General features: G+C 35.9%; 62 protein-coding genes, 1 other RNA gene, 1 pseudogene, 1 riboswitch and 1 other annotated feature (2 of these 66 cut by a window edge). Of the genes and pseudogenes, 49 read left to right on the top strand and 15 right to left on the bottom strand.

The window, feature by feature from the left end:
* The 3 genes in view from spxB to FC97_RS05990 are tightly spaced (at most 60 nt apart) and all read left to right on the top strand, a layout consistent with a single transcriptional unit that may run on beyond the window.
* On the top strand, nucleotides 1-1,461 hold the 3' portion of the coding sequence (gene spxB / locus FC97_RS06000) for a pyruvate oxidase (protein WP_056967931.1). 300 nt of this gene lie to the left of the window's left edge; the window shows 1,461 of its 1,761 coding nt (coding positions 301-1,761); its start codon lies beyond the left edge, outside the window; its stop codon occupies nucleotides 1,459-1,461.
* Nucleotides 1,461-1,664, top strand: a complete 204-nt coding sequence (locus FC97_RS05995; RefSeq protein ID WP_054642480.1) for a hypothetical protein — start codon at nucleotides 1,461-1,463, stop codon at nucleotides 1,662-1,664. Before spxB ends, FC97_RS05995 begins: the two co-directional genes overlap by 1 nt.
* Nucleotides 1,665-1,724: 60 nt before the next feature.
* Nucleotides 1,725-2,039 carry a hypothetical protein gene (locus tag FC97_RS05990; protein WP_056967929.1) on the top strand — a complete coding sequence of 105 codons (315 nt, stop codon included), beginning with the start codon at nucleotides 1,725-1,727 and terminating at the stop codon, nucleotides 2,037-2,039.
* A 31-nt stretch (nucleotides 2,040-2,070) separates the two neighbouring features.
* Here FC97_RS05990 and pstB read toward each other — a convergent pair whose 3' ends face one another.
* The 4 genes from pstB to FC97_RS05970 form a co-directional block, all read right to left on the bottom strand.
* Nucleotides 2,071-2,865 carry a phosphate ABC transporter ATP-binding protein PstB gene (gene pstB / locus FC97_RS05985; protein ID WP_054642482.1) on the bottom strand — a complete coding sequence of 265 codons (795 nt, stop codon included), beginning with the start codon at nucleotides 2,863-2,865 and terminating at the stop codon, nucleotides 2,071-2,073.
* 10 nt (nucleotides 2,866-2,875) lie between these two features.
* On the bottom strand, nucleotides 2,876-3,763 hold the full coding sequence (gene pstA / locus FC97_RS05980) for a phosphate ABC transporter permease PstA (protein ID WP_054642483.1): 888 nt from the start codon (nucleotides 3,761-3,763) through the stop codon (nucleotides 2,876-2,878).
* Complete coding sequence (gene pstC / locus FC97_RS05975; RefSeq protein ID WP_054642484.1) at nucleotides 3,764-4,681, bottom strand: phosphate ABC transporter permease subunit PstC; 918 nt, start codon at nucleotides 4,679-4,681, stop codon at nucleotides 3,764-3,766. It lies immediately after the preceding gene.
* A 71-nt stretch (nucleotides 4,682-4,752) separates the two neighbouring features.
* On the bottom strand, nucleotides 4,753-5,661 hold the full coding sequence (locus tag FC97_RS05970) for a phosphate ABC transporter substrate-binding protein PstS family protein (protein ID WP_054642485.1): 909 nt from the start codon (nucleotides 5,659-5,661) through the stop codon (nucleotides 4,753-4,755).
* Between the two features lie 380 nt (nucleotides 5,662-6,041).
* On the opposite strand from FC97_RS05970, the gene FC97_RS05965 reads away from it, so the two are divergent.
* Nucleotides 6,042-6,782, top strand: a complete 741-nt coding sequence (locus tag FC97_RS05965) for a response regulator transcription factor (protein WP_054642486.1) — start codon at nucleotides 6,042-6,044, stop codon at nucleotides 6,780-6,782.
* 47 nt (nucleotides 6,783-6,829) lie between these two features.
* Here FC97_RS05965 and FC97_RS05960 read toward each other — a convergent pair whose 3' ends face one another.
* Nucleotides 6,830-9,484, bottom strand: a complete 2,655-nt coding sequence (locus tag FC97_RS05960; RefSeq protein WP_054642487.1) for an HAD-IC family P-type ATPase — start codon at nucleotides 9,482-9,484, stop codon at nucleotides 6,830-6,832.
* A gap of 380 nt (nucleotides 9,485-9,864) precedes the next feature.
* On the opposite strand from FC97_RS05960, the gene nagE reads away from it, so the two are divergent.
* The gene (gene nagE / locus FC97_RS05955; RefSeq protein WP_054642488.1) at nucleotides 9,865-11,853 is read left to right on the top strand and encodes an N-acetylglucosamine-specific PTS transporter subunit IIBC; all 1,989 of its coding nucleotides are present in this window, start codon (nucleotides 9,865-9,867) and stop codon (nucleotides 11,851-11,853) included.
* Between the two features lie 36 nt (nucleotides 11,854-11,889).
* Here nagE and FC97_RS05950 read toward each other — a convergent pair whose 3' ends face one another.
* The 3 genes and pseudogenes from FC97_RS05950 to FC97_RS05940 all read right to left on the bottom strand — a co-directional run bounded on the left by FC97_RS05950 (nucleotide 11,890) and on the right by FC97_RS05940 (nucleotide 14,994).
* Nucleotides 11,890-12,927, bottom strand: coding sequence for a PTS sugar transporter subunit IIC (locus tag FC97_RS05950; RefSeq protein WP_054642489.1), 1,038 nt, complete (start codon nucleotides 12,925-12,927; stop codon nucleotides 11,890-11,892).
* Between the two features lie 21 nt (nucleotides 12,928-12,948).
* On the bottom strand, nucleotides 12,949-13,887 hold the full coding sequence (locus FC97_RS05945) for a 2-dehydropantoate 2-reductase (RefSeq protein ID WP_054642490.1): 939 nt from the start codon (nucleotides 13,885-13,887) through the stop codon (nucleotides 12,949-12,951).
* Between the two features lie 94 nt (nucleotides 13,888-13,981).
* A pseudogene (locus FC97_RS05940) lies at nucleotides 13,982-14,994 on the bottom strand (zinc-binding alcohol dehydrogenase family protein).
* Nucleotides 14,995-15,131: 137 nt separating this feature from the next.
* On the opposite strand from FC97_RS05940, the gene FC97_RS05935 reads away from it, so the two are divergent.
* The 8 genes from FC97_RS05935 to FC97_RS05895 all read left to right on the top strand — a co-directional run bounded on the left by FC97_RS05935 (nucleotide 15,132) and on the right by FC97_RS05895 (nucleotide 21,796).
* Nucleotides 15,132-15,476 (top strand): winged helix-turn-helix transcriptional regulator, encoded by a 345-nt coding sequence (locus tag FC97_RS05935; RefSeq protein WP_054642491.1) that lies wholly within the window; start codon nucleotides 15,132-15,134, stop codon nucleotides 15,474-15,476.
* Between the two features lie 661 nt (nucleotides 15,477-16,137).
* Nucleotides 16,138-17,112 (top strand): PTS sugar transporter subunit IIB, encoded by a 975-nt coding sequence (locus FC97_RS05930; protein ID WP_054642492.1) that lies wholly within the window; start codon nucleotides 16,138-16,140, stop codon nucleotides 17,110-17,112.
* A 49-nt stretch (nucleotides 17,113-17,161) separates the two neighbouring features.
* Entirely contained in the window at nucleotides 17,162-17,980 is an 819-nt protein-coding gene (locus FC97_RS05925) for a PTS mannose/fructose/sorbose transporter subunit IIC (RefSeq protein ID WP_025086328.1), read from the top strand.
* 19 nt (nucleotides 17,981-17,999) lie between these two features.
* Nucleotides 18,000-18,911, top strand: coding sequence for a PTS system mannose/fructose/sorbose family transporter subunit IID (locus FC97_RS05920; protein WP_054642493.1), 912 nt, complete (start codon nucleotides 18,000-18,002; stop codon nucleotides 18,909-18,911).
* 157 nt (nucleotides 18,912-19,068) lie between these two features.
* Entirely contained in the window at nucleotides 19,069-19,440 is a 372-nt protein-coding gene (locus FC97_RS05915; RefSeq protein ID WP_054642494.1) for a DUF956 family protein, read from the top strand.
* 437 nt (nucleotides 19,441-19,877) lie between these two features.
* Nucleotides 19,878-20,078: a hypothetical protein gene (locus FC97_RS13830; RefSeq protein WP_054642496.1), complete on the top strand. Its 201-nt coding sequence runs from the start codon at nucleotides 19,878-19,880 to the stop codon at nucleotides 20,076-20,078.
* Between the two features lie 250 nt (nucleotides 20,079-20,328).
* Complete coding sequence (locus FC97_RS05900; protein WP_054642497.1) at nucleotides 20,329-20,865, top strand: hypothetical protein; 537 nt, start codon at nucleotides 20,329-20,331, stop codon at nucleotides 20,863-20,865.
* Between the two features lie 187 nt (nucleotides 20,866-21,052).
* Complete coding sequence (locus FC97_RS05895; protein WP_054642498.1) at nucleotides 21,053-21,796, top strand: CPBP family intramembrane glutamic endopeptidase; 744 nt, start codon at nucleotides 21,053-21,055, stop codon at nucleotides 21,794-21,796.
* Between the two features lie 70 nt (nucleotides 21,797-21,866).
* On the opposite strand, the gene FC97_RS05890 is transcribed toward FC97_RS05895, so the two are convergent.
* Nucleotides 21,867-22,628, bottom strand: coding sequence for a DUF5067 domain-containing protein (locus tag FC97_RS05890; protein ID WP_056967927.1), 762 nt, complete (start codon nucleotides 22,626-22,628; stop codon nucleotides 21,867-21,869).
* 205 nt (nucleotides 22,629-22,833) lie between these two features.
* Here FC97_RS05890 and FC97_RS05885 point away from each other — a divergent pair, with 205 nt between their 5' ends.
* The 5 genes from FC97_RS05885 to FC97_RS05865 all read left to right on the top strand — a co-directional run bounded on the left by FC97_RS05885 (nucleotide 22,834) and on the right by FC97_RS05865 (nucleotide 26,839).
* Complete coding sequence (locus FC97_RS05885; RefSeq protein ID WP_225868701.1) at nucleotides 22,834-23,046, top strand: hypothetical protein; 213 nt, start codon at nucleotides 22,834-22,836, stop codon at nucleotides 23,044-23,046.
* Nucleotides 23,047-23,170: 124 nt separating this feature from the next.
* On the top strand, nucleotides 23,171-24,049 hold the full coding sequence (locus FC97_RS05880) for a cation diffusion facilitator family transporter (RefSeq protein ID WP_054642501.1): 879 nt from the start codon (nucleotides 23,171-23,173) through the stop codon (nucleotides 24,047-24,049).
* Nucleotides 24,050-24,114: 65 nt separating this feature from the next.
* Nucleotides 24,115-24,789, top strand: a complete 675-nt coding sequence (locus tag FC97_RS05875; RefSeq protein WP_054642502.1) for a 2,3-bisphosphoglycerate-dependent phosphoglycerate mutase — start codon at nucleotides 24,115-24,117, stop codon at nucleotides 24,787-24,789.
* Between the two features lie 329 nt (nucleotides 24,790-25,118).
* Nucleotides 25,119-25,976 carry a GRP family sugar transporter gene (locus FC97_RS05870; protein ID WP_054642503.1) on the top strand — a complete coding sequence of 286 codons (858 nt, stop codon included), beginning with the start codon at nucleotides 25,119-25,121 and terminating at the stop codon, nucleotides 25,974-25,976.
* A 65-nt stretch (nucleotides 25,977-26,041) separates the two neighbouring features.
* The gene (locus FC97_RS05865; RefSeq protein WP_054642504.1) at nucleotides 26,042-26,839 is read left to right on the top strand and encodes a Cof-type HAD-IIB family hydrolase; all 798 of its coding nucleotides are present in this window, start codon (nucleotides 26,042-26,044) and stop codon (nucleotides 26,837-26,839) included.
* A 119-nt stretch (nucleotides 26,840-26,958) separates the two neighbouring features.
* Here FC97_RS05865 and FC97_RS05860 read toward each other — a convergent pair whose 3' ends face one another.
* The 6 genes from FC97_RS05860 to FC97_RS05835 form a co-directional block, all read right to left on the bottom strand.
* Entirely contained in the window at nucleotides 26,959-27,246 is a 288-nt protein-coding gene (locus tag FC97_RS05860; RefSeq protein WP_054642505.1) for a hypothetical protein, read from the bottom strand.
* A gap of 380 nt (nucleotides 27,247-27,626) precedes the next feature.
* Nucleotides 27,627-29,714 (bottom strand): KUP/HAK/KT family potassium transporter, encoded by a 2,088-nt coding sequence (locus tag FC97_RS05855; protein ID WP_056967925.1) that lies wholly within the window; start codon nucleotides 29,712-29,714, stop codon nucleotides 27,627-27,629.
* 122 nt (nucleotides 29,715-29,836) lie between these two features.
* Nucleotides 29,837-32,260: a Xaa-Pro dipeptidyl-peptidase gene (locus tag FC97_RS05850; RefSeq protein ID WP_054642506.1), complete on the bottom strand. Its 2,424-nt coding sequence runs from the start codon at nucleotides 32,258-32,260 to the stop codon at nucleotides 29,837-29,839.
* Nucleotides 32,261-32,547: 287 nt separating this feature from the next.
* Nucleotides 32,548-33,891, bottom strand: a complete 1,344-nt coding sequence (locus FC97_RS05845; protein WP_056967923.1) for a C1 family peptidase — start codon at nucleotides 33,889-33,891, stop codon at nucleotides 32,548-32,550.
* 16 nt (nucleotides 33,892-33,907) lie between these two features.
* Nucleotides 33,908-34,597 carry a ribose-5-phosphate isomerase RpiA gene (rpiA, locus tag FC97_RS05840; protein WP_054642507.1) on the bottom strand — a complete coding sequence of 230 codons (690 nt, stop codon included), beginning with the start codon at nucleotides 34,595-34,597 and terminating at the stop codon, nucleotides 33,908-33,910.
* The gene (locus tag FC97_RS05835; RefSeq protein ID WP_054642508.1) at nucleotides 34,597-34,899 is read right to left on the bottom strand and encodes a GNAT family N-acetyltransferase; all 303 of its coding nucleotides are present in this window, start codon (nucleotides 34,897-34,899) and stop codon (nucleotides 34,597-34,599) included. Before FC97_RS05835 ends, rpiA begins: the two co-directional genes overlap by 1 nt.
* A gap of 130 nt (nucleotides 34,900-35,029) precedes the next feature.
* On the opposite strand from FC97_RS05835, the gene FC97_RS05830 reads away from it, so the two are divergent.
* From FC97_RS05830 to tsaB, 31 genes are all read left to right on the top strand, one after another.
* Nucleotides 35,030-35,572: a dCTP deaminase/dUTPase family protein gene (locus FC97_RS05830; RefSeq protein WP_054642509.1), complete on the top strand. Its 543-nt coding sequence runs from the start codon at nucleotides 35,030-35,032 to the stop codon at nucleotides 35,570-35,572.
* A 19-nt stretch (nucleotides 35,573-35,591) separates the two neighbouring features.
* Nucleotides 35,592-36,965, top strand: a complete 1,374-nt coding sequence (gene radA, locus FC97_RS05825) for a DNA repair protein RadA (protein ID WP_056967977.1) — start codon at nucleotides 35,592-35,594, stop codon at nucleotides 36,963-36,965.
* Nucleotides 36,966-36,978: 13 nt separating this feature from the next.
* On the top strand, nucleotides 36,979-38,253 hold the full coding sequence (locus FC97_RS05820; RefSeq protein WP_054642510.1) for a PIN/TRAM domain-containing protein: 1,275 nt from the start codon (nucleotides 36,979-36,981) through the stop codon (nucleotides 38,251-38,253).
* Entirely contained in the window at nucleotides 38,234-39,730 is a 1,497-nt protein-coding gene (gltX, locus tag FC97_RS05815) for a glutamate--tRNA ligase (RefSeq protein WP_054642511.1), read from the top strand. The genes FC97_RS05820 and gltX overlap by 20 nt, the downstream gene beginning before the upstream one ends.
* Nucleotides 39,731-39,823: 93 nt before the next feature.
* A complete protein-coding gene (gene cysS / locus FC97_RS05810) occupies nucleotides 39,824-41,227 on the top strand; it encodes a cysteine--tRNA ligase (RefSeq protein ID WP_054642512.1) in 1,404 nt (467 codons plus the stop codon).
* Entirely contained in the window at nucleotides 41,220-41,633 is a 414-nt protein-coding gene (locus FC97_RS05805; RefSeq protein ID WP_054642513.1) for a Mini-ribonuclease 3, read from the top strand. Before cysS ends, FC97_RS05805 begins: the two co-directional genes overlap by 8 nt.
* A complete protein-coding gene (gene rlmB / locus FC97_RS05800; protein ID WP_054642514.1) occupies nucleotides 41,614-42,402 on the top strand; it encodes a 23S rRNA (guanosine(2251)-2'-O)-methyltransferase RlmB in 789 nt (262 codons plus the stop codon). The genes FC97_RS05805 and rlmB overlap by 20 nt, the downstream gene beginning before the upstream one ends.
* A 181-nt stretch (nucleotides 42,403-42,583) precedes the next feature.
* A complete protein-coding gene (locus FC97_RS05795) occupies nucleotides 42,584-43,147 on the top strand; it encodes a sigma-70 family RNA polymerase sigma factor (protein ID WP_054642515.1) in 564 nt (187 codons plus the stop codon).
* Nucleotides 43,148-43,228: 81 nt separating this feature from the next.
* On the top strand, nucleotides 43,229-43,378 hold the full coding sequence (gene rpmG / locus FC97_RS13235) for a 50S ribosomal protein L33 (protein WP_075887434.1): 150 nt from the start codon (nucleotides 43,229-43,231) through the stop codon (nucleotides 43,376-43,378).
* 14 nt (nucleotides 43,379-43,392) lie between these two features.
* Complete coding sequence (gene secE / locus FC97_RS05790) at nucleotides 43,393-43,578, top strand: preprotein translocase subunit SecE (protein WP_025085250.1); 186 nt, start codon at nucleotides 43,393-43,395, stop codon at nucleotides 43,576-43,578.
* Between the two features lie 94 nt (nucleotides 43,579-43,672).
* Nucleotides 43,673-44,221, top strand: coding sequence for a transcription termination/antitermination protein NusG (nusG, locus tag FC97_RS05785; protein WP_054642516.1), 549 nt, complete (start codon nucleotides 43,673-43,675; stop codon nucleotides 44,219-44,221).
* A 119-nt stretch (nucleotides 44,222-44,340) separates the two neighbouring features.
* Nucleotides 44,341-44,763: a 50S ribosomal protein L11 gene (gene rplK, locus FC97_RS05780; RefSeq protein ID WP_010018673.1), complete on the top strand. Its 423-nt coding sequence runs from the start codon at nucleotides 44,341-44,343 to the stop codon at nucleotides 44,761-44,763.
* A 103-nt stretch (nucleotides 44,764-44,866) separates the two neighbouring features.
* On the top strand, nucleotides 44,867-45,547 hold the full coding sequence (gene rplA / locus FC97_RS05775; protein ID WP_054642517.1) for a 50S ribosomal protein L1: 681 nt from the start codon (nucleotides 44,867-44,869) through the stop codon (nucleotides 45,545-45,547).
* Between the two features lie 30 nt (nucleotides 45,548-45,577).
* Nucleotides 45,578-45,697: a sequence feature (ribosomal protein L10 leader region), on the top strand.
* A 48-nt stretch (nucleotides 45,698-45,745) separates the two neighbouring features.
* Nucleotides 45,746-46,252, top strand: coding sequence for a 50S ribosomal protein L10 (gene rplJ / locus FC97_RS05770; RefSeq protein WP_054642518.1), 507 nt, complete (start codon nucleotides 45,746-45,748; stop codon nucleotides 46,250-46,252).
* Nucleotides 46,253-46,290: 38 nt separating this feature from the next.
* Entirely contained in the window at nucleotides 46,291-46,659 is a 369-nt protein-coding gene (gene rplL / locus FC97_RS05765; protein WP_054642519.1) for a 50S ribosomal protein L7/L12, read from the top strand.
* Between the two features lie 72 nt (nucleotides 46,660-46,731).
* Complete coding sequence (locus FC97_RS05760; protein ID WP_054642520.1) at nucleotides 46,732-47,334, top strand: class I SAM-dependent methyltransferase; 603 nt, start codon at nucleotides 46,732-46,734, stop codon at nucleotides 47,332-47,334.
* Between the two features lie 44 nt (nucleotides 47,335-47,378).
* Nucleotides 47,379-47,693: a hypothetical protein gene (locus FC97_RS05755; protein ID WP_054642521.1), complete on the top strand. Its 315-nt coding sequence runs from the start codon at nucleotides 47,379-47,381 to the stop codon at nucleotides 47,691-47,693.
* A 1-nt stretch (nucleotide 47,694) separates the two neighbouring features.
* A complete protein-coding gene (locus tag FC97_RS05750) occupies nucleotides 47,695-48,171 on the top strand; it encodes a nucleoside deaminase (RefSeq protein ID WP_054642522.1) in 477 nt (158 codons plus the stop codon).
* A 36-nt stretch (nucleotides 48,172-48,207) separates the two neighbouring features.
* An RNA gene (ffs, locus tag FC97_RS13230) (signal recognition particle sRNA small type) lies at nucleotides 48,208-48,308 on the top strand.
* 126 nt (nucleotides 48,309-48,434) lie between these two features.
* The gene (gene dnaX, locus FC97_RS05745) at nucleotides 48,435-50,159 is read left to right on the top strand and encodes a DNA polymerase III subunit gamma/tau (RefSeq protein ID WP_056967920.1); all 1,725 of its coding nucleotides are present in this window, start codon (nucleotides 48,435-48,437) and stop codon (nucleotides 50,157-50,159) included.
* Between the two features lie 33 nt (nucleotides 50,160-50,192).
* Entirely contained in the window at nucleotides 50,193-50,501 is a 309-nt protein-coding gene (locus FC97_RS05740; RefSeq protein ID WP_025085114.1) for a YbaB/EbfC family nucleoid-associated protein, read from the top strand.
* Nucleotides 50,501-51,100, top strand: a complete 600-nt coding sequence (gene recR / locus FC97_RS05735) for a recombination mediator RecR (protein ID WP_025085113.1) — start codon at nucleotides 50,501-50,503, stop codon at nucleotides 51,098-51,100. The genes FC97_RS05740 and recR overlap by 1 nt, the downstream gene beginning before the upstream one ends.
* A gap of 1 nt (nucleotide 51,101) precedes the next feature.
* Nucleotides 51,102-51,389 (top strand): YaaL family protein, encoded by a 288-nt coding sequence (locus tag FC97_RS05730; RefSeq protein ID WP_054642523.1) that lies wholly within the window; start codon nucleotides 51,102-51,104, stop codon nucleotides 51,387-51,389.
* Nucleotides 51,390-51,807: 418 nt separating this feature from the next.
* Nucleotides 51,808-52,458 (top strand): dTMP kinase, encoded by a 651-nt coding sequence (tmk, locus tag FC97_RS05725; protein ID WP_054642524.1) that lies wholly within the window; start codon nucleotides 51,808-51,810, stop codon nucleotides 52,456-52,458.
* Nucleotides 52,459-52,460: 2 nt separating this feature from the next.
* Nucleotides 52,461-52,787: a cyclic-di-AMP receptor gene (locus tag FC97_RS05720; protein ID WP_025085110.1), complete on the top strand. Its 327-nt coding sequence runs from the start codon at nucleotides 52,461-52,463 to the stop codon at nucleotides 52,785-52,787.
* 2 nt (nucleotides 52,788-52,789) lie between these two features.
* Nucleotides 52,790-53,743: a DNA polymerase III subunit delta' gene (locus FC97_RS05715; protein WP_054642525.1), complete on the top strand. Its 954-nt coding sequence runs from the start codon at nucleotides 52,790-52,792 to the stop codon at nucleotides 53,741-53,743.
* 11 nt (nucleotides 53,744-53,754) lie between these two features.
* Entirely contained in the window at nucleotides 53,755-54,117 is a 363-nt protein-coding gene (locus FC97_RS05710) for a DNA replication initiation control protein YabA (RefSeq protein WP_025085108.1), read from the top strand.
* Nucleotides 54,118-54,135: 18 nt separating this feature from the next.
* Nucleotides 54,136-55,008 carry a 16S rRNA (cytidine(1402)-2'-O)-methyltransferase gene (gene rsmI, locus FC97_RS05705; protein ID WP_054642526.1) on the top strand — a complete coding sequence of 291 codons (873 nt, stop codon included), beginning with the start codon at nucleotides 54,136-54,138 and terminating at the stop codon, nucleotides 55,006-55,008.
* Nucleotides 55,009-55,031: 23 nt separating this feature from the next.
* Nucleotides 55,032-55,751, top strand: coding sequence for an acyl-[acyl-carrier-protein] thioesterase (locus FC97_RS05700; RefSeq protein ID WP_225868702.1), 720 nt, complete (start codon nucleotides 55,032-55,034; stop codon nucleotides 55,749-55,751).
* Between the two features lie 632 nt (nucleotides 55,752-56,383).
* A riboswitch (THF riboswitch) is annotated at nucleotides 56,384-56,480 on the top strand.
* 52 nt (nucleotides 56,481-56,532) lie between these two features.
* Nucleotides 56,533-57,057 carry a folate family ECF transporter S component gene (locus tag FC97_RS05695; RefSeq protein ID WP_054642528.1) on the top strand — a complete coding sequence of 175 codons (525 nt, stop codon included), beginning with the start codon at nucleotides 56,533-56,535 and terminating at the stop codon, nucleotides 57,055-57,057.
* Between the two features lie 65 nt (nucleotides 57,058-57,122).
* Nucleotides 57,123-57,671: the 5' portion of a tRNA (adenosine(37)-N6)-threonylcarbamoyltransferase complex dimerization subunit type 1 TsaB gene (gene tsaB, locus FC97_RS05690; RefSeq protein WP_054642529.1), read on the top strand. Its footprint extends 177 nt past the window's final position; 549 of the gene's 726 nt are visible here — the first part of the coding sequence; the start codon lies at nucleotides 57,123-57,125; its stop codon lies beyond the right edge, outside the window.

The following is a 57,671-nucleotide window of genomic DNA, read 5'->3' as shown; positions in this document are numbered from 1 at the left end:
GTAGGTCAAGTACCACAAGAAAATATGAATACTAATTACTTCCAAGAAATGGATGAAGGACCAATGTTTAGTGATGTTGCAGTTTATAACCGTACCGTCACAACAGCAGAACAAATTCCTTATGTAATTAATCAGGCCATTCGTGAAGCATATCGTCAAAATGGTGTAGCGGTCGTTATTTTGCCAGAAGATTTAACAACTAAGGAAATTGATTACACACCTGCCAAGACTCCAAAGATTGTAAAGAATACTTATTCTCAAACAATCAATCCAGATGATGTTCAAAATACTTTGAAAATGTTGAAGGAAGCTAAGCATCCATTAGTTTATGCCGGACGTGGTTTGCTAGGAGCAAGAGATGTTTTGACCAAGTTCTCTGAACAATTCAACATACCAGTTATGAATACAGTTCCAGCATCTGGTGTTATCAGTACCGATCATCCTAACTTCATCGGTACCTTTGGTAGACTAGGGAGTAAGTCAGGTTTTGAAGCTTTACAACATACTGATTTGATTCTGTTTATCGGTTCAGAATTCCCATTTGCTAGATTCTGGCCTGAAAACGTCAAGATTATCGATGTAAACAATAACCCTTACGATATTGGTAAAACAGTTGATGTTGATTATGCAGTTATAGCTGATGCGAAGAGTTATTTGCAAGCCTTGATCAATACCAAAGAAACTTTACCAGCAGGTGTTTGGTTGAAAGCTAACCAAGAGAATAAAGCTAACTGGGACAAGTGGTTAGACAAACTTGCTAAAGATGACAGTGATGGATTGAATCCTGAAACTGTTACAAGTAAAATTGCTGAAATGGCCGGACCTAACGATACTTATGGTGTTGATACTGGTAATGTAACTGAATTTGGTGTCCGTGGATTGCCAATGAATCACAATCAACGTTTTGCCTTGTCAGGTTTATTTGCAACAATGGGCTTTGGATTACCAGCTGGATTGGCCGGTGCCTTGAGTGTTCCTGAAGGACAAGCTTGGACTCTATCAGGTGATGGTGGATTTTCAATGGTAGCACCTGATTTAATTACTGAAGCTAGATATGGTTTGCCAGTTGTTAATGTTATTCTTTCAAATGAAAGATTAGGTTTTATCTACTATGAACAAGTTGCATCAAAGCAACACTTGTACGGGGTTGATTTGACAGGTGCTGACTGGGCTAAGGTAGCTGAAGGACTTGGTGGTATTGGATTTACTGTTAAGTCAATTAAAGATGTTAATGAAACGTTCGACAAAATCAAAGAACTACAGGCTTCTGGGAACAAGAAACCAATCGTCGTTAATGCGGTAATTAAACAAGATGACCCGATTGCAACGGCCTTTATGCCATTGGACCCTAAGTTGTATGGTCAAGATGCAGTTGATGCTTATGCAAAGAAGTATCATATTGATGTTAAGGAACAACCTTCACTCGGTGAAATTTTAAGAGCTCAGGGAGACAATGATTAATGTTAAAGATAACTTATTTAGACAGTGGTATAGAAAAAACAAAGGAATATAAAAATGGTGATCAGTTTGTAGCCATTCAACAATTGGAGGTGCCTGATTTTGAAGATTATGTCAAAATTGTTCAAGCAACCGAAGATAATCAAAAATTACCTTTGAAGGATTCTACAATGTACGGTCTATATAATTATTTGATAAACAAGTAAAATAAAAGACGGGATAAAAATTATCTCGCCTTTTTATTTTTATACAAATGAGGAAATCGTATGTCAGTTGATAATTTAGGGGATTTAAAAAAATTAGTTCGATCTAAAGAAGATGGATTTGAAGTTACAGGTTCAGCTTTTGAATTTTGTGATCAAGTACATCAGGCACAGGTATTCGGCAGTGGGTCCGATTGGTCAATAGCAGCTACTAATGGCTGGATGGCTCTGGTTACAGGGTTCAATCATAAGATACATCGTCTATTTATGAGTCAAGATAAGAAAGAACGTGAAGATCTTCAACATTTGATTTCTACGCAATATGTTATTAAAAAGACTGAGCAAGCCGAGAAGTATCGCTTAATTTTGAAGAAATAAAAAACGACCATTTTAAATGATCGTTTTTTATTTAGCCAAAATTACCAGAAACATAATCTTCGGTTGCTTTCATTTGAGGATTAGTAAAGATATTGACGGTTGAGTTGTACTCAATCACATGTCCCAAATGTAAGAAAGCTGTGTAATCACTGATACGTGAAGCTTGTTGAAGATTATGGGTAACGATAATAATGGAATAGTCTTGACTTAAATTTTTTAAAGTTTCTTCAATTTTAGAAGTTGAAATAGGATCTAGTGCACTAGCTGGTTCATCTAAAAGTAAGATGTCTGGGTGCATGGCAATTGATCTGGCAATACAAAGACGCTGTTGTTGACCACCTGAAAGGGCGAGAGCACTTTTATCGAGATCGTCTTTAACCTCATCCCAAAGTGCTGCTCCCTTTAAACTTTGTTCCAGACGCTCTTCTAAGTCACTCTTTTTCTTTATTCCGGCATTCTTCAGTGCAAAAGTAATGTTCTCACGAATTGACTTAGCAAAGGGATTGGGTCTTTGAAAAACCATACCAATATGCTTACGTACTTCGTAAACATTGGTAGCTGGTGAATTGATATTGACCCCACGATAAGAAATTTCACCGTCAACCGTAGCAACTTTATCATTCATTCGATTCAAACAACGAAGAAAAGTTGATTTACCTGAACCGGAGGCCCCAATCAAAGCAGTGATTTTATATCTGGGAAAGTTTAGATTTGCGTCAAATATTGCCTGGTTCTTACCATAATAGACTTGGACGTCTTGTGTGGAGAGAGCTAGTTTTTCTTTAATATCTGTTATATAGGATTCATTCAAATTGTATTCATTCATTTTGGGTACCTCATTTCGTGGCAGTAATTTTTTTGTATAGTTTATTACCCAAGAAACGAGCCCCTAGGTTAAAGAGAAGGATAACGATGATAAGTACGGCAGATGAAGCACTAGAAATTAGGTTTGCATCTGGTGTGACACTTTCAGTATTAACTTTCCAAATGTGAACAGCTAAGGTTTCGGCAGGACGCATTGGATTCAGAAAGCTATTGGCAGAGAAGATGTTCCAATTGCTGTAATCAACGGTTGGAGCACTTTGACCAGCTGTATAAATTAGCGCAGCGGCTTCACCAAAAATTCTACCGGCACTTAAGATTAAGCCAGTCAAAATTCCTGGTAATGCGGCCGGCAAAATAATTTTAGTTGTAGTTTTCCAGTTGGATAAACCTAATGACATACCAGCTTCTCTCTGCAGGTTGGGAACACTACGTAGAGATTCTTCAATGTTTCTAGTTAATAGAGGGAGATTGAAGAAAGTTAAAGCAATGGCACCAGATAAGATAGAGAATCCGAGTTTTAACTTTATAACGAATAGTAAGTATCCAAACAAACCAACAACAACTGAAGGTAGTGAACTTAAAACTTCAACACTAGTTCTGATCAAATCAGTAAACCAATTGTCAGCAGCATATTCAGACAAGTAAATACCAGCACCTAAACCAATTGGTAAAGAAACGATAATTGTTAATATTAGTAGATAGAGCGAGTTGAATAACTGATCGCGAATACCACCACCAGCACTGAAAGATTGGGCAGCTGAAGTTAAGAAATGCCAAGAAATATCAGGGACACCGTTAAAAAGAATGTATCCCAAAATGGCAATCAATAGTAAAATTACGGCGCCGACGATAGTGTAAATAATAAAACTAGCGATACGGTCGATTTTTTTAGCATTCATTTAGAAACGACCTCTCTTTCCAATGAATTTAACGATTAAATTAAGAATTAACGACATTAATAAAAGAATCAAAGCTAATGACCACAAGGCGTTGTTAGGGAGAGTTCCCATAACGGTATTACCAATATCGGTGGTCAATTTACTTGTTAGGGTAGAAGCAGGTGAAATTAAGTTTTTTGGCATTAAAGCTGCATTACCAATAACCATTTGAACAGCTAAAGCTTCACCGAAAGCACGAGCCATTCCGAAGATGATGGCAGTCAATAATCCAGGAATAGCAGCACGTAGAACTACTTTGTAAATAGTTTGCCATCTAGTTGCACCTAGGGCTAAGGAGGCTTGACGATAATACATAGGAACTGACTTAAGACTATCTACAGATAAGGAAGTAATTGTTGGTAAGATCATTACGAATAAAACTAATGTACCTGAGAGAATACCGAATCCAGTTCCACCAAAAATTCCTCTAATAAAAGGAACAATGACAGACAGGCCGATAAATCCATAAACAACTGAGGGAATACCGACTAGTAATTCGATGACAGGTTGTAAAATCTTACTACCATTTTTGCTTGAGAATTCTGACATAAAGATTGCTACACCAATAGCAAAGGGAGTAGCAATTAATGCGGCTAAAAGTGTCACACTAAATGAGGTAACAATCATTGGTAATGCCCCAATGTCAGGTCTTCCTTTGCTATCTAGGGCGCCAGGATTCCAATTGGTCTTTGTTAAAAAATCAAAAACATTAACCTTATCCTTAGTAAAGGTAGCTAAACCTTTAGAAGCAATAAAATAGAGGATACATGTAACTAGTAAAATGATTAAACCAATGCATAGATAACAAATTCCCTTGCCAAAGTAGTCTTGAAAAGTGGCTTTGGATTTCGTTTGTAGTTTCTTTTGAATTTTATCCATAAGGGAATCACTCCTGTATATACAAAAAGAACCCCGACCAAGATTTACAAGGTTGAAGTCCCTCTGATTATTTATTTAGAACTAACTGTTCCTTTTGAATCTTTTTGAACTTTCATGTTATGAATACTGATATATCCCATATCTTTAACTAATGATTTTTGAACGTCATCTGAATTCATGTAATTTAAGAATTTAGCAACGGCACCCTTAGCAGCTCCGTTTGTATACATGTGTTCATATGACCAGATCTTCCATTTGTTTGTTTCAACGTTAGCATCTGTTGGTTTAACATTGTCGATTGAAACAGCTTGGATCTTATCATTAATGTATGAGAATGCTAGGTAACTTACAGCACCTGGTGTACTTTCAACAATCTTTTGAACAGTACCATTTGAGTCTTGTTCTTGAGATTTAACAGCTTCAGCGCCTTTTAGGACAGCTGCTTCGAATGTTGCACGAGTACCACTACCTTTAGCACGGTTGACAACGGTAATTTTTTCATCTTTACCACCAACTTCTTTCCAGTTAGTGATCTTACCAGTAAAGATTTTCTTAACTTGGTCCATTGTAAGGTTCTTAACGTTAGCATCTTTGTTAACAACTGGAGCCATACCTACAACTGCAACCTTATGATCAGTGAGTTTCTTGGAATCAATACCTTGTTTTTCTTCGGCAAAAATATCAGAGTTACCAATTTCTACTGATTTGTCTTGCACTTGGCTTAATCCAGTACCAGAACCTCCACCTTGAACAGTGATGTTGATCTTACTATTCTTCTTTTGAAAATTTGTTGCTGCTTTTTCAACAAGTGGTTGTAGAGCAGTTGAACCGACAGCGGTAACCTTACCTGAAGTCTCATTGCTGCTGTTTCCCTTTGATGCAGCTGAGGAATCCTTACTGCCACTATTTCCACAGCCAGTTAGGATTAGCATCAAAGCTGCAACTCCTAATACTAATGAAATGATAGTTTTCTTTTTCATTCTTAAAACCCCTATTCAAAGTCGTATTGGTAAATTTCTTTATCGAACAATATAAATATAAGGCGACTGTGTATATATAATGTTTATTTAATGTAAAGTTTGTGTAAAGTTGTTAAAAAAATATACATTTAGCCAGTAGACTATCTTTTGCAAGGGATTCAAGGGTTTCACTTAATATAACAATAATTGTAAATGTATATATTCAAATACAATGGATGAATTGGTCTTTGTAAATGACCTACCTAATTTCCATTGTTATAATCAAAATGTTAAGTGGCTGTTGTTAGTTTTGTTAAGAAAATTTACCTTTTCTAAACTTTTTAATATTGTAAAGTTTCAGCCCTTGCAATATTAAATGACCGGAAGGAAGTAGAGATAGGATGCAACCGCTAGTATTGTTGAGTAATAAGCTATCACTTTTTATCGAGATCAATGGTTATTTTAATAATCAGGGATGGTTTATCAGAAATGTAACCGATCCAAATGAAGTTGAGAAATTAGTTGAAAATGAAGATGTTGCTGGATTACTTTGGGATTCATCGATTACCAGTATGAGTGAATCTTTAAAGATACTAAAATCATTACGCAGCAAAATTTCGGGGCCAATAATAGTTTTGGCACCTGCCAAAGATAAGAAAAGACGGTCACTTTTTTACAATATTAATATAGATAGTTTTATTACAAGACCATTTGAGTATCCCGAATTGGTGGCCAAGGTAAAGCAATTGTTTTGGGTTTATGATCGCTTTTCAATTACTAATGATTTAAAGAAAAGTAAAAAGCAAGAATATCGAACTGAAACAGTTAAGTATAACGATATTGTGATTGACTTTAAGCATTATAGGGTAACGCATCGAGGTTATGATATTGGCCTAACACCAAAAGAATTCAGTTTGTTTTGGTATCTAGTTCAGCATCGTGGAAAGGTTTTAAGTCGAGATCAATTATTAGAAGGAGTCTGGGGTTATGATTCGGCTGGCTCTAGTCGAACAGTTGATATTCACATCAGTCATTTAAGGGATAAACTAGCAGAAAAATCTGAAACTAAGGACTGCATTAAAACAGTGCGTGGTTTTGGATATGTATTGGATAATCAATATCCATTAGTTTCAGAGAAATAAAAAAAGATCAATATAACGTAATTTCTACGTGTGTATTGATCTTTTTATTATTTCTGTAGCTTTATTCTAATCATTTTGTCGATTTCAGTAACTACTAGAACGATGGCTCCAGCGGCGACTGCTAATCCCCATTCAAGGGAGGTGATAGGTCCGGTTGAGAATATTTCTTGCATAAACGGTGTATAAGTTAAAAATAGTTGTAGCAAGATCATCAAACCAACGAAGACAAAGACTTTTGAATTGGAGAAGAGTTCTTTTGATAAAGCTAGTTTAGGTGTACGAATATTGAATAAGTAGAAAATCTTACCAATAATCAAAGTGTTAACCATAGTTGTACTGGATATCACTTCTCCCACACCTTTATTGTTTAGGTAAATATCTATGATCAAACTGACGGCCGCAATTAAGATAGCTACATAAGTCATCTGGAAGACATCGTGACGACTCATTAATTTACTACCAGTTTTTCGTGGCTTTCGGTTCATAATCCCTTCTTCAGCTGGTTCAAAGATTAAAGCAAATTGAATCGTAATGGCGGAAACCATGTTGATCCATAGTAACTGTGTCGGTTGAAGCGGAATTTCTTGTTTTGTCAGAATGGCATAGGCAACAATCAAACCTTCAGAGAATGAGATAGGTAATAGGTAAAGAATGCTCTTTTTGATATTATCGAAGATTCGTCGACCTTCTTTGATAGCAGATGACATAGTTGCAAAGTTGTCGTCAGTCAAAATCATATCGGCAGAGTCTTTGGCAACATCAGTTCCTTTAATACCCATGGCAACACCGATATCGGCTCTCTTTAAGGCTGGGGCATCGTTGACACCATCACCAGTCATGGCAGTAACTTTGTTGTTCTTTTGCAATGCTTCGATTATTTCTAATTTGTTACTAGGGGTTGTTCTAGCAAAAACCTGATTTTTGTCAGCAGCAATAATCTTTTCTTCATTTGATAAAGCATCCCATTGAGTACCAGTAATAGCATGGATTTCATCAGCTAAACCTAAACTTTGACCAATAGATTTGGCAGTAATTGCATTATCACCAGTGATCATTTTAACCTCAACACCAGCACTACGCATGACCTTCAATGATTCAATCACTTCTTCACGTGGAGGATCAATGATGGCGACTAAACCTAGGAAGTTAAGGCCATCGACAATCATTTCATGGGTAATCTCGTTTGTGGTGTCGGGTTCTTTTTCGTAACCAACAGCGATGACACGTTTTCCTTCTTTAGAGAAGCGTTCAACTTTGTCTACCCAACTATCATAGTCAAAGTTAGCATCCTGTTTTTTAGCCATAGCCAAAAGTTTATCCGGAGCACCTTTAACGAAAAGAATTCGCTCATTTTGTTTGTTCTTAACCAATTTACCGATGTAACGGTAATCTGAGTCAAAAGGTAGGATATCGATTTCTTCAAATTCTTTGGGTTGGTCGTAAGCAAATACTTTATGGTAAAGCGTTAAAAAGGCTCCATCAGTCGGTTCACCATTAATGTGCCATTGACCATTTTCATGTAATAGATCAGTATCGTTGGCATAGTATCCGGCTTGTAAAAGTAATTTCAATTTGGGTGTCATCGTTACTGATTTACCCTGACTTAGAATTTCACCATTTGGTTCGTATCCAGTTCCACTAACGGTTAACTCCTGATCATCAATTAGAATGTCAGTTACAGTCATTTCATTTTTAGTCAGAGTACCAGTTTTATCGGTTGCTACAACGTCAACTGAGCCAAGTGTTTCAACAGCTGGCAAAGTTTTAACAATTGTATTTTGCTTTTTAGCCATATCACTAACACCTTTGGCTAAAATAACCGAAGTAGTAGCAGGCATACCTTCAGGAATAGCACCAACCATCATGGCCACAACAGCTAAAGCCAGAACTGGAAGGGCATAGGTATCAAAGATTAAACCAATGATAAAAATTAGGATCGAAGCACCCACGATAGCATAAGAAACCTTTGTTCCTAAACCATCGATGATTTGCATTAATGGTGTCTTTCTCTGTTTAACAGCACTAACTTCTTGAGAGATTTTACCAATTTCAGTATCGGAAGCTGTTCCAACAACTATACCGCTACCACTACCGTTAGTTACTGCGGTTGAGGCGAAAGCCATATTAGTTTGTTCAGCCAAAGGAATGTTTTCGGCCGTTAAGGCATCAGCAGTTTTGGCAACAGAGTTGGATTCTCCGGTTAAGGCGGATTCCTGAATTCTTAAATTATCAGAATCAATAATTCTAAGGTCGGCCGGTACATTGTCACCAGCTTCTAAGAAAACTGTGTCACCAACGACTAAATCCTCAGCGGGCACGTCTTTTCTTTGTCCATCACGGTAAACAGTAGCCTCTATTGAGAGCATTTGTTTAATTTTTTCTAGGGCATCAGACGCATTTACTTCTTGGTAGTAACCAATAATAGCGTTGATAACAACTACTAATCCAATGATGATTGAGTCAGAATAATGTCCCATCAATAAGGTGATGATTACTGAAGCAATCAAAACATAGATGACCATATTGTTAAATTGGCGTAGGAACATTTTCCATTTTGGTGTTCGATGCGATTCTAGTTTGTTGGGACCATTCTCAGCTAAACGTTTTTTAGCTTCTGAGGCAGTTAGTCCCTCTTTAAATTCATTTGTGTTATATGTTTCTTTGAGTTTTTCAAAGTTTATTTGATAAGGTTTAGGTTTCAATTTACATCTCCTTGTATATTAAATTTGGGGTCAAAAAAAGCGCATTGCTTATAAGTAATGTGCTAAAACTCAGCTCCTAATTCGATGCAGGAAATATATAAGATTTGTCTTCAGTTAAAGTTCACTCCTTCAAATATCGTAATCTAAAGATATCAGGTCTCATACATCATGTCAATATTAGAGAAACGATTAGATTATTTTAATAATAGACAACGTGGAGTATACCAATGCTATAAACGTCTAGTCCATTATTTTTGTGTAAACGGTTAATTAACTTACAATTTGATGTTTTGATATAAAGTTCTTGCAGTATTGGATGTATACCAGTATTATTAGCTTTGTTAAAAATGTTTTGTGTTTATAAGGAGGAAAATAGGAAAATGAAAACCTATCTTCAACGAATGGGCCGATCCCTTCAGTTGCCAGTGGCTGTTTTACCAGCTGCAGCGTTACTAGAAGGTATTGGTCACTGGTTACCACAAAATTGGGGTCTATCTCAATTTCTACAAATTGGTGGTACAGCTATCTTAAGTCAATTGGCATTATTGTTTGCCGTTGGATTATCGATTGGGATGTCTAAGGTCAAAGATGGTGCTTCGGCTATGGCTGGGGTAGTTGCTTATATTGTGCCAGTTTATGTACTTTCACCTAAAAATGTTGCTCTATTAAAGGGAATTAATGTTAAAGATGTCAATCCGGCTTTCAGCGCAATTGCCGGAAATGTCTTCATTGGTATTGTGGCAGGTTTGATTGCTGCAGCTTTGTTTGATCGTTTCCATGAAACTAAGTTACCAATGGCTTTATCGTTCTTTAGTGGTAAGAGATTAGTACCTATTCTATCTACTTTAGTAATGTTGTTGATTTCAGTTGTTTTATTATTTGTTTGGCCATTTCTATATGATGCTTTGATTAGTTTTGGTAAATTCTTTGTTGGATTAGGGGCTGTTGGTGCTGGATTATTTGGTTTCTTCAACCGTTTATTGATTCCAACCGGATTGCACCAAGCTTTGAATCAAGTATTTGAATTTAATATTGCAGGTATCAATGATATTGGTAATTTTTGGGCTAACAAAGGTACTAAAGGTATTACCGGAATGTATCTAGCAGGTTATTTCCCTGTTATGATGTTCGGACTTCCTGCAGGTGCCTTAGCTATTTATAAGAATGCTTTGCCAGAACGTAAGAAGGCTACTGCTGGTTTAATGATGGCCGGTGCGTTTGCCTCATTCTTTACAGGTGTTACTGAACCTTTGGAATTCTCATTTATGTTTGTTGCTTGGCCATTATATGTTATTCATGCTGTTTTGACAGGTCTATCAATGTTCTTTGCAGCGTTAATGCATTGGACCGCTGGATTTACATTCAGTGCTGGATTAGTCGATTATATTTTGAGCTTCCATATGCCAATTGCTAACAAGCCATATATGCTTCTAGTTCAAGGTATTGTAATGGCGTTCATTTATTACTTTGTATTCGATTTTGCTATCAAGAAATTTAATCTAATGACACCAGGCCGTGAACCGGTTGATGTCGATGGTGCTACTGATCAAAATGCTGCTGTTGCCACATCTGATGACGATGATAAGTATATGATTGCTGCTAAAAAGATCTATGCAGGTATCGGTGGTCACGATAATATTAAGGTGATCGACAATTGTACAACGCGTTTACGTCTTCAATTGGAAGATACAGGCAAGGCTAATAAGTCACAAATCATGAGTGCTAACGTTTCAGGAATCAATGTCTTGGATAAGACTAATATTCAAATTGTTGTCGGTACAGAAGTACAATTTGTCGCTGATGCTTTGAAGAAATTGTATGACAATAATGTTGTTGTATCTGCACCGGCCACTGCTGAAAAAGAACCAGAACCTAAATCAGAACCAGTTAGTGATGTTAAATCCGGTGAAACAGATGTCTTTTACAGTGTTGCTAATGGTGAATTAGAGGATATTGAAAAAGTCTCTGATCCAACCTTTGCTCAAAAGATGTTAGGTGATGGCTATGCAGTTGTTCCAACTGATGGAAAAATTGTTGCACCAGTTGATGGTACAATTACTACTATTTTCCCAACAAAACATGCTTTAGGTATTAAAACCGATAATGGACTAGAAGTATTAGTTCATATGGGAATTGATACTGTTCAATTAAAGGGTGAACCATTTGAAATTAAAGTTTCTGATGGTCAAAAAGTTCAACATGGTGACCAACTTGCTCAGGTTGATCTTAAACAAATTACAGATGCAGGCAAGAAGACAGATATGATGGTAATTATTACCAATATGCCAAGTGTTGCTTACATGAAATATGATGTTTTAAATCAAGAAGTTAAGCTAGATAATGAAGTTGTTAAAGTTACAACTAAATAAAAATAGAGCTCACACATTTGTGTGGGCTCTATTTTTTTAACCTAAGAATTCGAAAACGTCTTTACGGTCATATAAATGAAGAACTTTTTCTAAAATAAATTGTAAAGCTAATGATACGATTACTGGAATTACTAACCAGCTAATCAATAATAGAGCGATATTTAAACCGGCTTCCATTGATGCTAGTGGACCAACTAGTCCAACTAAACCGAATCCAGCTGATGCGGGTGTACCAGAAATGGAGAAGAGTGCTACAGGAATAGCGGAAATGGCAGCAGTTAATAAGCAAGGGATAAGGATGATGGGTTTTCTAAATAGATTTGGCATCATCATTTTCATAGCTCCTAGGGCAATCGCAATGGTTACACCAGGTTTATTAATTTTCCAAGAATTAACGACAAGAACAATTGTAGTAGCAGCGACGCCCATAGCCGCAGCTCCAGCGGAAATACCGTTTAATTGAATGGCCATACCGATAGCAACTGTTGAAATTGGTGAAATAATGATGGTTGCGAAGGCACAACTGATTAGGATACACATGATGATTGGTTGCAAGTTAGTGAAGGAATTGATCCCGTCACCAATAGCTTTAGTGATATCAGTGACGTATGGGTAAAGATAAAATCCAATTAAACCAGCACCGACACCGACAACAATAGGGGTTAAGACAATTGCAACTGAACCGAACTTTTCACCGATCAGTAAAATTAATCCGACGGCAATAGCAGCTGTTAACATGGTGTTGATAATATCCCCCGTACCGGCTCCAATGTAGGCTTGAGATTTGGCATCAAATTTAATAACACCGGAACCAACAAAAGCAGCTCCACCAACGACCATCATAGGCATTGGTTTGAACTCGAACTGGAGTGCAATCAATGCTCCAATCAATAGGGGTGTTGCAAGTTGAAAGATAATCGCCATTTGACCGATGGCAAGTGCAAAAGGATTGTTACCGAACAGTTTTAAGATAGCAGCTAAAACGGCATTGGGAATCAATCCGATGATAATACCGGTTGCGGTTCCTGATAATACTTTGTTTAGAAAAATTTTGGCTGTTAGTTTTTGCTTCATAATAATCCTCCTGTGATTTACCTATTTAGCACCAAGAATGTCTTCTTTGCAGTGAATTAGTTGAGTTAACAAATCACAATATGGAGTAGGAATTTGATATTTTTTACCTTTACGAGAAACGGCGCCGTTAATGTAGTCGATTTCTGTCAGGCGATTATTCTTAATTAAATCTTGATACATGGATGGATAATGTTTACCAATTGTCTCAGGATCGAAACAAGATTCAACGTGGGCAACGACTTCATCAACGTCCAAGTCAACGCCTTCGTGTTTAGCCACAGCAGCAAATTCATTTACTACGGTTACGACAATGTCATGAGCTGGCTTAGTAGCACCAAATTCAGCCATATTGACATCAAGGATTGAGCATAGACAGTTCATAGTTCCGTTAACACAGGCCTTACGATAGATAGAGTAGTGGATATTATCTGAATACTTAGCGTTTAAGCCAGATTCGGAAAGAACCTTAGCTAAGTCCTTGGCTGCTTCTTCTTGGTTTTGACCAAGGTTTTGTAATTCAACAGAACCATCACCAAATAATTTGACTTCGCCAGGTCCAACTAGGCCAGCAGTCCACATTGTATTACCGATAAAGATATTTTCCATTGGAATATATTTTTCAATAGTATCTTCATGGCCAATACCATTTAGAAGACAAAGAATTTTTGTCTTCTCAGCGATAAGTGGTTTGACGTCTTGTAACATTTGGGCCAACTGCATTGATTTAGTGAATAAAATAATCAAATCGGCTTTCGTGTCACCTGTGACTTCGGATGGAAGTACTACGGGGATATGTTCAGTAATATCCTCACCATTAAAGTTAGCTTTTAAACCATTTTGACGGATAGCTTCAACATGAGTTGGCCAACCATCAACTAAAGTGACATCATTTCCACCTCTATGAAGCATAATTCCAAAGCGACTACCCATGGCACCCGCACCTGCGATGATAATTTTCATCATATTCACTCCTTTGTGATTTCTGTAGCTATCATTATACTTGAATAGTTGTGAAAAAATCCACAAGTAAATACGGTAAACGTTTTAATAAATATTATTTGTGATTGCTGATAACGATTTTACCGATCATATGATTAGTTTCTACTAATTGATGGGCCTTCTTCAGATTAGCAACATTAATGGGAGATAAGGTTTGGGTCAGAGTACTGTGAATAATTTTGTTATCAAGTAGCTGGGAAATATTTTCAAGAATATCATGTTGCGTAATCATATCAGGTGTTTGATAAAAAGATTTGGAATACATCCATTCCCAAGAAAAAGTTGCTCGCTTTTTGGTTAATTTCTTGAGATCTATAGGATGATGATTCTCGGTAATTGAAGTTATCTTACCGCTGGGTTTAATGAGTTGAGCCATTTCTTCCCAATGACCGTCAAGATCGTTCAATTCTAGAATGTAATCAACGTATTTAAAACCTAATTTATGCACTTCAGCAACCAAATTTTTACGATGATTAGCAGTAAAATCGGCATTATTTTGTCTTACCCAAGAAATAGTTTCATCACGGGATGCGGTAGCAATTATTTTTAATCCAGCCCAATGAGCCAATTGAGTAGCAATTGAACCTACACCGCCAGCTCCATTGATTATTAAGATTATCTTTTGATTGTTCTTATCCTTATTATATGGAGAAATTTCTAATTGCTCAAAAAGAGCCTCCCATGCAGTTAATGAAGTTAATGGCATAGCCGCAATTTCGGCATTTGATAAAGTTTGTGGAGCATGACCGACAATTCTCTCATCAACTAATTGATATTCACTATTACTGCCGGGTCTAATAAAGGAACCAGCATAAAATACTTTTTCACCATTATGGAAGAGAGTAACTTCTTTTCCAGTGTCGACTACTACTCCAACAGCGTCCCATCCAATTTAGCTAGCTTTCGATAACCACTTCTTCTGACACCAACATCAACAGGATTGACTGATGTTGCAGATATTTTTACTAATAGATCATGTCCTTTTACCTCAGGTAAAGGTTGTGAAAATTCAATTAAACTGTCTTTAGCTTGAATAGGTAGATGTTCCGTAAATCCGATGGTTTTCATAATATATCCTCCTCGTTATTTAGTATTAATCGTTTGGGGGATGTTAACAATCGTGAAATTTTTGTTACTAGTCATAATTTGTTGCTTCAAATTTTAAAAAAAGGTAATTTATATGTTGATTGATTGGGAGTGAAAATATGCAAAGACATATTTATGATTGTAATTCAGGTTGTCCGGTAGAAAGTACCTTACAAATAATATCTGGTAAGTGGAAAAGTGTGATTATCTACCATCTATTCCAAAATGAAATCTGCCATTTTGGACAATTACAGCGTGAATTAGTGGACTGTTCTAGGAGAATGCTTGCCTTACAGTTAAATGATTTAGAACAAGATGGAATAATTGAGAAAAATGTTCATCAATTGAACCCGTTGAAGACAGATTACCAATTAACGGAGTTTGGTAAAACTTTAGAGCCAGTTATTGAAGCCATGGCAAATTGGGGTGAGCTCTATAATCAAAAAGAAGCTTCAAATGAGTAAATTATCATATTATTTTAAAAAAATAAGCTTTTTTTAGTACTTTTGTTTAATTCCAAAAGGAAGCTTTTTCTATATTTAAAAAAATTAATGCGCTATCATTGGTACAGACCATTTACAGTAAATTCGATTCGTTCCACTAAAAAAATTACAAGAATAGATTTTAAGAAAAACTAATACTGTGGTATGTTACAAAAAAGTAACACGTGAAAAGGTGTGCGATAAAGATATATTTATATGCAAATAAATTAGAGGATTACCATTATTTAGGGCTTTAAGAACGATATATTTGAAAATCAGTGAAAATGATGATCTACTTTCAGGTATCACAAACAACCATAAAAATGGACAAAAATAACAGAAATAAAATCATTTAATAGGGAATGAAAAATTAAAAACATTGTCAAAACGGTTCCGATTAATATGCCAAATGGACAGAAAAAAATTCTCCAAAATCACAAAGATAGTTTAATTTAATTGTGGTCTAGACTTTTTTTTAAAAGGACTGTTTTTTTTTCTGAAAAAATGATATTATGTAAGGGTTCACATGAAGGGTGAGCTCAATTAAAACGGTTTATTAGGATATTATTCTATTTTTTTAGGCGACCATAATGGGTGGTCGAAGTAAGCGTTTTAATTATATAAAACATAAGGAGGAAGAAACATGGTTGGAATTATTATTGCAAGCCATGGTGACTTTGCCGACGGCATTAAGATGTCTGGTTCAATGATTTTCGGTGAACAAAAAGATGTTCAATCCGTTACATTACAACCAAGCATGGGGCCTGATGACCTTAAGGCAAAATTGGAAGATGCTGTTTCCAAATTGGAAGACCAAGAACAAGTTTTGTTCCTTGTTGACCTTTGGGGTGGAACACCATTCAACCAAGTAAATGGTTTGTTCGAGGCACATAAGGATAAGTGGGCTATTGTTGCAGGTCTTAACTTACCTATGTTGATTGAAGCCTACGCTTCACGTATGTCAATGAACTCAGCACATGAAATTGCTGCTCATATTATTGAAACAGCAAAAGATGGTGTAAAGGTTCGTCCAGAATCACTACAACCTAAGGATGCCGCTCCTAAAGCTGCTCCTAAACAAGCTGTTTCAGGTGGTAAAGCTGGTTCATTGGAATATGTTTTGGCTCGTATTGATTCACGTCTATTGCATGGTCAAGTTGCTACTGCATGGTCAAAATCAGTTGCACCAACACGTATTATCGTTGTTTCAGATAACGTTGCTAAGGATGACTTGCGTAAACAATTGATTATGCAAGCTGCACCGGTTGGTGTTCATGCTCACGTTATCCCAATCAATCAAATGATCAAGATTGCAAAGGATGACAAGCATTTCGGTGGCGAACGTGCATTACTATTGTTCGAAACACCACAAGATGTTGAAAGAGCTATCGAGGGTGGAGTTCCATTGAAGACTATCAATGTTGGTTCAATGGCTCACTCAGTTGGTAAAGTTCAACCTAATAAAGTTTTGGCATTTGATCAAAACGATATTGATACATTTAAGAAGATGGAATCACAAGGCATCAAATTTGATGTTCGTAAGGTTCCAACAGATTCTGAGGACAATCTTGATAATATTATGAAGAAAGCCCAAGCAGAATTGGATAAAAACAAATAGGGATTTAATTTTATATTTATATAAGAAATAAAACGGAGGATTAATAATCATGCAATTAAATGCTATTCAGATTATTCTTGTCGTTTTGGTATCATTCCTAGCTGGTATGGAAGGTATTTTGGATGAATTCCATTTTCACCAACCAGTTATCGCATGTACTTTAATCGGCTTAGTTACAGGTCAATTGTTACCTTGTCTTATCCTTGGTGGATCACTACAAATGATCGCCTTAGGTTGGGCTAATATCGGTGCTGCCGTAGCACCTGATGCCGCTTTGGCATCTGTCGCTTCAGCTATTATTCTTGTTCTTGGTGGTAAAGGACAAAAAGGTGTTGGTTCAGCTATTGCTATTGCTGTTCCTTTGGCTGTTGCCGGACTACTTCTAACAATTCTATGTCGTACATTAGCAACTGGTATTGTTCATATTATGGATAAGGCTGCTGAAGAAGGTAGTTTTGCTAAAATTGATTTCTGGCAATATGTTGCTATTTGTATGCAAGGTTTACGTATCGCTATTCCTGCCGCATTGATTCTTGCAATCGGTGCTGGTCCTGTTAGATCATTACTAGATGCTATGCCTACTTGGTTGACAGATGGTTTGTCAATCGGTGGTGGTATGGTTGTTGCTGTTGGTTACGCAATGGTTATCAATATGATGGCTAGTCGTGAAGTATGGCCATTCTTTGCTATTGGTTTCGTACTTGCTACAGTTACAGATCTAACACTTATTGGTCTTGGTACTATCGGTATTTCTATGGCGCTCATCTACTTGAAATTATCTAAATCAGGTGGCAATGGCGGTTCAAACGATGGTGGAGGCAGCTCCAACACCGGTGATCCAGTCGGCGACATAATAGATAACTATTAAGAGGGGAGAACACATAAAAATGGCAGATCAAGTTAAAATTTCTAAAAAAGATAGAATCTCCGTTTGGTGGCGCTCAACGTTCCTCCAAGGTTCATGGAACTACGAACGTATGCAAAACGGTGGCTGGACTTATTCACTAATTCCAGTTTTGAAAAAATTATATAAGACAAAAGAAGATCGTGCTGCTGCTTTGAAGCGTCACATGGAATTCTTTAATTGTCATCCATACCTTTCATCACCTATTCTTGGTGTAACAATGGCATTGGAAGAGGAACGTGCAAACGGTGCCGCTATCGATGATGTTACAATTCAAGGTGTTAAAGTTGGTATGATGGGTCCTTTGGCTGGTATTGGTGATCCTGTGTTCTGGTTCACTGTTAAGCCTATTATTGGTGCTTTGGCTGCTTCATTGGCTATGACTGGTAATATTCTTGGACCAATCATTTACTTCGTTGCATGGAATGCTATTCGTATGGCCTTCATGTGGTACACACAAGAGCTTGGTTACAAAGCCGGTTCTAAGATTACAGATGATGTTTCCGGTGGTGTCCTACAAGACATTACTAAAGGTGCTTCAATTCTAGGTATGTTCATCTTAGGTTCATTGATTAACCGTTGGGTTGTTGTTAAGTTCACACCAACAGTTTCAACAGTTAAGTTGGCTAAGGGTGCATACATTGACTGGTCAAAGATTCCATCAGGTGCACAAGGTATCAAACAAGCCTTGATCCAACAAAAAGATGGTCTATCATTGACTGCTCATAAAGTAACAACATTGCAAGATAACTTGGATCAATTGATCCCTGGATTAGCTGCTTTGCTTCTAACATTGTTCTGCATGTGGTTACTAAAGAAGAAAGTATCTCCAATCGTTATTATTCTTGGCTTGTTCGTTGTAGGTGTTCTTCTACACGTTCTACATGTTATGTAATAATTTGAGACTTTCAAAAAGTTTTACTAATTAAAAATGAGACATCAATTCGTTTTTGAGTTGATGTCTCATTTTCATTAGAGCAAAAGTCATCGTACTTTTGATAATAAATAAGTTCCGCCGTATAATATTTTTAACAAAACAAAGGAGCGGTCAGATGGTTCAATCATTAAATACAAAGTCGGATTTGGTTATTCAAGGAACTTCTCATTTAGGATTGACTGATTATGGAAAAATCATGATCGGTGATAAAGGATTTGAATTTTACGATGACCGTGATGTTTCAAACTATATTCAGATCCCATGGACAGAAGTTAAGCAAGTTGTTGTTTCAGTAATGTTTGGTGGTAAGTGGATTCCACGTTATGCCATTCAAACAAAAAAGAACGGTATGTTTACTTTTTCTTCAAAAGATCCTAAGAGAGTTTTACGAGCAATTAGAGTTTACGTTAAACCTGAAGATATTGTAAAATCCTTAACCTTCTTCCAGGTTGTTCGCAGAGCTTTTAAACGAAATCCTAAGAAATAATTTACTTTTGGGCCCGATTGGGCCCAATTTTTTTTGCCCTTTTCTGTTGGACCAATTGAAATCAATTGTTTTCAACATTGCCACAAGCACCGATATAACAGAATAGAATGCAAAAAAATTCAAGTTGATGGGGTGGCATTGCTTTATCAGAAATGCTTTTATGAAAATGAAAGCGGTGTTATAATATTCTTAGGATTTAAATGGATGTTTGAATTATTCCTAGACTTCTTCCTACCAGAGATAGACGTACAGTTGCCAAGATTTTACGGAATCTGCTTGTTCCATCTGCTACATATCGGAGGATACTTTAATTATCTCAAGACTCCGATAAGGCTACAATTAGAGGGAAACAAAAGGCTACTTAAAAATTCTACATACACAAGAAAGTCCTGGTTGAGCTTATTGGATGTATATCAAATAACGAAAGAAGGCGATTTCTGATGATTTTTCCATATTTAAAATTAGGTCTCAGAGATGGAGTAATGTTGATTTCAGTTTTCATTATGTTAGGTTTAACACTAGTTTTTAAATGGTCAGTATGGGAGTTTTTGTCCTCTATCATTGCAATCATAATTGCATTCTCAGCAGGAAGAATGAAGCCGGATGAGAAGAATGTGCTTGCTTTCTTGAAAAAATAGTTTGAATTAGGACAGAGTACTTTAAATACTTTCAAACAAAATGTGTTATACGCATATTATCAAGAAGAAACATTACCAAATCTGGATGATGTTTTCTTACAATAGTATGAAAAAAATAGTTTGGTCAATTTGATCAAACTATTTTTTTGTGCCAAGAGTTACAAAGTGTCCACTTTTGAAACTTATTTTTGGATTATTTAAGCAATTAGTTCTATCTTTAGTGTAGTTATAAACAGTCAAGGTGATTGATATGGAAAACGAATTGAGATTCGCTAGAAAAATCAGTTTCAAACCACTGTTAGGCAGTATATTTCTTGGCATAGCAGTGGGAGTTGTGATTATTTCAATCTTCCCCAATGAGCCGTTGTTGTCGATTCTATGCTGCGTAGTAGCTTTTTTAATCGACAGCACGATGATTTACCCACAATCGCTAAAGCACTTCTATGGTGGCTGGAAAATCAATAATAGGGGAATATACTATGTTGATACTGAAACTTGGGGTAAAAAATTAAAGTTAATTTATTTACCATTATTGCAAGAATATAAATTTATACCATTATCAAGAATTCAGGCTTTTTCCATTATAGATGGTGTGAGTTTAATGAACAGTCAAAGTATTACTGGAGGTACTCTGAATCGACCTATTAGTCGTCCAGAACGTCTGCTAGTTGTTAAAACTGAACATGGTCAAGTGTACTTAAATCTTTCTTGGGATTCTAAAGGAAAGGCTGTTACCGATAAAAAAGTTAATCAAACATTAGCAATACTAAAAAACTCATCCCGCTGACGGATGAGTTTTTTTAACAAATAAATATCTTGGCTTGTTGTGAAATACGTGAAGGGTGAGCTTTTTAACAAAAAATGAGGTTTTGCGTAACTCGTATCTCAACGATTAAAGAATAGTTTATCGAACGCGTTTCATGTCAAGAACTTTTTCTATATAATTAAAATATAATGACTTTTAAGGAGAACCCATGAAATTTATAAAAAGTAATCTTGCAAAGATTATCATTGCCAGTCTAATTTTTCCCGCTGTCATGTTTATTTTGGCCTTTTTCGTTAGGAAACATACAGTCAACAGTTATTGGCAGATGTTAAGCGATCTCTTAGTATTTGTCATAGCTTTCCTATTGAACAAATTCTTTTTTAAACAAAAGATCAATTGGTTTAATTCCAAAAATTGGTCGGCACAGTTATATACGGCAATGCCAGCTATAATTCTGATTGCTGTTTTGAATTCTGCAACACTGACCGCTAGTGACTTGGCAGTTAAATTTAAAATTATTGTATTGTGTCTTTTGGTAGGATTAGCAGAAGAATATATTTTTAGAGGTCTTTTAGTAAGTTTATTTCTAAAATTATTCCACAATAACGTTTTAGGAGCAGTTCTTGGATCTAGTATTATGTTCGGCTTGATTCATACGATGAATTTAAAATCGATGCCGATTGGATATGTTTCCGGACAAGTAATCTTTGCCGCGGCAATTGGTTTATTATTCGGTACGATCTATGTTAAGACTAAAAATCTTTCAATAGTCATTCTGTTGCATGCTTTACGGGACATGTTTCCGATGTTTTCCAATAAATTAATGGCAGAAGCTGCTAAAATGCAGTTCTCAATGTCTTCATTATATGTAATTGGTGTTATGTTCCTAATTACTTTGTTTATAGCATATGTTCAACTAAAGGATTTTAAGTTAGAAAGCAAAACGGTATAAGTCAGAAATTTAAAACAGCACATGTTTAGAATATCCTGCGTATTGGGATATACCTCTAAACATGTGCTGTTTATTTCAATTTCAGCGGTTGGGTTGTATCTAGCCAACCATTTGTTTGAATATTCTTGAAGTACATTGTAACTTCTGAATCAGTATCCTTTACCTTTACTAAAAGAGCACCGTCGAAGTTTTTGTTAGGTTGAACCAAACCATTATTACTTGAGTTGACAATAGTAGCGTATTCGCCTTTAGCAGCGGTAGCTGATAATTGTTGGTTATCTTGTTTCAGCATAATAGCAGTATTTTGAACTCTCTGTGGAACTTCATTATTTTGAGTTTTATTCGTGTAGTTGTATTTAACCAGTAAAGCTGCATCGCCATTGCTGTCTTTGATCAATTTAACATCGTTTGAAATCTTGAAGGTATACCAATCTGTGTCATAAGTTAAATCAGTATAAGTTCCAGCATTTTTTATTTGATTAGTTGTCTTTTTTTGCTGATCATTATTTTGTTTATTGTCATTTTCTTGTTGTTTTGCGGTAATTTCATCTGCAGCTTTTTGTTTTTTGGCTTTTTTAATGCTCTTTTTCTTAGCTGGCTTTTTCTTGGTTTCTTTTTTAGGTTTAACCTTTTCTATTTTATGAGAAGGTTGAGTAGTATGAGTGTTGTCCTTCGAAGAACTGGATTTCCAAAAAATAAGTAGACCAATTATTAAAATGATAATTAGAATTAAAGAAATAATAAAAGGCTTTCTTTTGTAAAAGGGCGCGCGTTTGCGTCGAAATGATTCACGCGTCATATTTTTATTTGAATTGTTATTACGCCTGTCCATGATATATCTCCCTGACCAATGAATAGATAATTACTAGTTATGACAATAATATCATAATTGTTTACTATGAATTAATTTACTAAAAAATGCTATTACTTTCTTAAAAAAGGAATTTTAAATTAAAGTGTTGAACCGACTATTGAAAAGTGGTATAAATATCTGGTCGATGTTAATGAGATGTTAATTTTTGTAGAAGGGGGTCGCAATGATGATGCTATTTAGAAATCATGGCGATTATGAAGTAACTTGTAATTTCTTGAGCAAAGAGGGCCAAGAAGTTGCAAAGAAGCGCGTTTGTCACAATGTTTCTAAGAAAGAAGCTCGTGACGGTATGAGAGATTATATTACAAATAGATTCTCTGATATTATTGATGTCGCTCATCCCATTAAAGTTGTTGCTAAGTTAACAGCTAAGTAAAGGATATTTAAAGATAAATAATAAGCGAAGCCAATTCTGAATTAGAGTTGGCTTCGTTTTGTATATAGCACTATTTTTTATATTTTAAGAAAACATTGGTATGATAAGGGCGGGAGGCAACGTTATGGATCATGGAAAAGTAACAGGTAGACGTTTCTTTTATGTCACCGCACTAAATGTCATAATTACGATCACAGAATTTATTGGTGGAATTTTTTCAGGTAGTTTAGGACTTATTTCGGATGCGTTTCATAACCTAGAAGACTCTTTGTCCATTATTATTTCCTTTGTTGCCAATGTTATCGGACGCAAAAAGAATGATGTCCAGAAAACTTTCGGATACAAGCGAGCTGAGATTTTAGCAGCATTCGTTAATTCAATTATTTTAGTTGTTATCACTGTCATGATGGTTTTTGAGTCTTTCAAACGTTTATCACAGCCCCAGGAGATCAATGGTCAATTGATGATGATCGTTTCGATAATCGGATTACTGGCCAACTTTGTTTCAATGTTAGTCTTATTCTCCGGTTCTAAACATAATCTAAATATTAAAGCAACATTCTTACATATGTTGTCAGATACGCTTTCGTCAGTGGGTGTCTTTGTTGCATCTATTTTCGTTATTCTCTTCAATTGGAATTGGGTGGACCCAGTTATAACAATAGTTATTGCCATTTGGCTTTTGAAAGAAGCTTACAGCGTCGTTTCGGAGACCGTCAATATTCTTATGGAGGCTAGTCCAAAAATTGATCTGGATGCAGTTCAGCAGGCAATTTTGACTGTTCCTGAAATTGTTAAGGTTCATCATGTTCATTTGTGGATGATTGATGAAAATCATATCATGTTGGATGCTCACATTAATGTTGAGAAAAACTGCAATATGAAGGACTTGGATAAACTTTACGATGTGGTCGATAAAATGTTGCAGGAGCGATTCAATATTACACATGTTACATTGCAAGCTGAATGTAATCGTGGGATAGATAATTCGTTGATAGATTAATAAGAATAGTGATTTGTGCTAAGATTAGAAGGTAATTCTATAAATGAAAGTTGGAATGTCATAATATGGTAAAACTTGTTATGGTAAGACACGGCGAAAGTACAGCAAATGCATTAAATCAATATACTGGTTGGAATAATGTTGGCTTGACTCAAGAAGGGGTTGTTCAAGCACATGTAGCTGCTAAAAAACTACAAGGTTTTGAATTTGAACATGTTCATACTTCGGTTTTAAAGCGGGCAATTCTTACCGCATATATTATTCAGGATGATTTGAATCTTAATTATGTGCCAATTACAAAGAGTTGGCGCTTAAATGAACGTCATTACGGAGCTTTACGAGGTCAAAATAAAGATGCCACAAGAAGAGAATTTGGTGTTGAACAGGTTCATTTGTGGAGAAGAAGTTTTTATGCTGTTCCACCTAAGCTTGAGCATGCAGATCCTAATGTAGGTCCGTACAAGTATTATGATGCTCGGATTATGCCTTTAGCAGAAAGTCTCTATGATGCTTATCAAAGAATTGTTCCTTACTATGTTGATCAAGTTGCTCCTAGGTTATTGGATGGTAAAGATCAATTGATCGTGGCTCATGGGAGTACCATTCGAGCTTTGATCAAATATATTGAAGGTATTAGCGATCAAGATATTGATGGTGTTGAAGTTGCTAATGGAACACCTTTGATTTATGAATTTGATAAAAAATTAAATATTTTAAGCTCAAATCGTCAGGGTAAATAAAAGACTAGTCGAATGAGAACTGGTCTTTTTTAATGCCATAAAGTGTTGTCATGGTATGTGATAAATGTAGCAAATACTGGTACGAGTAGAGTCAAAATTTTTTTTAAGAAAATGCTTTCTTTTTTGAAATTATGAGGTACACTATTTAAATGGTCTAGATATTTACTTGGTTTTGTGCCAAGTGGACAAATTAGATAAAAAAGTAGTAATGTTCGAAGCAAGTTTTATTTTATGTATCATTAGAAACCAATATTGTTCCTTATATACAAAAAAATTATCACTTTAAAAAAAGATTATTACTAATATTTTGCGAATTAGAGGGAGTTTTTATGAATATTTTAATTGCGCTAATACCTGCGTTAGGTTGGGGCTTCATGCCAATCATCACCGGTAAAATTGGTGGTTCTCCTGCTAACCAAATGTTTGGAATTGGTGCTGGTGCGACAATCGTCGGGTTTGTCGCCTACTTAATAACACAGCCAACTGTTAACACAACCGCTTTTTGGTTCTCAGTTCTCTGTGGTGCTCTGTGGACTATTGGACAGATAGGACAATTCATTTCATTCAAGCGTATTGGTGTTTCAGGTACAGTTCCACTGTCAACTGTATTCCAATTAGTAGGTAACTCTATTATTGGGATGTTGATTTTCGGAGACTGGGCCGGAGCACAATCTAAAATAATTGGAATTATTGCTTTATTGATTGTAGTTGTTGGGGCTTTATTAACTTCAATAACTGATAGTGCTGAAGGAAATAAAATGGAACTTAAGGATGCCATTTTCCTATTATGTACGACTGTAGGTTTTTGGATCTATTCTTCATTCCCTAATATGCCAATTGTCAAAAATCAAAGTGGTACAGCTATTTTCTTACCAGAAATGCTAGGAATCTTGGTCGGTGCAATTATCTACGCATTGTTTACAGATGTTAAAGCTTTTAAACAAAAAGAACATTATTTAAATATCTTTGCCGGAATTGCTTGGGGAATTGCCGCATTTGCTTATATTTTTTCGGCTAAGGCTAACGGTAATACTTCAGCCTTTATCTGGACTCAATTGAACGTTGTAATTGGTACCTTCGGTGGAATCTTTATTCTACATGAGAATAAGAGTAGTCGTGAAATGAAATTCACGGTTCTAGGTATTGTATTGATCGTTATCGGAAGTGTCGCAACATCATTTGCATAAATTAAAAACAATCCGTAGAGATTGTTTTTTTTTACACTAAAATAGAATTATAAGGGGAGAGCAAAATGATCAAACATATTTTTTCAGACATGGATGGAACTTTGTTAAATAGTGAGGGCAATGTTAGTAATATAAATGCTTCATCGATAAAGAAGAGTGGGATTCCATTTACTTTAGTTTCAGCACGAGCACCGATGGAAATGGCAAATGCTATTGATAAATTGAATTTAACTGATCCTCAAATTGGATTTAATGGCGGGTTGATCTATGAGAAAAACAATGCCGGTTTCAAAATTTTAGATGATAAACCACTGAATATGTCTAGTTTTTGGAAATTAATGAAAATAATTCAAACCAAATTTCCGGATGTCAGCTGTAGTTGTTATGGATTAAATGATTGGTATGCTGAAAAAATTGATGAGGGCATTAATTATGAATCCAAACTTACGGGCCAGAAGACCACATTGATTGATTTTACTGATTTGACGGATACTAAATTATATAAAATTATGATGATAACCTTTGATCTGAATTTAATGGAACAATTAAATCAAACACTCTTGAATCTTAATATTACTGACGTTAGCATCAAACGCTCTGGTGATAATTATTTAGAAATAACTAGTAATTTGGCTCAGAAATCAAAAGGAATAAAATATATTCAAGATTTAGAAAAGTTGTCTAAAGAAGAAATGGCAGCTTTTGGCGATGGTCATAATGATTTGCCAATGTTAACAAATGTAGGTACACCAATTGTTATGGCTAATGCTCCTTCAGAGATTCAGCAATATGGTAAATACATAACTAAAAGTAATGACGATGATGGGGTTGCATATGGAATTGAGAGCTTTTTAGAGAAATAATTAATAAGTTTCGTACAAACTACTATTAATAGAAGAAAAGCATCTTAGATGGCCTTAAATTTACATATATGAGAGAGTAAAAAAGTCACCAGATTATTCTAGTGATTTTTTGTTTGGCATTAAGCTTTAACGGCCTTAGTTAAATGTTTAATTAGATATTCATTTTCACCATATCCAGAGTTTAGGAAGATATACTTTTGAGCATTGTAGATGAAACTAATACGATTAGTACCATAGAATTCTTCAACCATAATGTCGGTAACATCTGATAATGGGATATTGATGCGATGAAGTTTTCTCATTCCTCTAACTAAGGTCATTGAAATTACATTATTCTTAAACTCATAATCGACATAACCCATGAAGTTGTGTGCATCTTTGTCAATGATTTGAATATATGTAAACATAATGATCATCTCTTTGCTAGCTATTTTTAAATTAGTTATTTTAACAAGAATCAAAGTACTTTTTTTAGAAGTTATTCTTTAATCCTTGATTAACTGAGATTATAAAGAGATTTTCTAGTAAAAGGGACTGATAAGAGCCGATTTGGACGAGATGTATAAATGAGTCTTTACAATTGTAGTTTATCTTAGACGATTTATAATTGGGATATAAAAAGATATAGAAGAACATTTATATCTTCGTCGAGGTATAGTCCAGTAGGCTAGTTAAATGATTTACCCTAGGAAGGTTGTCTGATTTCAGATAACTTTCTTTTTTATGGATAAAAAAATCGCTATAGGGTCCTAAATAGGAATCCTATAACGATTTTTAACTGATTGAATTATTCGTCTTCATCATCGTCATCAATTTCTTCGTCAATCTTGATATCTTTCAAGGCTGAACGATCTTTTCTGACTAGGCGTAGACGATTAAGTGAAACCTTTCCAAGTACCAATGGAACACGCTCTTCAATAACATCGCTGTATGAAAGACCGAACCAATTGGCTGGTGAAATGAATTTTTGTAAGAGTAGACGTAAGTGAATAACACTCTTCTTAACATTGCTGATCTTAGTATCTGGTGATAGGACCTCTTTGATGATAACGAATGAGAAGTCACCGACATCACGATCAGGGATGGTTGTGTATTTCTGTGGTTGAGCTTTAATCTCACCATTTGACATCATATCATTGACGACTTGACGGAGATAAACATTAACCTTTTGATCAACTCTAAATCCAAGATACAATTGAACACTGATCATGTAATCAGTATCAAAAGTTTCAACGCTGTATGCAGCAGTATAAGGTTCATCAGTAACGTTAACGGTAACGAACCAGTAAACTTGAGCACGTTTAGGACGTTTGTCGAGAATTGAGTAGAGAATGTTCTTTTTAATACGATATCCATCATGGACTTTAGTTAAATAAACTAAGTTAGTCGTGTAAAGTGGATAACTTGGATCTTTTCTTAAATCATTTAATTGATGTTTAAAAGCTAATAGAGAAGCAAAGTGACTACGGTATGTGTTGTCATCCTTGAGACGCTCACCATATCTCCAAATGAACATAACAGCGATTAATAGAGCAGCAATGAACATTGTGATATAGGCACCATGGATGAACTTACTACTATTTGTTACGAAGAAGATACTTTCAATAACAAAGAAGAAACTGATGATAACAGTTGTGAATAACCTGTTGACTCGTTTCATTAAGAGCCATTGATGTAGCAAGATAGTTGTCATTAACATAGTGATCGTAATTTCTAGACCATAGGCGTTAGACATGTTTTCTGAAGTTTTGAAATAGAAGACAATGAACAAACAAACGACCCAAATAATTGAGTTAACAGTAGGAATATATAACTGTCCTTTGAAATTTGTTGGGTAATAAGTTTTCAATCTTGGGAACATTCTTAACTTAGTAGCTTCAGAAACTAGGGTGTATGAACCGGAAATCAAAGCTTGAGAAGCAATGATAGCAGCCATAGCTGATAGGAAAATTCCGAAGAGTCTGAAATCGGCTGGAATAGATTGATAGAACGGATTCATAGCTGAACCCATTTGTTGCAAAGTATGATTATCTCTAACACTAATGATCCAAGCGGCTTGACCTAAATAGCTCAATAGCAAGCAAATTTTAACGAAAGGCCAACTTGTATAGATATTAGGACGACCAACGTGTCCCATATCAGAATACAGTGCTTCAGCACCAGTTGTAGCTAGGAAGATACTACCTAAAATGAAGATACCACGGATATTAACGGGACTCCGTAATAGCTCAATAGCATAGTAAGGATTCAAAGCTCTGATAATAGTCCAATCAGAAGAAATATTAAGTATTCCGACCAAACCTAAGAATGAGAACCAAACTAGCATTATCGGACCGAAAGCTCGACCAATCATTTGGGTACCAAATCTCTGAATGAAGAAGAGGGTCGATAAAATGATCAGCGTAACGATAATTACTTGGTTCTGTGTACTGATTAACACAGCATTATTGATCTTAATACCTTTAAGACCTTCAATGGCAGCTGTAACGGTAACAGCTGGTGTCATCATACCATCAGCTAAGAAGGTTGCCCCACCAATCATAGCCGGAATGATTAACCACTTAGCGCGCTTTCTAACTAACGTGTAAAGGGCAAAAATACCACCTTCACCGTTGTTGTCCGCACGTAAAGCAATCAAAACATATTTAATTGTTGTTACCAAAGTTAGTGTCCAAAAAATTAATGAAACACTTCCTAAGATAAAATTAGTGGACATTTTTGCAAGTCCACCATTCCCAACCATTAAAGAGTGCATAACATAAAGGGGAGATGTACCAATATCCCCATAAACGATTCCTAAAGCAATTAGAAATCCAGCAATGCTCATCTTTGAATGGGGGTTATTTTTCAATGAATTCAGTTGTGTCTTTTCCATATAAATAATCTCCAAAAATAAACAGTTCAACGGCAATTGTAACATTAAGTATTAGGGTATGAAACTACTTATTTTGGTCTAGTTATATTCCCTATATAATTAAATAAACCAATACTCCTAGATTAGTCTTCGTGTAATGGAACGGATAATGAAGATTGGTCTAATTGAACTGTATATTTAATATTTTGATTTCCACGAACTGTCATTCCAAAATCAGTTGCGTAAATAATTAAACCTAGTTGATGACCAGCTTGCAGCTTGTAGAAAGTTGGTTGAAGTTCGACGCTTATATTGTAGAAGATATTAGGTTTTAATTCATCAACTTTATAGGCATTTTCACGATTTTGCAGATTAATGTGACCTTTTGTAATCATCTTGGCTGAAGATTCTTTGCCTAAGGTGAACTCGCGTAAGTCATCTTCACGCCAATCATAAGTTCCGGCTAAACTATTCTTAGATAGGAGAGTAGGTGAAACATTGAAACGTTTAGTTTTACCATAATCAACTATTTGGAAACTTAGCATTCCAAGATTTTCACTTGAGGCGACTTTCAAATCAACATTAATTTTGCCATCTAGTAATAGTTGCTTTGTTAATGGAGCTGATTTGAATGTCAATTGGTTATTAGCTAATTTACTGTCACCGTGAATAAGATCTTGTTCCCATGTAACGTTGTCATCGCGGTAAGATTCGAAATCTTTTTCAGGTAACTGATCCATGAATGATTCAGAATCAGAAGTAACGTTTTCAGTAGTTAGTTTATCACCCGATAAATTGTATTTTACTTCTTTATTATTAGGGTTTGCCCAATCAGAATGTGCCGTCCAAGTCTCTGGCGCAACATTATCTTGAACAATGACATCGGGGATGATTTCTTTGGCCTGATTATCAATACCTAAAAGTTCATGCGTGAGCCATAAGTTGATAATGTCACTGTAATCAATAGAACGGAAAGCATTAATGTAAATATGTTGTCCTTGATGAAGAATGATCTTCTGCGTAACGCCGTTATGCTTAATGCCATTCCATAATCTTTCGACATTACGTGGTTTAACGTTCCAATCATTCAATCCATGGACCATAAAGACATCAGCAGTGATATTTTTGAAATTATTGTGATAATTTCTAGCATCCCAGAAAGTATTGTAATCACCACTATCACGGTCTTCACCTTTTTGAATCTCTTCAATCTTTTGATTCCATTTACCCTTGATTTCATTAAAATCACCAGGTTGCAAACGACGACTGAAAGTCTCTTCAGCTAAGACATCAGCATCTTCACCAGGGAAGCCACCAGGTGCGATCACTAAACCACCATCACGATAGTAGTCATACCAATTTGAAATAGCAGCCTCACTGATGACAGTCTTTAATCCCTTAACACCAGTAGTAGCGGCAGCAGTTGCTAAAGTTCCTAAGTAAGAACGTCCGGTCATAGCGACTTTCTTATTTGACCACCAAGCTTTGATTTCAATATTATCGGTTCTGTTAGTAAAGGCTGGTAAGTCGCCAGTTAGCCATTTGATAATGGAGATGGTTGAAATAGTTTCTTCGGGATCACCAGTAGTTCTTAATCCGTCAGAATCTTTTGTTCCAATACCAGCCATATAAATGACAGCAAACCCACGAGCTAAGAAATAGTCATTTAGTGTGTAAGAACTTTCTCTAGAGAAGGTTTCTTCAGCTTTCTTTGTTTCACCGTTAATATTACGAGCTAGAGGCAAGGAGTCAGATGATTCATGATATTCGACATCTTCGTAATTCAAGTTATTAGGAATTTTGTGTTTTAAAGGTACATTTACATTATGAGTTAATTTTTCACCAGTTTCGTCATTAGTGCCTTGATTATAGGGACTAGCAGTGTAGAGAACTGGTACTTTGAGACCATTTTCAGTTTCGTAGGGACGCAAGATTTCAGCCTTTAATAAGTCACGCTTGCCATCGTGATCACTGTCTTGAGGTGATTCAACATAGACAACTTCACGGATTAATTTGTGTGGATCAAAGACGGGAAGTGTTTTGCCATTGAAAAACATAGGCTTTGATACCTTACCGTAAAATGAGATGAAGTAACCTTTAGCAGCCAACGAATCAAGATAATTTTGACCATCTTTATTATGAGTAGCTAGGAGCCAATACCAAGCCGATTTTAACTCTTCAACGGAAAAATTATTTTTTCGATGGTCAGCGATTGGCAATTGGATTTTTTCCATTGCTTTTAGTGGATTATCGAATGAAAAATCAACATCTGGATTAAATTTCAATAACTGTAGTGCAACATTATAAAATGTTTGTACGGAAACGTTAATTGATGAGTCAAGATACTCACTTAAATTTTGATCTGGAGTTGCCATATAAGTACGTAATTTCTCTTCAAAGTTAGAAGAAGTTTTAGCTTCAATAAAGGCCTTACTTAAGAAACTCTTCCATAATTTGATAGGATCATTTTCGTTACTATTATCTTTATCTAAAAAACCAATTTCTTTTAATTCTGTAATTTGGTCGCCAAACTGAGTTGGACGAATCGCAAATTGATTGTTTTTCATATTGACACCCCTTCACAAATATTAATTTCATTATAGAGCACTCTATAGTAAAGTTACGAATAATTCAATAGCATAGACGTGTCAAGACAAGCAATTTTTAAGCCTGGTTGAATGCTTTCTTACTCCAGGCTAAATAGTATTTCAATTATTTTTTTTGAGGCAAGTATGTTTAATACATAATTTTGTAAAATAAAAACGACCTCTATTAAGAGATTCAAGTAAAGGATATATCTTGAATACTTAATGGAGATCGTTCTTTTGAATTTAAATTTTAATAAGAGTCGTAATTAAGCTAAAGCACCCATTGGATCCCAAGGAGCTAGAACTTTAGGTTCTTTTGATTCTGTTTCGAAAGTATTCTTAAGATCGTCACTTAAGAATTTCTTGTTGATAACTAATTGGTAAACATATTCATCGAACCATGAGTCGCTCATAACAAAGTATCCTTTGTTACCAACTTTTTCACCCCATGAGTTTTCAACTTTCCACTTAAGTGGGTTACCATTTTCATCTAAGTCGACACCTGTAATTACCATGGCGTGTGTCATCATACTTTCAATGTAATCAAGACGTTCTGCTTTAGTCATCTTAAGGTCAGTATTTAGTAGGCCTTCAAGATCATAGATGTTTGTATCCATGATACCAATCTTACGATCAGAACTTTGACCAACATCACTACCGAACCAAACTGTTTCACCAGCTTGTAATTGTTTAACAGCCAATTTCTTGAAGTCATTGATTTCAAGGTTCAAATGACGAACTTGACGACCGCCGACAACGTTACCTAACATTTCAACTGTGTAAACGTGATTATAAGGCTTGTCAGCTGTTGGAGCATTGATAGTTGAGATGTAACTGTCTAGATCCCAGCCAACGTACTTCTTGAAGAATTCTTGGGGTGTGATATCAGTTTCTTTATGATAATTCTTATCATCATCACGGTAAGCCCAATCAAATTTAGTGGGTGGAACACCAACTGTGTAAACTAGAAGTTTGTAAATTTCACTTAGTAATTCATTCTTCTTACGTTCGATATCTTCTTCAGATTTGTTGTCATTAACAAGATCACGAAGAATAATAGCATCTTTACGTAATTTCTTATTGAGAACGTTGTTTAATTCAGAGGAGTTTGTACGACTGAATGTATCTGGCATAACACTCTTTGGAACGACACCATATTTTTGAACAAGAGCCATAACCATGTCCCATTGACCACCGTCTTGTTGAGGTGTTGTCATAAGGAAGTCAACTTTACGATCGCCAGTTGGAAGGGCAGCAGTGTTAATAACATTTTCAAAGAAGTAGTTTGATTTTTCTAGTTTATCCCAGAAAAGCATGTATCCTTGTGATAGTTCAAAGCCCTTAATCTTGAAGTTGTTTTGAAGTGGATGTCTCATTGTGTTCAATGCAGCGAATACCCAGCAAAGTCCTGATTGCTTTTGATCAGCAACTGAACCTGTATCCAATTCAACTGAGAAAGTAGGATCCATTGCTACTTTTGAAGCAATAGTTTCACTTGATTTGAATAAACCGTTATTAGCAACAGCATTTTTGATAGCTGAAGAACCTGGTGTATTGTCAAATGCAGTTTGAAATTTATCTAAGTCTGATGATGTGATTTCTTTTGTCATACAAAAATTCTCCTTTTTATCTGATATTGTCGATTACTTTAGGTCCATCTTCGTAACCAACGATAATAGTATTAACTATATCAAGAAATAGTCCGTGTGCAACTATTCCAACTTGATGGTCCAACCAATCTGCCAACAAATGTGGATGTTTGATTTCACCAATTTTTAGATCAATAATGTAATTCTTGTTGTGTGTAAGGAAGAGACTGCCATCTTCATTGAGACGGAATTGAGGGTTCAAACCTTCTTTTTCAAGATCAGTAAAAGTTTTCTCGCAACCAAATGGAATCACTTCAGTTGGTAATGGGAAACTACCTAATGTATCAGCCATTTTTGATTGGTCAACAATCCAGATATTACGAGTGGAATTTGTAGCAACCATTTTTTCAAGCAAGTGGGCACCACCGCCACCTTTGATACCTTGACCATTTTTATCAATTTGATCAGCACCATCGATAGTAAGGTCGATATGGTCAACCTCGTTTAAGTCTTTAGTTGGGATACCTAATTCTTTAGCTTGTTTTTCAGAACGTGAAGAAGTAGTTACAGCGACGATATTTTTGATCTCACCAGCTTGGTATCTACGTCCGAGTTCTTCAATCATATAATAAACAGTTGAGCCAGTACCAAGTCCGACTACCATATTACTTTTGAAGTAATCGACAGATTTAACACCGACTGCTTTCTTTAATTCATCTTGATTCACTATTTTTCCCCCTTTAAAAGCTTTTGGTAATTCTCAGTTAATAAAAATCTGATTTCTGGTTTGTTTTCAAAAGCAGCTTTGGCATATTCACAAACGGGAACAATTTTTAATCCTTTAAGGTCAGAAAAGTCGACAGCTGCATTAAAGAGTCTACCGGCTAATCCTTGACCACGATAAGACTCGTCAACATAAGTGTAATCGAGTGAAATAACGTTGTCTTCAACCTTGGAATAAGTTAATTCACCAATTGTTTTGCCATTGTCTTCAAGATAAAAACGTCCATCCTCATGATTTAATTCCATAAAATTACCTCCTGCTGAATTATTTATTTTAATATTACTCTATTATAAGAAGAAAGTCAGTGTAATCAATAGTTTTATATGGGCTAAAATGCTATTATTTTAGTTATCTAATGCTTAAGGAGTTTTCAATTTGACTAAAAAACGTGGATTCGAGATTGTGAAAAAATACGAAGGTAAAGGAATTAATTTACCAGTTCGTCAAACTAAAAATGCTGCTGGTTACGATATTGAAAGTGCTGAAGATTTCGTGGTTCCTTCAATTTGGAAATTTGGCTTCTTTAATGTTTTAAAATTCATTTTAAATAAAGGTAAAATTGATGATGATAAATTAGCTGAAGTTCAAAAGTCAATTAAACCAGTGCTAGTACCAACTGGAGTTAAGGCTTATATGCAAGAAGATGAAGTATTGATCATGGCCAGTCGTTCGAGCAATCCATTAAAACGCGGCTTAGCTATCCCTAATGGTATTGGTGTAATAGATGCTGATTACTATAATAATGAAAGTAACGAGGGAGAATTATTTGTTCAATTGATCAACTTTTTCCCTATTGATTACAAGGTTAAAAAGGGCGAACGTTTAGCTCAAGGCATCTTTATCAATTATCTAACAACTGATGAAGATGAAGGCGGATTGAAGAAACGTAATGGAGGATTTGGTTCTTCAGGAATATAATAAGAAAGGAACTATTTTATTGGCAAAAGCTAAAACAAAATTCGTATGTCAAAATTGTGGCTACGTCTCACCTAGATATTTAGGACGTTGTCCTAACTGTGGCGTTTGGAATCAGATGGTTGAGGAAGTAGATCATCCTGAATCTGCTAAAGCAAAGGCAACTCCGAGCCGCCGAGTTAGTGACCTAGAGTCTAAACCAGTTAGTATTGATAATGTTTCCTTTGAAAAGGAACCTCGTATTAAGACAGATCTATCTGAATTGAATCGAGTTCTCGGGGGCGGTATCGTTCCCGGTTCTTTGATTTTGATTGGTGGTGATCCTGGTATTGGTAAATCAACATTGTTAACACAGGTTTCAGGACAGTTAGCAAATACTGGTGGTAAAGTATTATATGTTTCTGGTGAAGAAAGTGCCTCACAGATTAAGATGCGTGCCGACCGTTTGGATATTTCGGGTAAAAATCTCTATTTGTACCCTCAGACAGATATGAGTTATATCCGCCAAACAATCAACGAGATGCATCCGGATTATTTAATCATTGATTCTGTGCAAACAATGGATGAACCAGAAATTACTTCTGCTGTTGGTAGTATCTCTCAAATCAGAGAGGTTACAGCTGAATTGATGAATATTGCTAAGCAAGATAACATCACCGTTTTCGTTGTTGGACACGTAACTAAAGGTGGAGCCATCGCTGGTCCAAAAATATTGGAACACATGGTGGATACTGTTCTATACTTTGAAGGGGACACGCACCATAGTTATCGAATCTTACGTTCTGTTAAGAACCGTTTTGGTTCAACAAATGAAATTGGTATTTTTGAAATGCGGACTAAGGGTCTGGTGGAAGTATCCAATCCATCAGAGATTTTCTTAGAGGAGCGTTTAGCGGATGCCAATGGTTCAGCAGTAGTAGTTTCAATGGAAGGAACTCGACCAATCTTGGTTGAAATTCAATCTTTGATCACTCCTACAATTTTTGGTAATGCCAAAAGAACCGCCACAGGATTGGATCATAATCGAGTATCAGTGATTATGGCTGTTCTAGAAAAACGTGGTAATTTGATGCTCCAAAATCAGGATGCTTATTTGAAATCAACTGGTGGCGTTAAATTAGATGAACCAGCAATTGATCTTGCCTTAGCGATGTCAATTGCCTCCAGTTATAAGAATATGGGTATCCCAGGAACTGATTGTTTTGTAGGTGAAGTTGGATTGACCGGTGAGATCCGTCGTGTTAATCGAATTGACCAACGAGTAAATGAAGCAGAAAAATTAGGTTTCAAACGTATTTTTATTCCCAAGAATAATATGGGAGATTGGTCTAAAGATAATAAGATTCAAATTGTTGGTGTCAGTACCGTAACTGATGCGATGAACAAAATATTTTAAATAGGAGGCATATATGCGAAAGATCGTAGTAAATATAATTTTTGCATTACTTGGTATCGCCGTCGGAATTACCGTTTTACCAAGTTTATGGGAAATTTCAGGTTTAGCAGGAATTGCTTTTGTTAATAACGGTTATTTTGATGGACTTATTGGATGTATTGTATTTTATTTCTTGTCATTCTTGTTTGTTAAACCAATTTTGGAATTAAATCAAAGAATTGAGAAGTATTTGAATTCTCGTTCACCAGGGTGGATCATTTATGGTGCTGGATTCTTAATTGGTGGTTTAGTATTAGCCAATATTATTTCCATACCTTTCTATATGATGAGTAACATGTTTTCAAATGTTATCCCCGTCATCTTAATGATCGTCTTTGGTTGGATTGGTTTTAGAATGGGAACAAGTCGTCGAAATGATTGGAGTAATTTCTCAATCACAAAACGTAACACTAAAACTGCACCAGCAGCTGAAAAGAGTGATGCATTAGCCTCAGAAGGTGAAGTTACACGTCGTTCAGCTAAGAAAGATTACTATCCATACAAAATCTTAGATACATCAGTTGTTATTGATGGACGAATTCATCAACTAGCACACACTGGATTTTTGGAAGGTAAGTTGATGATTCCTGATTTCGTTGTACATGAGTTGCAATTGATTTCAGATTCCAGTGATAATCAAAAGCGTGAACGTGGTCGTCGTGGACTTGATATTTTAAATGAAATGAAAATGGATAAAGGTATCAACTATACAACTACAACGCGTGATTATGATAATATTCCAGAAGTGGATATGAAATTACTTAAATTAGCTAAAGAAATCGGTGGTGCTGTCATCACAAATGATTATAATTTAAGTAAGGTAAGTGAATTTCAGAATGTTCAAGTGCTTAACATTAACGAATTAGCCAAAGTTTTGAAACCTATGGTTTTGCCAGGAGAAACGATGACTGTTAAAGTTATAAAAGAGGGTACTGAAAGAGAGCAAGGTGTCGCATACCTAGAAGACGGTACGATGGTTGTTGTTGAAGAAGGTAAATACTTCATTGATAAGGACGTTGAGGTCGTTGTAACTAGTGCATTGCAAACTGATGCTGGTAAAATGATATTTGCAAAACCTAAGCATTCAATGCATGGTATCCAGGAAAAGAGTAATTCTAAAGAAAATTCGAATAACCATAATAATGGTGGTAACAAACGTAATAACCGCAATAATGGCAATAAGAATTTGAATAGAAATAACTCAAGAAGTAAAAGGGGAGAACAAAGAAATGGCAAAAAAGTCAGATAATAAAATTCGTGTAAGATATGCACCAAGTCCAACAGGTCACTTACACATTGGGAATGCTAGAACAGCTATCTTTAACTACCTATTTGCACGTAGTCACAAAGGTACTTTTGTAATCCGTATCGAGGATACAGATACAAAACGTAACGTTAAAGGTGGTACAAAGAGTCAACTAGAAAACCTTAAATGGCTTGGCGTTGATTGGGATGAAGGTCCAGATGTTGGTGGAGACTATGGTCCTTATCGTCAATCAGAAAGAAAAGAAATTTATCAAAAATATATTGATGAATTGCTAGAAAAGGGCTTGGCTTACAAATCATATCTGACTGAAGAACAACTAACAAAGATGCGTGAAGATCAAGAAGCTCATGGTCAAATGCCTCACTATGAATACGAATTTGAAGGTATGTCTGAAGACGAAAAGGCTGCTAAAATCAAAGAAGCTGAAGACGCTGGATTACAACCAGTTGTTCGTTTCCATGTACCAGTTGGTAAGAACTATGAATGGGACGATATCGTAAAAGGTAAAGTTTCAATTGGTTCAGATACTATCGGTGGCGATTGGGTTATCCAAAAACGTGATGGTATGCCTACATACAACTTTGCCGTTGTTGTTGATGATCACTTGATGGAAATTAGTCATGTTCTTCGTGGTGATGATCATGTTGCCAATACACCAAAGCAATTGATGATTTATGAAGCATTAGGCTGGGAAGCACCTAAGTTCGGTCATATGACATTAATCATTAATACTGAAACTGGTAAGAAATTAAGTAAACGTGATGAATCAATTCTCCAATTCATCGAACAATATCGTGAATTAGGTTACTTACCAGAAGCTATGTTTAACTTCATTGCTCTACTAGGTTGGTCACCAGTTGGTGAAGATGAATTATTTACACGTAAACAATTCATCAAGATCTTTGATGAACATCGTCTAAGCAAGTCACCAGCTAAGTTTGATCAAAAGAAACTAGAATGGGTCAACAACCAATACGTTAAGCATGCTGATGTTAGTGAAATCACTGACTTAGTATTAGCTAACTTGGTTGAAGCTAAACGAGTTTCAGAAGATCCAACTACAGATGAAATTCAATGGGTAAGACATTTAACAGAACTATACATGCCACAAATGAGTTATACACAACAAATCATTGACTTGGCAGATGTCTTCTTCAATCAACCAGAACATCTAACAGATGATGAACAAAAAGAACTAGAAGATGACGATGCTAAGACAGCTATTGAAGATTTGAAAGGTAAGCTAGAAAAATTACCTCGTTTCACAGCTGCTCAAATTATGGATGCTATTCAATCAGTTAGAGCTGATACTGGTGTTAAAGGTAGAAAACTATACATGCCAGCCAGAATTGCAACTACAAGAACAATGCATGGTCCAGCAATCGCTGAAACAATCGAATTATTTGGTAAGAAACAAGCCTTAGCAAATATCGATAAGACATTGGCTGAAATGAAATAGGCAAGGGTTGTAAGATACAAAATAAATAAAACAAAAAGAGGTTGAAGGAAAACTTAGTTTTGCCTCAACCCCTTTTTTATATAGGTGAAGATTATGTTAAAGATATTCAACACATTAACACGCCAAAAAGAAGAATTTAAACCATTAACACCTAATGAAGTAAAAATGTATGTCTGTGGACCAACGGTTTATAACTATATTCATATCGGAAATGCACGCTCAATTGTAGCTTTTGATACAGTTCGTCGTTATTTAGAATTCTTAGGATACAAAGTGAAATTTGTTTCCAACTTTACTGATGTTGACGATAAGATGATCAAAGAAGCTAATCGTGAGGGCATTACTGTACCTGAAGTAGCAGACCGTTTTATCAAGGCTTTCTACGAAGATATTGCAGCTATCAATGTTCAAAAGGCAACTATCAATCCGAGAGCTACAGATAATATTCAAGAGATTATTGATTTTGTCAAAGCTTTAATTGACAAAGGTTATGCCTATGAATCTGATGGCGATGTTTTCTATCGTGCTAGAAAGTTCAAACATTATGGTGAATTGTCTGATCAAAACATTGATCAATTAGTTGAGGGTGCCAGTGAACATATCGGTGAAACTGAATTCGACAAGAAGCAAGATCCAATTGATTTTGTTTTGTGGAAGAAAGCTAAACCAAATGAGATCAAGTGGGATTCCCCATGGGGTGAAGGTCGTCCAGGTTGGCATATTGAATGTTCAGTTATGTCAACTAAGTATCTCGGCGATACCTTTGACATTCATGGTGGTGGTCAAGATTTGGAATTCCCTCATCATGAAAATGAGATTGCCCAAAGTGAAGCTAAGACTGGTCAAAAATTTGTTAACTATTGGATGCATAACGGTTTTGTCACAGTTGAAAATAATGAGAAGATGAGTAAATCACTCGGAAACTTTGTAACAGTGCATGATCTTGTTCAAAAGACTAATCCACAAGTATTGCGTTTCTTCTTGTCATCAACACATTATCGTCGTCCACTTGAATATTCACAAAAGAACTTACAAAAGGCTGCTGATAATCTTGAGAAAATCAAGACAGCTTATAACAATTTGAAGTTCCGACTTGATGGTGCGACTGATGAAACTGATGATATTCAAGCACAAGTTGAACAAATTGTGGCTGATTTTAAAGCAGCAATGAACGATGACTTCAATGTGCAAAATGGTTTGACAGAAATTTTTAATTTGGTTAGTTTAGCTAATAACTACTCTGCCCAAGATAAAGTAGCGAAGACTAGTGTCGAATTGATTCTTAAGACTTTGACTGAATTGACAAGTATCTTAGGAATTAAATTGGACGAACAAAAAGACCTTTCCAAAGAAATTCAAGAAATGGTCGATCAACGTGACCAAGCTCGTGCAGATAAAGATTTTGCAACAAGTGATAAATTACGTGATCAATTAAAAGAAATGGGTGTAATCCTCGAAGATACACCACAAGGAACACGGTGGCATATTAATGACTGATGTTAAACAATTTAACGGAGTAACTTTGGCGTATTTAGGAGATGCAGTCTACGAAGTCTTTATTCGTGAACATCTTTTAGGCAAAAATATTACCAAGGTTAATGAACTACAAAAACAAGCCAAACACTACGTTTCCGCGAAAGCCCAAGCATCATTGATTACTTTGATGATGGATAAGGGAATTCTTTCTGATGAAGAAATCAGAATTTATAAGAACGGACGTAATGCTAAAAAATATACTAAAGCTAAGAATACAAGTGTCGTCACTTATCATATGTCTACAGGTTTTGAAGCACTTTTTGGTTATTTAGATATTACCGGCAACAAAGACCGAGTTGTAGAATTGGCACAATGGTGCATAAATGAAGTAGAAGTGGGTGAAGCAGATGACAGAAAATTCGAATAAACGTAACAACAGTAGTAACAATTTAGAAGAAAACGAATTAGTTTATGGTGTACATTCAGTAATTGAATTATTGAAGTCCGCTACAGCTGATCAGCGTGTTAACAAAGTTTTAGTTCAAAAGGGACTTTCTAGTGAACATATTGCTGAAGCTATCAAGTTAGCTAAGCGTGATCGCTTGATTGTTCAAGAAGTACCTAAGAATAAGCTAGATGATATTAGTAACGGTGGTAACCACCAGGGGATGGCTGCTTATGTTGCTCCTTATCAATACGCTGAAATGGAAGATATTTTCAAGAGTGCTGAAAAGAAAGGTACTGATCCATTCATTTTGATTTTGGATAAAATTGAAGATCCTCATAATTTAGGTTCAATCATGCGTACTGCTGATGCCGTCGGTGTAGATGGAATTATTGTTCCAAAGCATCGTTCAACTGGATTAACTTCAACGGTTGCTAAAACATCGACAGGTGCGATTGAACACGTGCCAGTTGTTCGTGTAACTAATTTAGTTAATACCATCAAGGACTTGAAGAAACGTAATGTTTGGGTCTTTGGAACAGCTATGGAAGGTGACAACTATCGTAACTGGAATGCCAAGGGAGCAGTTGCTCTAATTATTGGTAACGAAGGTAAGGGTATTTCACCATTAGTATTGAAACAGGCTGACCAAACTTTGAATATTCCGATGGTTGGACATGTACAAAGTTTGAACGCTTCAGTTGCGACAGGTGTTTTGTTGTATCAAGCTTTTGCTTCACGTAATGCTTAATTAAAAAATTCTAAGTGAGATAAACTCTTGCTTAGAATTTTTTGTATTAAGGATTTTGGATGGATTTATAAAATGATTTTTTGCAAGCATATTTAAATTGTTGTAAACAAGTGTTCGCTTAAATTTGCCTTAAGTGGGTGGTACTTTTAAATTACAAAATTATTATTCGTAAAAAAGTAAAATGAAAGTTGAACAAGAAAAGCAATGGATTGAATTGATTAGAGAAAATGATGACTCAGCAGCACTAGATAGGTTGGTCAGAAGATACCGGCCAATGATCGATAATATGTATATTAAATATTTCATTGATGGTTATGATCGTAATGATTGGTATCAGGAAGCTTTTTTAGTCTGTTATCAAACTTGTAAATTATTCGATGGCAACAGTGGTTCCAAATTCGGAAGCTTTTTTAAATTAAAATTTCAGAATCACATTATAGATATCATTAGGCGTGAGAATGCCATTAAACGTAAGGCTAATCAGCAAACGGAATCGTATGACAGATTACTTGGTAAAGGTAAATTTGATGATAAAGTTGCAGAAAATAACGATAGTGTCGATATATCTAATCAATTAGAAAAGATTATGATTAAAATGAGTCGTATAGAATTAGTGGCTTTTCAATTCCTGCTGGGAAAGGTGTCAATGCACGATGCTTGTGCCGAAGCTCGTTGTGATATGAAACAGATTATACAAGCAGCTAACCGGTGCAAAAAGAAGATAAAACGTGATCAGAAACTATAGTCATGTGAGATTGCAATGGACAAAACAACTTCCAGAGTTTACAATTAATAAGATTAAAACAAATTAGTTTTGGAGATAAACATGGGATTAAGAAAAGTCGCCCTTGCTTGTACTGTTTGTGGCTCACGTAACTATACAATTACTGAGAACCCAAATAGAACAGAACGTCTAGAAGTTAAAAAGTTCTGTAAGCACTGTGGTAAACATACACTACATAAAGAAACAAGATAACTCTGGAGGATTACATGAAACTATTTAAATTTTTTGGTAGCGTCAAAGATGAAATGAAATTAGTCGTTTGGCCTACATTCAAAGAAAATAGACGTGATACATGGACCGTTATTGGTACTTCATTGATGTATGCAATCTTCTTTGCATTAGTTGATTGGGGTCTAATTACATTATTGCAGCACTTCGTAATGGGTAAATAGATTGTAAGTACGTAAAAAATTTGCTATTATGGAACTAACGGAAAAAACTTCGACATGGTTCGGAGTTTTTTTATTTTGAATTTTGGAGGAAATTATGGCTGAAGCTGGCGAAAAACAATGGTATGTTTTACATACCTATTCAGGATATGAAAATAAAGTTAAGGAAAATCTAGAATCACGTGCTCAATCAATGGGTATGGAAGATTACATTTTCCGTGCAGTTGTTCCTGAAGAAGAAGAAACAAAAATGAAAAACGGTAAAGAAAAGAAAGAAATGGAAAAAACTTTCCCTGGCTACGTTTTAGTAGAAATGGTTATGTCTGATGAATCATGGTTCATCGTTCGTAATACACCAGGTGTTACCGGATTTGTCGGCAGTCACGGTTCTGGTAGTAAGCCTGCACCACTATTACCTGAAGAAATTGATAACATTCTAAGTCAATTCGGTATGAGTGCACAAAATCAACCATCTGACTTTGAAGTTGGTGAAACAGTTAAGATTACTGATGGTGCCTTCTCTGACACAACAGGTAAGATCACTGAAATCGATGATGAACACAGAAAACTTAAAGTTGACGTTGATATGTTTGGTCGTATGACATCAGCCGAAGTTGACTTTACATCAGTTGAAAAACAAAAATAGTTATTGATAAGACGAGTAGACCGTGCTACTATAAAACGGTATGTTTTTGACACATACATGTGGGAGAGAAAATTTAGATTCTCATCATGACCACATCACGGAACAAGGAGGTATGCACCGTGGCTAAAAAAGTTGCTAACGTAGTAAAATTACAAATCCCTGCTGGACAGGCTACTCCAGCTCCTCCAGTTGGTCCTGCTTTAGGACAAGCTGGTATTAACATTGTTGCCTTTACAAAGGACTTCAATGCACGTACACAAGATCAAAAGGGTATGATTATCCCTGTTGTTATCTCAGTATATGAAGACCGTTCATTCGATTTCGTTACTAAGACACCACCAGCTGCAGTTCTATTGAAGAAAGCTGCTGGCGTTGAAAAGGGCTCTGGCGAACCTAACACAAATAAGGTTGCCACAGTTACTGAAGACCAAGTTCGCGAAATTGCTGAAACCAAGATGAAAGACCTAAACGCTGCTAGTGTTGAATCTGCAATGCGTATGGTTGCTGGTACTGCAAGAAGTATGGGCTTTGAAGTAAAGTAAAAGACTAGATTTAAGCAGTTTACAGGGATGTGAAAGCATTCTTAACAAGTGGGAGGAGAAAATTTGATTCTCCGAAAGACCACAAAGCAAGGAGGAACTTAGCATGGCTAAGCATGGAAAAAAATATTTAGAAGCAATGAAACAAGTCGATAAAGACAAGAGATACTCTGCTACAGAAGCTGTTGACTTACTTAAGAAGGTTAACTACGCTAAATTTGACGCAACTGTTGAAGTTGCAATTAATTTGGATGTAGATCCTAAGCAAGCTGATCAACAAATTCGTGGCGCTCTAGTATTACCTAATGGTACTGGTAAGACACAAAAGGTTATCGTTTTCGCTGAAGGCCAACAAGCAAAGGATGCAGAAGCAGCCGGTGCTGATGTTGTTGGTTCAGATGACCTTGTTGAAAAGATCCAAGACGGCTGGTTAGACTTTGATGTTGCCGTTGCTACACCACCTATGATGGCTAAAGTTGGTCGTTTAGGTCGTGTTCTTGGACCTAAAGGTTTGATGCCAAACCCTAAGACAGGTACAGTTACAATGGATGTTACAAAGGCTGTTAATGATATTAAAGCCGGACAAGTTACATACCGTGTTGATTCAAATGGTCTTATCCACGCACCAATTGGTAAGCTTTCATTTGATACAGACAAGATTGCAGCTAACTTCGATGCATTTTACGGTGCAATCGTTAAAGCTCGTCCTGCATCACTTAAAGGTAATTATGTAACAAGTGTTAACTTGACATCTACATTTGGACCTGGTCTAAAAATTAACGCTTAATGTTGACTAATAACCAAAATAATGATAGATTAGTATAGTTGATTTCTACCGAAGACTCAGGTGATGAAAGTCTTAATATCCTGCCGAGGCCAGAAGATTATTTCACTTAATCTCTGTGTCCCTTGGGCACAGAGATTTTATTTTTTAAGCCGAAATTTGTAGATATTAACTAAAAAATTGTGGAGGTGAAACGTAATAATGAAGCAAGAAGTATTAGCACAAAAACAAGCACAAGTTGATGAAATTGCTAAGCAACTTACAGGCGCAAAGTCAGTCATCGTTGTTGACTACTTAGGTCTAACTGTTGAACAAGTAACAGAAATGCGTGCCGAATTACGTGAACAAAATGCTACTATGCAAGTTGTTAAGAATACAATCTTGAGACGTGCAGCTGAAAAAGCTGGTGTTGAAGGTCTAGAGAAGTTCTTCGTTGGACCTACAGCTATTGCTTACTCTGAAGAAGATCCTGTTGGACCTGCTAAGATCGCTGCTAAATTTGCTAAAGATGTTGACGCCGTTGAAATTAAGGGTGGAATCATCGAAGGTAAAGCCGCAACTCTTGACCAAATTCAAGAACTTGCAACATTACCAGACAGAGATGGCATGCTATCTATGTTGGTATCTGTATTACAAGCTCCTGTTCGTGACTTTGCTATGGTTGTTAAGGCCGTTGCAGATAAAGAAGACGCTGGACAAGAAGCATAATTAACTAAAAAAACTCATAATATTTGGAGGATACAATAATGGCTTTAGATACACAAAAGATTATCGATGATTTAAAAGAAGCTTCAATTCTAGAACTAAACGACCTTGTTAAGGCTATCGAAGAAGAATTCGATGTTAAGGCTGCTGCTCCAGTTGCTGCTGCCGGTGCTGCTGGTGGCGACGCTGCTGCAGAAAAGGACTCATTCGACGTTGAACTTACAGAAGCAGGTCAAGAAAAGGTTAAGGTTATCAAGGAAGTTCGTGGTATCACAGGACTTGGCTTGAAGGACTCAAAGGACCTTGTTGATGGTGCTCCTAAGGTTATCAAGGAAGGCGTTGCTAAGGCTGACGCTGACGAAATGAAGACAAAGCTAGAAGCTGTTGGTGCAACAGTTACATTGAAGTAATTCACTTTAATGATAAAATTAATCCTCGTAAGAGGATTTTTTTTTACCCTCAAATGGAGAAAGGGGAAAATTATGGCTAATCAGTATTTTGATAATACACCAGATTTGGAACACGAATTAAAAAAATTCGATTTTACACTTAGAAATCATAATCTCAAGTTTATTTCTGATAGTGGAGTTTTTTCACGACAAACAGTAGATTATGGCTCAAGAGTTTTAATTGAAGCAATTGACTTTCAAAGTATTCCTGAAGGTAATATTTTAGATGTTGGTTGTGGATATGGATCTATTGGATTGGCTTTAGCTAAAGAACAAAAAGTACGCCAAGTTACAATGGTTGACGTCAATCTTAGAGCCTTAGACTTAGCTAAGCAAAACGCTGCTAACAATAGTATCGAAAATGTGGATATTTTTGAGTCCGATGTTTATAAAGCTGTCGACAAGAAATATGCATTGATTGTTTCAAATCCACCAGTTCGTGCAGGTAAAAATGTTGTTACCGCAATTTTGGAGGAGTCTAAGAACTACTTGTTAAATAGCGGTGAGCTTTGGATTGTTTTACAAAAGAAGCAAGGTGCACCATCAGCTAAGAAGTTGATGGAAAAGACTTTTGGTAACGTTGAAATTGTTGTACGTGATAAAGGATATTACATTTTAAAAAGTAAATTGATTTAAATTTTTGCTCAATATGGTATATTTTGAGTTGGAGGCGTTTACATATGAAGAAGAAATTAATTATTTTGACGATATTATCCGCCGTTTCAGCGGGATCATTTTTTGCAGTACGAAAATTAAATCATTTTATGAAAGATAAGGCTGTCAAACAGGACCGTAAGAAATTAGAGTCTTTGGTTGATAAATATCTACATGGCAACGAAAAACTACTGGGCTTTGTTGGGACTTTATCAGATGAACAAGTCAAAGAATTGGTTGAAATATTAGATTCAATTCAAAGACAAAGAGATCAATTAAAGTTGAAATCACCAGCAATTCCAGAATATTTGGAAAAGAAAGTAACACAATTACTTAATTAATATGATATTTACAGAAGAAAAAATAAATAGTTACATGGATCTAGCTTTAAATGAAGCTAAAAAAGCCGGTGAGCGTAAAGAGGTTCCGATTGGTTGTATTATCGTTGATAATCAAACTGGTGAAGTGATTTCAGTAGGTTCAAATGAACGTGAGGAAACTCAGAATGCTATTAAACATGCGGAGATTATTGCAATCGAAGCTGCCTGTGCAAAAGTAGGTAGTTGGCGTTTGGAGCATACAAGTCTCTTTGTAACGTTGGAACCATGTCCAATGTGCGCCGGTGCTATTATTAATAGTCGTATCGAAGAAGTTATTTTTGGTGCCAGTGATCCTAAGGCTGGTTCAGCAGGTTCGATTAATAACTTATTGGCGGAAACTAGATATAATCATCAACCAGAGGTTCTCAGTGGCGTTAAAGAACAAGAAGCTGGGGATCTTTTAAGAAATTTCTTTAGAGAAATTCGCCGCAAAAAGTAGAAAAAAACTATTATTTATAGTATGATAGTTATTGCCGCAAGGCCTTAGGGCAATGATGCTCTTGTGAACTGTGTCAGATCCGGAAGGAAGCAGCACTAAGCAGGGTGTGTCATGTGCCTTTTGTTATGCATATAAGCCTCCTAACCAATTTGGTTAGGAGTTTTTTTGTGTTTATTTTGAAATATGATGTAATTTTTTGCCAAGCAGTATTTGTCAAAAATCTTGTGGTAAAATTTACATATTAGATTTTTAAAGGAGATAAAATGGCATATCAAGCACTTTATCGAGTTTGGCGTCCCCAAACTTTTTCTGATGTAATCGGCCAAGATGTTATTACTCAGACACTGCGCAATGCGGTGGCTAGTCAGATGACTAGTCATGCTTATTTGTTCAGTGGTCCACGTGGTACTGGTAAGACATCCTGTGCCAAAATTTTAGCCAAAGCGGTGAATTGCCTTAATCCACATGATGGCGAACCGTGCAATGAATGTGAAATTTGCAAAGCTGCAAATGAGAACCGTTTGAATGATGTAATTGAAATTGATGCGGCTTCAAACAACGGTGTTGAAGAGATCCGTGATATTAGAGACAAAGTAAAATACGCACCAACCGAAGCCAAGTTTAAAGTTTACATTATTGATGAAGTTCATATGCTCTCTCAAGGTGCCTTCAATGCTTTGTTGAAGACTTTGGAAGAACCACCGGCTAATGTCATGTTCATTTTGGCTACAACCGAACCACAAAAAATTCCAGCAACAATTATTTCAAGAACGCAGAGTTTCAATTTCCGTCGTATTTCACGTCAGGATATTTTGAAACGAATGGAATTTATTTTAAATGATAAGAATATCAAATATGATGAAGAAGCTTTGAACATCATTGCAGCTTCCGCTGAAGGTGGAATGCGTGATGCTTTAAGTATTTTGGATCAGGCTTTGTCATATGGTGATGATGAATTAACCTTGAAGAACGCCCAAGAAGTAACGGGTGCTTTGAGTAATGAACAGATTGTTTCCTATATGACAGCTATTGCTGAAAATAATCCAGCTGAAGCTTTAACTAACTTGTATCAGATTTTAGCTAGTGGACGTTCAGCATTACGTTTTACAGAAATGATTATTCGTGTTTGTCGAAATCTTATTTTGTATAATTCTGATTCGGATTTATCTAGTAAGATGGATAAGTCAGTAATGACCGATGAATTATTGGCTATCTCAGATAAATTTGATAATTCACGTCTGTTTTATATTGTTGATCAAGTCAGTGCAACGCAAAAGAATTTGAAAAACTCGAATCAAACTGATATTTATATGGAAATCTTGACTGTTAAAATCAGTGAACCAAAAATTGCTCAACAGAGTGCAGCGCCGGCAGCAACCAATGAGACTAATGATAATCAAGTTGGCAATGCCGAGTTAGACAAGTTGAGAGATGAAGTTTCGCATTTACAGAATGAAGTAAAAGACCTCTCAACAGGAACTGTGGTTAAGAAAGCAGAACCTAAGAAAACTCGTCGTCGAGCTAATACTAATGCTCGTTTGAATAAGACGGCTATTTATAAGGTTTTGGGTAGTGCAACTAAAAAAGATTTGATGGCTGCTAAGGAAATTTGGCCTGACCTAATGAGTATGCTTTCCATAACTCAACGTGCTATGATGAAAGTCGCAGAACCTGTGGCTGCATCGTCAGAGGGTGTTGTAGTAGCCTTTGATTATGAGATGTGGTTTGAACAAGCTCAAGATGATTCAGAGTTTTTAAAGGAATTAGAAAATAATGTTAGTCGTCTGATGAAGAAAGATTCTCAAATTGTTTTAGTTCCTAAAGCTGATTGGCCAAAGATTCGTAAAGAATATATTAATAATAATATTGATTTAAACAATCAAGGCAATGTAGAATCAAAGCAAGAACCAAAAAAGAAAACTGATCCCACCGTTGATGAAGCTGTAAAATTGTTTGGTGACGATATAGTTGATATAAAAAATGACTAGGAGGAATTATTTATGAGTAAAGGTATGCCAAATATGGGTGGAATGGGTGGCAACATGGCCAACATTATGCGCCAAGCCCAAAAGATGCAAAAAGAAGTTCAAGCAACAACTGAAGAACTTAACAAAACAGAATATACAGGTAAGTCAGTTGATGATTTTGTCACAGTTAAAGTAACTGGTGATAAGAAGATTGCCGACATGACAATCAGTGAAAAGATCATTGATCCAGATGATCCAGATACTTTGCAAGATATGTTGATCGATGCTTTGAATAATGCCTTCGAAGCTGTTGATAATGATAAAGAAGCTAAATTAGGTAAATACACAAACGGGTTGATGTAATGAAATATCCAGAACCAATATCAAAATTAATTGATAGTTATATGATGCTACCAGGAATTGGTCGCAAAACTGCAACCAGAATGGCATTCTTTACACTTGGGATGGACAAAGATCAAGTGCAAGAATTTGCTGATAATTTAATTTCCGCAAAGACAGATTTGAAGAGTTGTAGAATTTGTGGAAATATTACTACTGAGGATATTTGTAATATATGTAGTGATAAGAGTCGTGATCAGTCAGTTATTTTAGTCGTTGAACAAGCCAAAGATATTATGTCTTTGGATGACATGAACGGTTATAACGGTTTGTATCACGTTCTAGGAGGGGTCTTATCGCCAGTCGATGGAGTTGGCCCAGAAGATTTGAATATTAAGTTGTTGCTGAATCGCTTGAAGACTAATCAGAACGTTAAAGAATTAATTATTGCAACTAATGCGACGCCAGAAGGAGAAGCAACTGCTCAATATTTAGCCAAATTAGTTAAGCCAGCAGGAATAAAAGTAACTAGATTAGCACATGGATTAGCTGTTGGATCTGATATTGAATATGCGGACGAAATGACTTTGAAGAGTGCGGTTCTAGGTCGCAGGGAGATTTAACATGTTTGGTAGAAAAAAGGTATCTGTCCAGAAAATGGAAGATGATCGCCTCTTAGATAATATTCATCAGATTCAGCAAAGAATCGGTAATACACAGAGGATGATGAATAATTCAGTTGATATCGATGATACGACAAGAATCAAGTTGAAACTCGATCAGTTGAAGTATCAATTCTTGTATCTAGAAGCAAGAAGAAGAAAAGCTAAAGCTAAGGCTACAACAAATATTATTTTCGGAGACGAGGATACATTTTTGAAGCAACCTAGCCGTGCTGAAAAACACTGGTAATATGGGTAGAATGCCGTCGTCCGCCAAATCTTCTGTGGACCACTGAGGGTCCACAAGAGATTTAGCTACCGACTAAATAGTTTTTCTTATTACTTAGTTTCAGTTAATTCGAAAATTAAAAAACAGTATCTATTTAGAATTCCGTTGGTACGTATAAAATATACGTATGGAGTTTCTGAATAGATACTGTTATTTTTTTACTTTAAATATTAGAAAATTAGATGATTAAATAGAATCGGATTCAGTTCGGAGTAACAAGCCCGATTAGTCTCATCTGTGTCCACAGCGTTCCAGACCAATCGAGCTTATTGTGGAGGACGGCATATTTCAGTTGTCATTCTCGTAGAATAATATCTTAGGAAGTTTCATTTATTTCCAATTTCAAGTAAAATAGTAGTAATCATCTAGGAGAGATTATATGCCAGGAATATTTATTTCATTTGAAGGACCAGATGGAGCTGGTAAAACGACAGCTCTGAAAAAAATTATGCCACTATTACAGGCTAAAACTGATAAGGAAATTGTTTTATCAAGAGAGCCTGGTGGTAGTCAAATTTCTGAAAAAATCAGAAAAATCATTTTGGATATTCATGATGAAGAGATGGATGCCAGAACCGAAGCATTATTATATGCTGCAGCTAGACGTCAACACTTAATTGATGTGATTTTACCAACTTTAGCTGAAGGTAAGATTATGTTGAGTGATAGATTTGTCGACAGTTCAATTGCCTATCAAGGTGGAGGACGTCAGATTGGAACAAAAGAAGTCGCTGATATTAATAACTTTGCGATTGAGGGACATTTACCGGATTTAACAATTTACTTTGACGTGACTCCCGATGTAGGATTAGCTCGAATCAAAAAAGATCATGCTGGACAGATGGATCGGTTGGAAAAGGCTGCTATGAGTTTCCACGAACGTGTCTATGATTCTTACAAAGAAGTTGTTAGGGATAACAGTGAACGTATCAAGACGGTTGATGCAGCTCAAGCACCTGATAAAGTAGTTCAGGATGCTGTTGAAATTATTGTGCAAAGATTTCCTAATATTTTTACTAAAGGAGAATAACCATGAAATTAATTTTAGCCATCATTCAAGATAAAGATAGTCAACAACTACAAGAAAAGCTTGTTAAAGGCGGCTTTAGAGCCACTCAATTACCATCTACTGGTGGTTTCTTGAAGGCTGGTAATTGTACCTTTATTATTGGTGTTGAAGAGGAGAAGGTTGATGAGGTCTTAGCAATCATCAAGAAGAATTGTCATACACGTTCTCAGTACGTTACACCAACATTTTTAATGCCAGAAGCTGCTTCTAGTTTGGCCGAACCTATTGAAGTTCAAGTTGGCGGTGCTACTTGCTTCATTTTACCAGTTGATAAATTTGTGAGATTCTAAAAATGGAGAATCTACAAACTGAGCAGCCTAAAGTTGTTCAAGAATTTCAAAAGATTATTTCTTCCAATATGTTGTCGCATGCGTATTTGATTGATAGTGCTTCTTCCAAAGTCAGACAGCAGATGGCTATTTGGTTAGCACAGAGTCAGTTTTGTGAGAATCTTCAAGACGGCGCTCCTGATCAGACTTGCCGGAAATGCCGTACAATTGCCCTTGGGGATAACCCAGATGTTTTAGAGGTAGAAACCGAGAAGCAGAGTATCGGAGTTGATGATATTAAATTCTTTAAAAAAGAAGCTAATATGACAGCCACACAAGGTAAAAGGCGAATTTTAATCATCGATGAAGCTGAGAAGATGACTAACGCAGCTAGCAATAACTTGTTAAAAACGATTGAAGAGCCAGAAGGTAACCTGATGATTATTTTATTGGCCGATTCTGCAAAACAACTTTTGCCAACAATTCAATCACGTGTGCAGATATTTCATTTATCGAATAAGAGTAATGAAGATGAGATTGAAACTTTAATCAATGAAGGTTTCAAAAAAGAACAAGCCGAAAATGCCTTGAAAGTCACCGATATTAAATATTTAGAAAGCATTACAGCTGATAAATACCAATCACTATTAACCGCAATTACGAATTGGTTAAAAGAAATCAATAAACAAAAAATAAATAGTTTTATCGACATCCAGACTGATATCATGCCTTTAGTAGAGAATAAAAATCAGCAACATTTGGTTTTCGACATGTTGAATCAAATGTTTAGTGATATATTATCAATTAGGTACAATTTAGAAAAATCAACATTAACGACAGAAGATTTACTCTCAAATAAAGGAATCAAAAAAGTTGTAGGGATGTCTGATGACTTATTCACAGCCGAACAAATGTGGAAAAGTAATGTATCGTTTCAAGCAATTTTAGAAGATTTGTCATTAAAATTTGTGGATTAGTAGGTGAAATCATGGCAGAGAAAGATTTATATGATGAATTTGAAACAATCACAAATCAACTAAATGATATAAGTAAAAAAGTTTCTTTGCTAAAAGAGGAACTATCCGATACTTTGGAAAAGAACGAAGAGATTAAGTTGGAGAACCAAAATCTTCGTAAACATTTAGAAAAGGTTGGTTACGAGGAAAAGGACTTTAATGGTAACACGTTATCTGGTTCGCGATTGAATTTGGAAAAACTATATCGCAAGGGATTCCATGTTTGCCAACAATATTACGGTTCACATCGTGATAATGATGAAGAGTGCCTTTTCTGTATGAACGTTTTGTATGGAACTAACTGGAAAAAGAACAAAAAAGTTAAAAAGATTTAAGTAAGGGGAGCTATTTGAATGAAGGAACAAAAGAGTTTTGTTGATAATTCGAAGGGCTGCCTTTTTTTAGTGCCAACGCCCATTGGTAATTTAGAAGACATGACTTTTCGAGCTGTTAACACTTTGAAGGAAGCAGATTTAGTCGCAGCTGAGGATACACGTAATACCAAAAATTTATTAAATCATTTTGAAATACCAACAGAATTAATAAGTTTTCATGAACACAATACTGCCCAAAGGATTCCCGAATTAATCGAAAAGATGAATTCAGGTCTAAAGATTGCTCAAGTCAGTGATGCTGGAGCCCCATCAATCAGTGATCCGGGTAAGGAGCTAGTTAAGGCTGCCATTAAGGAAGAAATTCCAGTAGTCCCACTACCAGGTGCTACGGCTTCAATAACGGCTCTAATAGCCTCTGGTATAGAACCACAGCCATTTTATTTCTTTGGCTTCTTACCTCGTAAAGGAAAAGAAAGAACTGAAGCTTTAGTAGACTTAGCTAATCGTAGTGAAACAACGATTGTTTATGAATCACCATATCGAGTGAAGAAGACGATTCAAGACTTGATTGCTAAATTTGGTCCAGAGCGTCAGATAGCTTTGGCCCGTGAATTGACTAAGATTCACGAAGCTTTTTTACGTGGTAGTTTACAAGATGTCGCCCAATATTATGAAGAAAACGATCCAAAAGGTGAGTATGTTTTAATAATTGCAGGAAAACCAGCCGATCAAATGGAAACTAGTTCAGATGCCGATTTAGTAGCAGCGGTGGATAACTTAATTGATCATGGTAAGAAGCCTAATAAGGCTATCAAAGAAGTAGCCGCCGACAATGGTTTGAAGAAACAAACTGTGTATAACCTTTATCATGGAATTGGAGAAGAAGAATAGTGACGCAGAAGGAAACATATTCAATGGAAGTAGAAGTACCATATTATTTTGTCAATTTTACGGGTGATATTCGTTTATCTGCCTTAATTGATATTATGTTACTAACTTCTGAAAAACAATTACACCAAGCCGATGCTGATAGTACCGAAATGGTTGTGAATAATGGCTTAGGATGGGTAGTTGTTCAATATCACATGGATATCAAGCAAATGCCACGTTTAGGACAAAAGTTAAAAGTTACTACACAAGCAACAAGTTACAATAAGTACTTTTTCTATCGTGATTTCTGGGTTGAAGATATGGACGGTAATGTCATGGTCAAAGCCCAAAGCGCTTTTGTTTTGATTGATATTAAAGAACGTAAAATTGTTAGTGCTGCAGACCGTTTAGAAAATAAATTTGGTGCGGAAGAAGTTAATCGGATTCAGAGATTCGCTCGTTTACGCGTGCCGGATAATTATGATTTCAAGCAACCGCAACATATCGGTTACTACAATATTGACGTTAATAAACATGTTAATAACTCTTACTATTTTGATTGGATGGTAGATACGCTTGATACAGACTATATTGCCAGTCATCATTTGAAGAGTATGGATATTAAATACGAAAAAGAACTCAATTTGGAAAGTGAACCATTGTCATTTGCTAAAGTGGATTCAGAAAACCACACATCAACTCATTGGATAAAGAATGGTGATACTTTGAATGTTATTGCTCAATTGGGATGGGAAGACAAATAGGGATAGTGGTTCTTTAGTTTAGTTAGCATTTGATGCCATCCTCCACAAGAATTGGGAATGCATTGGAACGCTATGGGCACGATTCGGAGCTAATCATTTTACACTTCGTGCAAAATGATTAGCTCCGAAGTCGGCCTTATTGTAATCGGCAAAGCCGATTACAATAATCTCATAGCTGAACGCATTCCCAATTCTTGTTCCGGATTAGATAGTGTTCTGATTTTTTGTTTTGTGGATTTTAATATCGACGAGAAAATGATTTTTATTATATAGTTTCGTTAATTAAAAACAGTATTTATTTAGAATTTTACAGTCGTGTGGAATTTTGAATAGATACTGTTTATTTTTGCCTAAAAATTTAGAAAGAAAAATACAAAATAGAATTACTATTCAGCCCGGAGTAACAAGTGCTATTGGTCTCAGCCGTGAAATTATGCTTAGCGATTTATCGCTTAGTACAAGACCTGTATTTGAGACAATTGTGGACTTCAATTGGCTCAAATCAGCGTCCACAGCGTTCCAGACCAATAGTGCTTGTTGCGGAGGGCGACATCCTTAGCAAAATCTTATCCAAAAACCAATTACTTGTATAGTTATTTTATTGTGCTACCATATTTAAGTATTCAAAAATATTTGGGGTAGGATTCAAGGCGTTAAGTGCCGATGGAACGGAATGTGAACATCGGACGAAGAGATTTTTCTCGCGATCTTGTTTCCGCATTCGCCACTTTATATATGTCTCTTTTATATTCTGTGGCAGCTCCGTTGGGAGATGTCGATTATGAACAGTAGAACGAAAGTCGTTAGTGTTCAAGGAATTACGTGGATGGCTTTGTTAATAGCATTGCAAATGGTATTGTCAAAGTTATCGATTGGTAGCAACATGTTGCAGGTAGGATTTAGCTTCATTGCTGTTGGATTGTTGGGATATTACTTTGGTCCCGTAAAGGCTGGAATTGCTAATGTCTTAGCAGATATTATCAGTCATACGATTATGGCAACGGGAGGCAGTTTCTTTTTAGGTTTCACTTTAACTGCTTTAGTATCCGGAGTGATTTATGGTTATATGTTGTACAATCATAAAGTTACGATCCTGAGAACATTTATTACGGTCTTGCTGATTACAGTAATTGTTAATACGGGACTTAATACTTTGTGGATTCACATGATGTCTAATGTACCTTACATTACATTGTTAGTACCAAGACTTGCAAAAGAGGCATTTAGTTTGGTTTATCAAACTGGTCTTCTCTTCATCGTATTAAGATGGATAGATAATTCGAAATTTAATAGAATCGACCGATAGGTCGATTTTTTTTTGTTTAAAATTATGTGTTAAAATAATTCTATTAAGAATGAGGGATAAACGTAATGAAAATATTAGCATTTGATACATCAAATAAACCGTTATCCGTTGCAGTATTTGTGGATGGTAAGGTTTTGGCACACATAGAATCAACTGAGAAGAAAACGCACAGTGTTTCCTTACTACCTGATATTCAAAATGGATTGCAGGAAGCAGGACTTACAATGGCTGATATCGACTTGATTGCTGTTGCCAAGGGTCCAGGTTCTTACACGGGTGTAAGAATTGCTGTGACAGTAGCTAAAACTTTAGCCGATACCTTAAATAAAAAGTTAGTAGGAGTTTCTAGTTTGAAACTCTTAGCTGCAAATGGTGACAAAAAACATCTCTTGGTACCTTTAATGGATGCTAGAAATGATAATGCTTTTGCTGGTGTTTATGTAACAAACCGTGATGGCAGATTATTAACTGTTATTGCGGACCATCATACTTCAATGGCCAATCTATTTGAAACATTAAAACAATATGAGCCTAATGAATTAGAGTTCATTAACGCTACGCCTAGATTACAAGAATTAATTCAAAAACAATTTCCTGAAGCAACAATAGTTATG

It is taken from the genome of Companilactobacillus kimchii DSM 13961 = JCM 10707, from assembly GCF_001435445.1.
In the GTDB taxonomy this organism is placed as follows: domain Bacteria; phylum Bacillota; class Bacilli; order Lactobacillales; family Lactobacillaceae; genus Companilactobacillus; species Companilactobacillus kimchii.
This window is presented reverse-complemented; position numbering and strand designations above follow the sequence as displayed.

Coding starts and splice junctions, on each gene's coding strand:
- FC97_RS05995 (WP_054642480.1), top strand. CDS start 1,461: ATGTTAAAGATAACTTATTTAGACAGTGGTATAGAAAAAACAAAGGAA.
- FC97_RS05990 (WP_056967929.1), top strand. CDS start 1,725: ATGTCAGTTGATAATTTAGGGGATTTAAAAAAATTAGTTCGATCTAAA.
- pstB (WP_054642482.1), bottom strand. CDS start 2,865: ATGAATGAATACAATTTGAATGAATCCTATATAACAGATATTAAAGAA.
- pstA (WP_054642483.1), bottom strand. CDS start 3,763: ATGAATGCTAAAAAAATCGACCGTATCGCTAGTTTTATTATTTACACT.
- pstC (WP_054642484.1), bottom strand. CDS start 4,681: ATGGATAAAATTCAAAAGAAACTACAAACGAAATCCAAAGCCACTTTT.
- FC97_RS05970 (WP_054642485.1), bottom strand. CDS start 5,661: ATGAAAAAGAAAACTATCATTTCATTAGTATTAGGAGTTGCAGCTTTG.
- FC97_RS05965 (WP_054642486.1), top strand. CDS start 6,042: ATGCAACCGCTAGTATTGTTGAGTAATAAGCTATCACTTTTTATCGAG.
- nagE (WP_054642488.1), top strand. CDS start 9,865: ATGAAAACCTATCTTCAACGAATGGGCCGATCCCTTCAGTTGCCAGTG.
- FC97_RS05950 (WP_054642489.1), bottom strand. CDS start 12,927: ATGAAGCAAAAACTAACAGCCAAAATTTTTCTAAACAAAGTATTATCA.
- FC97_RS05945 (WP_054642490.1), bottom strand. CDS start 13,887: ATGAAAATTATCATCGCAGGTGCGGGTGCCATGGGTAGTCGCTTTGGA.
- FC97_RS05935 (WP_054642491.1), top strand. CDS start 15,132: ATGCAAAGACATATTTATGATTGTAATTCAGGTTGTCCGGTAGAAAGT.
- FC97_RS05930 (WP_054642492.1), top strand. CDS start 16,138: ATGGTTGGAATTATTATTGCAAGCCATGGTGACTTTGCCGACGGCATT.
- FC97_RS05925 (WP_025086328.1), top strand. CDS start 17,162: ATGCAATTAAATGCTATTCAGATTATTCTTGTCGTTTTGGTATCATTC.
- FC97_RS05920 (WP_054642493.1), top strand. CDS start 18,000: ATGGCAGATCAAGTTAAAATTTCTAAAAAAGATAGAATCTCCGTTTGG.
- FC97_RS05915 (WP_054642494.1), top strand. CDS start 19,069: ATGGTTCAATCATTAAATACAAAGTCGGATTTGGTTATTCAAGGAACT.
- FC97_RS05900 (WP_054642497.1), top strand. CDS start 20,329: ATGGAAAACGAATTGAGATTCGCTAGAAAAATCAGTTTCAAACCACTG.
- FC97_RS05895 (WP_054642498.1), top strand. CDS start 21,053: ATGAAATTTATAAAAAGTAATCTTGCAAAGATTATCATTGCCAGTCTA.
- FC97_RS05890 (WP_056967927.1), bottom strand. CDS start 22,628: ATGGACAGGCGTAATAACAATTCAAATAAAAATATGACGCGTGAATCA.
- FC97_RS05885 (WP_225868701.1), top strand. CDS start 22,834: ATGATGATGCTATTTAGAAATCATGGCGATTATGAAGTAACTTGTAAT.
- FC97_RS05880 (WP_054642501.1), top strand. CDS start 23,171: ATGGATCATGGAAAAGTAACAGGTAGACGTTTCTTTTATGTCACCGCA.
- FC97_RS05875 (WP_054642502.1), top strand. CDS start 24,115: ATGGTAAAACTTGTTATGGTAAGACACGGCGAAAGTACAGCAAATGCA.
- FC97_RS05870 (WP_054642503.1), top strand. CDS start 25,119: ATGAATATTTTAATTGCGCTAATACCTGCGTTAGGTTGGGGCTTCATG.
- FC97_RS05865 (WP_054642504.1), top strand. CDS start 26,042: ATGATCAAACATATTTTTTCAGACATGGATGGAACTTTGTTAAATAGT.
- FC97_RS05860 (WP_054642505.1), bottom strand. CDS start 27,246: ATGTTTACATATATTCAAATCATTGACAAAGATGCACACAACTTCATG.
- FC97_RS05855 (WP_056967925.1), bottom strand. CDS start 29,714: ATGGAAAAGACACAACTGAATTCATTGAAAAATAACCCCCATTCAAAG.
- FC97_RS05850 (WP_054642506.1), bottom strand. CDS start 32,260: ATGAAAAACAATCAATTTGCGATTCGTCCAACTCAGTTTGGCGACCAA.
- FC97_RS05845 (WP_056967923.1), bottom strand. CDS start 33,891: ATGACAAAAGAAATCACATCATCAGACTTAGATAAATTTCAAACTGCA.
- FC97_RS05835 (WP_054642508.1), bottom strand. CDS start 34,899: ATGGAATTAAATCATGAGGATGGACGTTTTTATCTTGAAGACAATGGC.
- FC97_RS05820 (WP_054642510.1), top strand. CDS start 36,979: ATGCGAAAGATCGTAGTAAATATAATTTTTGCATTACTTGGTATCGCC.
- gltX (WP_054642511.1), top strand. CDS start 38,234: ATGGCAAAAAAGTCAGATAATAAAATTCGTGTAAGATATGCACCAAGT.
- cysS (WP_054642512.1), top strand. CDS start 39,824: ATGTTAAAGATATTCAACACATTAACACGCCAAAAAGAAGAATTTAAA.
- FC97_RS05805 (WP_054642513.1), top strand. CDS start 41,220: ATGACTGATGTTAAACAATTTAACGGAGTAACTTTGGCGTATTTAGGA.
- rlmB (WP_054642514.1), top strand. CDS start 41,614: ATGACAGAAAATTCGAATAAACGTAACAACAGTAGTAACAATTTAGAA.
- FC97_RS05795 (WP_054642515.1), top strand. CDS start 42,584: ATGAAAGTTGAACAAGAAAAGCAATGGATTGAATTGATTAGAGAAAAT.
- rpmG (WP_075887434.1), top strand. CDS start 43,229: ATGGGATTAAGAAAAGTCGCCCTTGCTTGTACTGTTTGTGGCTCACGT.
- secE (WP_025085250.1), top strand. CDS start 43,393: ATGAAACTATTTAAATTTTTTGGTAGCGTCAAAGATGAAATGAAATTA.
- nusG (WP_054642516.1), top strand. CDS start 43,673: ATGGCTGAAGCTGGCGAAAAACAATGGTATGTTTTACATACCTATTCA.
- rplA (WP_054642517.1), top strand. CDS start 44,867: ATGGCTAAGCATGGAAAAAAATATTTAGAAGCAATGAAACAAGTCGAT.
- rplJ (WP_054642518.1), top strand. CDS start 45,746: ATGAAGCAAGAAGTATTAGCACAAAAACAAGCACAAGTTGATGAAATT.
- rplL (WP_054642519.1), top strand. CDS start 46,291: ATGGCTTTAGATACACAAAAGATTATCGATGATTTAAAAGAAGCTTCA.
- FC97_RS05760 (WP_054642520.1), top strand. CDS start 46,732: ATGGCTAATCAGTATTTTGATAATACACCAGATTTGGAACACGAATTA.
- FC97_RS05755 (WP_054642521.1), top strand. CDS start 47,379: ATGAAGAAGAAATTAATTATTTTGACGATATTATCCGCCGTTTCAGCG.
- FC97_RS05750 (WP_054642522.1), top strand. CDS start 47,695: ATGATATTTACAGAAGAAAAAATAAATAGTTACATGGATCTAGCTTTA.
- dnaX (WP_056967920.1), top strand. CDS start 48,435: ATGGCATATCAAGCACTTTATCGAGTTTGGCGTCCCCAAACTTTTTCT.
- FC97_RS05740 (WP_025085114.1), top strand. CDS start 50,193: ATGGGTGGAATGGGTGGCAACATGGCCAACATTATGCGCCAAGCCCAA.
- recR (WP_025085113.1), top strand. CDS start 50,501: ATGAAATATCCAGAACCAATATCAAAATTAATTGATAGTTATATGATG.
- FC97_RS05730 (WP_054642523.1), top strand. CDS start 51,102: ATGTTTGGTAGAAAAAAGGTATCTGTCCAGAAAATGGAAGATGATCGC.
- tmk (WP_054642524.1), top strand. CDS start 51,808: ATGCCAGGAATATTTATTTCATTTGAAGGACCAGATGGAGCTGGTAAA.
- FC97_RS05720 (WP_025085110.1), top strand. CDS start 52,461: ATGAAATTAATTTTAGCCATCATTCAAGATAAAGATAGTCAACAACTA.
- FC97_RS05715 (WP_054642525.1), top strand. CDS start 52,790: ATGGAGAATCTACAAACTGAGCAGCCTAAAGTTGTTCAAGAATTTCAA.
- FC97_RS05710 (WP_025085108.1), top strand. CDS start 53,755: ATGGCAGAGAAAGATTTATATGATGAATTTGAAACAATCACAAATCAA.
- rsmI (WP_054642526.1), top strand. CDS start 54,136: ATGAAGGAACAAAAGAGTTTTGTTGATAATTCGAAGGGCTGCCTTTTT.
- FC97_RS05700 (WP_225868702.1), top strand. CDS start 55,032: ATGGAAGTAGAAGTACCATATTATTTTGTCAATTTTACGGGTGATATT.
- FC97_RS05695 (WP_054642528.1), top strand. CDS start 56,533: ATGAACAGTAGAACGAAAGTCGTTAGTGTTCAAGGAATTACGTGGATG.